Consider the following 56,226-nt stretch of genomic DNA (forward strand, 5'->3'; position numbering starts at 1 on the left):
TCAGATCATCCTCGGGAAGGTGCGCCCTTTCCTACGCCGCCTCGCCGAGGCTCATCCACAGGTTCTGATCATTGCTCTAACGAGCTTCTCCCCCCAGCACAGTTGAATTGGCCGCGTACGGCGCTCAACAGCACAAAACTCAACCACCGGGAGGACACCCACACTTCACTGAGACTCACAACGACCCACACCCACGCCGTCGCCACCTCTAATCACAGCATACGAAAAGGCACCAAGAGTTCCGGGGGCCAAATCGCCACTGGGACAGAATCACCTAGAAACACCCAACCAAGGCACCTGCTGACATCGAACGGATCTCAGGTGAGCTCGGCGGCGCTGGGCGCTTCCAGGGAGGTGTCGCGGGAGGTGTCCTTGAGGTCGACGCCGGACCGGCCCAGCGCGCGGGCACCCGACACCAACCCCGCCGCGACCGTCGCGGCCTCGGCGTAGCCGAGCCCCTCGGGCGGGTGGATGTTAGAGATGCAGTTGCGGTCTGCGTCGGTACGCCCCGGCATCGGCAGATGCGTCAGGTAGATGCCCAGGCTGTCGGCCACCGACAGGCCCGGCCGCTCCCCGATGATCACCAGCAGCGTGCGCACTTTCGCCGCCGCGCCGACGTGGTCGCCGAGCGCCACGCGGGCCTGCGTGGCGATCACCGGCGGCGCCAGCGTGTACTGGTCGCCCAGCCGCGCCACGAGCTCGGCGAGCAGCGCCGGACCATGCTTGGCCAGGGCGTAGGGCGAGAGCCCGTCGGCCAGGACGAAGCCGATGTCGGCCGGGGTTTCCGGGACGTCCATGGGCGTGGCCGGCAGCCGGCCAAGATCGGGACGGCGCAGGTACTCGCTACGGGACTCGGCCTGGCTGCGCACCACCGCCGGTTCGCCGATCCTGATCTCCCGGACACGGGCCGCGAGGGCCTCGACGTCGAGCGGCTCGTGCACGGCGTCGCGGGCGGCGGCGTGGGCCGCGGAAAGTTCGAGGACTTCCCGGGTGGGCAGCGCATTGCCGGCGCGGCCCAGTCCGATGCGGGCCTGCGTGGTCTTGCGGAGCTCGTCCCAGAACTCCTGGATTGCGAGATCTTCGGTCATCGTCATCCCGCCGCGGTGAGCGCCCGCAGCGCCGAGCGCTGCAGATCGAACTTGGTCAGCTTGCCGGCGTCGTCGGTCATGCCGACCTTCTTGAGCCAGGCGTCGAACTCCGGAGCCGGCTTCAGCCCGAGCGTGCGGCGGACCGCGACGACGTCGTGGAACGACAGGCTCTGGTAGCCGAGCATGACGTCGTCGGCGCCGGGCACCGTGATGACGAAGGCGCAACCCGCCGCGGCCAGCAGCGTGAGCAGCGTGTCCATGTCGTTCTGGTCGGCTTCGGCGTGGTTGGTGTAGCAGACGTCGACGCCCATCGGCAGGCCGAGCAGCTTGCCGCAGAAGTGGTCCTCGAGCCCGGCCCGGATGATCTGCCGGCCGTCGTACAGGTACTCCGGACCGATGAAGCCGACGACGGTGTTGACCAGCAGCGGGTCCAGGGCGCGGGCGACACCGTAGGCCCGGGTTTCGAGCGTCTGCTGGTCGACGGGCCGGCCGCCGGTACCGAGGTGGGCGCCCGAGCTGAGCGCCGAGCCCTGACCGGTTTCCAGGTACATGACGTTGTTGCCGACGGTGCCGCGGTTCAGGGACCGGCCGGCCTCGTTGCCTTCGCGCAGCAGCGCCATGTCGACACCGAAGGCCTTGTTGGCGCCTTCGGTGCCCGCCACCGACTGGAACACCAGGTCCACCGGGGCGCCGGCCTCGATGAGGCCGATCGTGGTGGTGATGTGCGACAGCACGCACGACTGCGCCGGGATGTCGTAGCGGCTGCGAATGTTGTCGAGCAGGTGCAGCAGGTCGGCGGTGGCCTGCGGCGAGTCGGTGGCCGGGTTGATGCCGATGACGGCGTCGCCGCACCCCATCAGCAGTCCGTCGAGCACGGCGGCGGCGATGCCGCGCGGATCGTCGGTCGGGTGGTTGGGCTGCAGCCGGGTGGCCAGGGTGCCCGGCAACCCGATGGTGCTGCGGAAGGCCGCGTGCACCTGGGTGGCCGCGGTGACCGCGATCAGGTCCTGGTTCCGCATGATCTTGGAGACCGCTGCCGCCATCTCCGGCGTGATGCCGGGGGCGACGGCAGCGATCTTCGCGGCGGCGTCGTCGCCGGCCACCGCGTCCAGCAGCCAGTCCCGGAAACCTCCCACCGTCAGGTGGGAGACTTCCGAAAACGCTTGCTGGTCATGGGAATCCATGATGAGCCGGGTGACCTCGTCGGTCTCGTACGGCACCACCGCTTCATTGAGGAAGGTGTCCAGCGGAAGGTCGGCCAGTGCCCACGCCGCGGCAGCCCGCTCGGCGTCGTTGTGGGCCGCGCACCCGGCGAGTTCATCACCGGAGCGCAGCGGCGTGGCCTTGGCCATCAAATCCACAAGCCCGTCGAAGGTGTGGTTCACCCCCGAAATCCGCTGGTGGTACTTCATTTCAGCTCGTCCTCGGCTTCTGCGAGCATCGCGAACTCTTCATCAGGAGAGTTTGCCACCAAATGGTGCCGGCTGTAGACCGCGAAGTAGAGCATGAAGGCGCAGAACACCAGCAGGCACAGGCCCACGGCCTTGGGGTCGACCAGGAAGGTGGCGATGACCGCGACGACGGCGATGACGAGCGCGAAGCCGGTGGTGGCGATGCCGCCCGGGGTGCGGTACGGCCGCGGCATGTTCGGCTCGCGGCGGCGCAGCACGATGTGGCTGACCATCATCAGGACGTAGCTCACGGCCGCACCGAAGACCGCCATGTTCAGCAGCAGGTCGCCCTTGCCGGTCAGCGACAGCAGGAAGCCGATGACGCCGGGGACGATGAGCGCCAGTGTCGGCGCCTTGCGGGAGTTGGTCACCGACAGCTGGGTCGGCAGGTAGCCCGCCCGGGACAGGGCGAAGAGCTGACGCGAGTAGGCGTAGATGATCGAGAAGAAGCTCGCGATCAGTCCGGCCAGGCCGATGTAGTTGACCAGCTTGGCGCCGACGCCCGAACCGAGCGCCTCGACGAGCGGGTTGCCCGAGGCCGACATCTGTTGCGCGCCACCGACACCCGTGGTGAGCACCAGCACGACGGCGCAGGTGACCAGCAGTACCGTCATCGCCGCGATGATGCCGCGCGGCACGTTCTTCTCCGGGTTCGCGGTTTCCTCGGCGGCCAGCGGCACGCCTTCGATCGCCAGGAAGAACCAGATGGCGAACGGGATGGCGGCCCAGATGCCGAGGTAGCCGTGCGGCAGGATCGCCGAAGCCCCGGCCGCGTTGACGTCGACCGCAATGGTGGTCAGGTTGGAGACGTCGAACTGCCCGATGGCACAGACCGCGAAGATCACCAGGCCCAGCAGCGCGATGGCGGTGATCACGAACATCACCTTGAGCGCCTCACCGACACCGGACAGGTGGATGCCGATGAAGAACGCGTAGGCCGCCAGATACACCCACCAGCCGTTGTGAATCCCGAAGAGCCCCAACGATTCCACGTAGGCGCCGATGAACGTCGCGATGGCGGCGGGGGCGATCGAGTACTCGATGAGGATCGCGGTGCCGGTGGCGAAACCGCCCCACGGGCCCAGGGCACGACGGGCGAAGGTGTAACCGCCGCCGGCGGCCGGCAGCGCCGAGGACAGCTCGGCCATGCCCAGCACCAGGGCCAGGTACATGCCGGCGATGATCACGGCGGCGATGGCGAGGCCACCGAAACCACCGTGTGCCAGACCGAAATTCCAGCCGGAGTAGTCCCCGGACACCACGTAGCTGACGCCGAGTCCGGCGAGCAGCAGCCAGCCGGCCGTGCCCTTCTTCAGCTGACGTTTCGCGAGGTATTCGTTGCTCTCGACGTGCTCTTCGACACCGCGAGCGGAGTGCTCACTGGGTGGGTTGGTGATGGACACTGCGAACTCCTGAAAGAGGGATGGCGGATGCCGAATTGGCCTGCCCCCCAGGAGTCTTCTGGTGCCGGCCTTGATCATTGTGTCGCCGAACGCTTTTGGAAAGCGTCGACCGAGAAAGGAAGCGAGCGCCCGCGCATTCGGGGGGTACGCGGGCGCTCGCGGTTCGTGGGAGCTACGCGCTTCGTTTCCTTGCGCGCTCGCTCATCAGAGTGCTCGTTTCCTCGCGCGAGCGCTCGTCAGAAGAACCCCTGGGCCTTCGTCGAGTACGAGACGAGCAGGTTCTTCGTCTGCTGGTAGTGGTCCAGCATCATCTTGTGGTTCTCGCGGCCGATTCCGGACTGCTTGTAACCGCCGAACGCGGCGTGCGCGGGGTACATGTGGTAGCAGTTGGTCCACACGCGGCCGGCCTTGATGTCGCGGCCCGCCCGGTAGGCGACGTTGCCGTTGCGCGACCACACGCCGGCGCCGAGGCCGTACAGGGTGTTGTTGGCGATCGAGATGGCGTCGTCGTAGTCCTTGAACGACGTCACCGACAGCACCGGACCGAAAATCTCCTCCTGGAAGATCCGCATGCCGTTGTGGCCGGAGAACACCGTCGGCGTCACGTAGTAGCCGCCGTTGAGGTCGCCGCCGAGCTCGGCCCGCTCACCACCGGTGATCAGCTGCGCGCCTTCGGATTTGCCGATCTCGATGTAGGACAGGATCTTCTCGAGCTGGTCGTTGGAGGCCTGCGCGCCGATCATGGTCTCGGTGTCCAGCGGGTCGCCCTGGCGGACGGCCTTGGTGCGGATGGCGGCCAGCGCCAGGAACTCGTCGAAGATGTCTGCCTGGATCAGGCTGCGCGACGGGCAGGTGCAGACCTCGCCCTGGTTCAGCGCGAACATCGTGAAGCCTTCCAGCGCCTTGTCCTGGAAGTCGTCCTCGGCGGCCATGATGTCGCTGAAGAAGATGTTGGGGCTCTTGCCGCCCAGCTCCAGGGTGACCGGGATCAGGTTCTGGCTGGCGTACTGCATGATCAGCCGGCCCGTGGTGGTCTCGCCGGTGAAGGCGATCTTGGCGATGCGGTTGCTCGACGCCAGCGGCTTGCCGGCCTCGACGCCGAAGCCGTTGACCACGTTGACAACACCCGGCGGCAGCAGGTCGCCGATGAGCGAGAACAGGAACATGATCGACGCCGGGGTCTGCTCGGCGGGCTTGAGCACGATCGCGTTGCCGGCGGCCAGCGCGGGGGCCAGCTTCCAGACGGCCATCAGGATCGGGAAGTTCCACGGGATGATCTGGCCGACGACGCCGAGCGGCTCGTGGAAGTGGTAGGCGACGGTGTCGTCGTCGATCTCGGAGATCGAGCCTTCCTGGGCCCGCAGCACGCCTGCGAAGTAGCGGAAGTGGTCGACGGCCAGCGGGATGTCGGCGTTCAGCGTCTCGCGGACCGGCTTGCCGTTGTCCCACGACTCGGCGACGGCGATGGCCTCGAGGTTCTGCTCCATGCGATCGGCGATGAGGTTCAGCACCCGGGCGCGGGCGGCCGGCGCGGTCTTGCCCCAGGCGGGCGCGGCGGCGTGCGCGGCGTCCAGCGCCTTCTCGATGTCGGATTCGTCCGAGCGGGCAATCTCGATGAACACCTCACCCGTCACCGGGGTACGGTTCTCGAAGTAGCGACCGGCAGCGGGTGCCACCCACTCGCCGCCGATGAAGTTGTCGTAGCGGGCCGGGTAGGTCATCACCGAACCCTCGGCACCGGGACGCGCGTAAACAGTCATGGGTTCACTCCTCCAGTGGGTGACAAAACACAGATGTGCTGCTGGTCACTAACGGTACGCAGAAGTGGGTTGCAACACAGTTGCATCGTTGAACGCGATGGAACCGGAGCCCGTCAGCCGAGGTCGGCGTCCAATCCCGCCAGGTGCCCGACCGCCTGCGCCCGCACGACGGCGTCCGCGGATGGGTGGTTGCGCAGCAATTGCCAGCCGTGCCGGTCGTCGCGGCCGTCGGGCAGCGCCAGCCACCGGCGCAACATGCCAACATGTCCGGCCGCGGACGCCGACAGCACCGCGGTCCGCAGGCTCTCCCCCAGCTCGGTGCGCAACCGGGCGATCGCCGGCGACACCGACTGCGGCAGCAGCGCACCCGAGTAGTGGGACAGCGCGGCGTCGACATCACCGCGGTGCAGCGCGGCGAAGACATCGGCGACGTCACTGTCGATCGGGGTGAGCAGCCGGTAGGGCCGCGACGCCACGTACTGGGCGCCGATGACCCGGCGCAGGCGGGACATCTCGACGCGGATGGTGACCGAGTCAAGATCGTTGTCGTCCAACAACATTGCGAGATGGTCGGCGCTCAGACCCTCGGGGTGCCGGCTCAGCAGGACCAGGATGTCGGCGTGCCGGCCGCTCAGGGTGTGCTGGCGCGGTTGTCCGTCGTCGCCGGTGGCGACCCAGCGCGGACGGTCACCGCCCAGCACCGTCAGGCGAGCCATGGTCACCGGACTCGGCGTGGGCTGCAGCAGCCGCTGCAGCGCCAGGTGGTTCTCGATGGCCATCACCGTCGCGCGCACCAGGCCCAGGGTCTGGGCCGAGGCAATCTGGCTGTCACCGGTGAGGTCGACGCAGCCGATGAGCTCGCCCGTCGTCGGGTCGTGCACCGGCACCGCCGTGCAGGTCCAGGGCTGCACCAGGCGGGCGAAGTGTTCCGAGCCGTGGATCTGCAGTTCCCGGTCCAGCGCCAGCGCGGTGCCCGGAGCGTTGGTGCCGGCGCTGCGCTCGCTCCAGTTGGCGCCGGCCACGAAGTTCATGGCCTCGCCCCGGCTCAGGGCCGTCTTGTCGCCCTCGACCCACAGCAGGGTGCCGTCGGCGGCGGCCACCGCCACCATGACACCGCTGTCCTTGGCGTCCTCGACCAGCAGTTTCCGGATCACCGGCAAGGCGGCCGCGATGGGTTGTTCGGCGCGCAGCTGGTCCAGGGTCTTGGGCACGACGGGCGTGAACTGCGCACCGCCGAGGTCGGGGTCCACGCCCGTGGCCAGGCTGCGGCGCCAGCTGTCGGCGATGACGGGACGGACGGCGGCGGGATCCAGGTGCTGGGCGTCGATCTCGCCGGTGACGAACCGCTGGTGTACCGCGCGCAGCGTCCAGCCGGCCGGCGACCCCTCGGTGCGGCTGGTTCCCACGACACTCACACTCCTCGCAGGTCGGATACACACCTGCGTGGCCGCCAGGGTAGTCGACCTGGGTGTTCTAAGACACAAGTTGGGCCCTGCGCGCGGCATGACTGTGTGGCCCCGCCCCCGGCTCTCCTCCGGGGGCGGGACCACACAGGGCTTGTGGTGAGGCTAGAAGACCCAGTCGCCCGCCGCGCGCCGGTCGGTCGCGGCGATGTCATCGGCTCCGTCGCGGACGGCGTTGCCGAGGCTGTGCAGGATGTCGTTGAGGGCGGCCGCCGACTGATTCCAGCGGGCCTGTTCGGCCTGGAACGCCTCGGCCGCCTCCCGGGTCCAGGTCTGCTGCAGTGGCGCGACCAGGTGCCGGAGCTCTTCCAGCGACGTGTTCATCCGTGCCGAGGTGGCATGGATTTGTTGGCGGACGGCGAACTCGATCTCGCCGAAGTGGTACGACAGTGCCGGTTGCATGTGCCTTGTCCCGTCAGATCGCGTGGCCGGCGGCGCCGATGCGCTGGGCATGGTCGTCAGCGGCCTGGCCCAGCACCGCCGCGTTGGCCCGGATGGTCTCGGCGATACGTTGCAGTGACGCATGCAGTTTCATCGATTCGCCGTTCCACCGGTTCACCACGTCCTGGAATCTGGTCGCCGCGGCGCCGCCCCACACCGTCGGCGGGATGGCCGTCATCTGACCGATGAAGTTTCCGAGCATGGCCCGAATCTCCTCGTTGCGGACCTCGACCTTGCCGGCGATCCCCGTCATCAGATCGAAATCTGTAGTCAGAGCGCCACTTTCCGGAGCTGTCATGATTTCCTCTCGATTGGGTTTGATAGTTCAGACGTTTCCCACGGGTATTCGGTTCCCTTGCGGTGCAAGTTTTTTCAGTCAGTCCGACGGGCCGAGCGGATCGCGGTGTCACAGGCCGGTTGGACGGCCGCGCCCTGGCACCCCACGGCGATCCGGACCGGTCCGTCGAGCAGCACCGACCACTCGACCGTCCGCCCGCCGCGCACCTCGCGGTACCGCACGGCCGCGCGTCCGGCACTGACGCCGGCCTCCTCGAAATCCACGATGACGCCGTCGGGCAGCTTCGTCGAAGCCTCCCGCAGCGACCTTGCCGCCACGTCGAGCGTCTGCTCCCGCGGCACGACCGATTGCGTGAGGTGGATGACCTGCCCGTGGTCATTGGGCGAAATGATCTGCAGCCGAGCCGATCCCGCGCCCGCAAGCGCCCGGTCGACCGTCCAGCGCACCGGGATCTGCACCGCCACCCGGCCTTCCACGAGCCACGTGAACTCCGGGTCTGTGACCGCGGCGACGGGCGGCGCTGGGGCGTCTCTGTTGGACAGGCCCAGTGCCCCAGCGCCGATGACCGCGACGGCCGCGGCGAAGGCAGTCGCGATGCGCGCCCGCGGGGAACGGGTCGCTGCGGTGCTGCGGGTGCTGTCCTCGTCGGCCTGGTCGAGCAGATCGTCGCAACTCAGAATCTGTGCCGGGACGCCCTGATCCTGCAGCAGTGCTTGCATTTCGGCGGCCAGGGGCGCAGCGCCGGGAACGCCGATGGGCGCGTCGATCACCACGTGGCCGTGCCACGTGGTTCGCGCGATGACGGCCTCGGCGGTGGCGCTGTCGGTGCGTCGCACGACGGACGCGGCCGCCCCGGGACGGGAGATCGTCACGATGTCCTCCCCCAGTTCGACGACCGCGCAATCGGGTTCGCCGCCGGCCGCTCGGAGGGCATCGGTTCTGCGCTCTATGACGACGTGAGAAACGCTGGTGGGGACCGCCGTCCGAACTCGCTCGATCCTCGCCGGCGACCACCATGTCGGGCAAACCACCGTGATGGCCGACGCGGTGCCTGCCGCCGCGGCCATGACGTCGCGCCAGATGCGTTGGGCGGGAAGGACCGCCGCACGCAGCAGGCCCAGCGGTTCGTCGACGCACTCCAAAGCGGACGAGACCAGGTCGGCGTCGATGTCTCCCGGCCCGCGGATCGTGTTCGGTCCGACCACCACAACCGTCATGGCGGCTCGGTCCAGCCGATCTGGACCAGCTGATCGGGTTGGCCACGGCGCACGACGACGCCCCGGCCAGGAGGCAGCGTCATCGGCCGCGCGGCGCCGAGCAGCGGCCCTTCATCCGGGCTTGTGCTCATGATGATGCCCGTCGCGCCCAGGTCGCGCATGCGCGACAGCAGCGGGTCGAACATGGCGCGTGCGGCACCGCCGGAGCGGCGGGCGACCACGACGTGGAGCCCGATGTCCGAAGCGTGCGGCAGCAGGTCGAGCAAAGGGCTCAGCGGATTCCCCGCGGCACCCACGACCAGGTCGTAATCGTCGACCAAGACGTGGATTTCGGGACCGGACCACCAGGAGCGGTCGCGCAACTGCTGCTGAGTGACACCGGGTCCCGGCAACCGCGCGGTGAGCAGGGACAGCGCAGCGGCGAGTTCGGCAGCGGTCGTCACCGCCGACATCGCGTAGCCGCACAGGTACGGCGGTTCCACCTCCCCCAACAGTGACCGCCGGTAGTCGACGATCAGCAGCTGCGCCCGAGTGGGATCGGTCTGTCCGGTGATCGCGCGGCACAGCGTCCGCAGCACAGACGTCTTGCCGCAGCCCGTGTCGCCCAACAGGATCAGGTACGGATCGGAGCTCAAGTCCAGCGCGAACGGTTGCAGGTCCTCTTCGGATACGCCGATGACGTACCGCGGCGGGCGTTCGGCGGTGGCCGCGAGCGCGGCGTATTCCACGCGTTGCGGAAGCAATTCGATCCGGGGCGCCGGGGACTGATGGGTGGCGATCCGGTCGAGCTCGGGCCGCGCGACCACGAACTCCTTGCCGTCTCTGGTGAGGCCCCGGCCGGGCGGGCAGGTGGTGAGCAGATGGGCACGGCGGCGGTCCATTTCGGACTCGCTCGGGTCACCGAGCCGCAATTCGACCCGGGTGCCGATGTGGTCTTTCAGCATCGGCCGCAGTTCTGCCCACCGATTCGCGGTCAGCACCACGTGGATCCCGACCGACAGGCCCTGCGCGGCCATGGCGGTGATGGGCTCCTCCAGCGCATCGAATTCACGACGCAGCGTGGCCCAACCGTCGACGGCCAGGACGACCTCACCGTAACTGTCCGGAAAGGGCGCTTCGGGGCCGTACTGCTGCCGGAAGTCCTGGCGCCGGCGGCACAGCGAGGCCAGCTGGGAAACGATGCGCCGCAATAACTCCGGCTCGTTCCGACCGGCGACGGTGCCGACGTGCGGGTGCTGTCGCAACGCCGTCAGCGCACCGTCGCCCAGATCGAGGCCGTAGACGCTGAGGCCGTCGGCAGGCGCGGTCACAGCGAGGCCCAGTAGCAACGTCTGCAGCGCAACGGATTTCCCCGAGCGCGGGCCGCCCACGATGGCCACGTGCCCGCCGGACCCACTGAGGTCGGCAACGAGCGGCTCGCGGCGCTGCTGAAACGGGTTGTCCACTAATCCGATCGGGACCCGCAGCGGACCGCCTTCGCTGCCGGCCGCCAGCAGCTCGGACAACGCGGGCGAATTCGTGAGGGGCGGCAGCCAGACCGGATGAGCGCGCGCACCGCGACCGGTCAGCCGGCGCAAGGTCGTGTCCATCAGCGTCGGCCCGGCCGGCGGGTCAGGCGTGACCACCGGGGCCTCGACGGTGAACAGGCGCGGAACCGGGCGTTCGTCGTGGCTCTGTGGGACCGGCCCCGAGACGAATGCAGTGTGAAATCGCACCAGCTTTCCGTCTGCGGTGCGCAGCAACCCCGCACCCGGCGTTCCGGGCAGCTCGTGTGCGTCGGTGACCCCGATGACGGCCCGCGACTCCGCCGCCGAGAACGTCTTGAGGCAGACCCGGTACGAGAGGTGGGTGTCCAGTCCGCGCAGGCGACCCTCGTCGAGACGCTGGCTGGCCAGCAGGAGATGAACGCCCAGTGATCGACCGAGGCGGCCGATGGCGACGAACAGCTCCGCGAAATCCGGATGCTGGCTGAGCAATTCGGAGAACTCATCGACCACGATGAACAGGGCAGGCAGCGGTGGCAGGTCGGCGCCCGCCGCGCGTGCCCGCCGGTGGTCGCCGATTCCGGACAGGTTCCCGGCCGCCCGCAACAGTCCTTGGCGCCGTGTCAGCTCGCCGGCGAGGGCGTCGTGCATCCGGGCGACCAGATGTGCTTCCTGCGCCAAGTTGGTGATGACGGCCGCGACGTGGTTGGCCTGTTCGAAGCCGAGAAACGTTGCACCGCCTTTGAAGTCGACGAGGATCAGATTGAGCTCGTCCGGCGAGTGGGTGCTGATCAGACCCAGGGTCAGGGTGCGCAGGAACTCGGATTTGCCGGAACCTGTTGCGCCGATGCACAAGCCGTGCGGACCCATGCCGTGCTCGGCCGGTTCCTTGAGGTCGAGCTCGACCGTCGCACCGGTGTCGTCGGTACCGATCGGCACCCGCAGCCGATGCCGGGCCGGACGAATCGGCCACCCGTCCCCCGCCACGTCCACGCCGACGAACGTCGTCCGATCATGGTGTCGGCGTGCGTTGTCCGCACCGACGGCCAGGCGGTAGCGCGCCACACGTCGTCCGCAGGTCTCTGCTTGTGCGGCCGTGAGCACGTCGGCGGTCGAGCAGGGCGGAAGCGTCGACGCCGTACCCGGCGCGCCGAGCACCAGCAGTGTCACCGCGTCGGTGTCCACGAAGACGGCGGCCGCCGGACTGTCGACCAGCACCACCAGATGACACCCGGCGATGGCAGTGACGGCACCGAGGTCCGTAAACCGCAGCGGCTGCCCGCTGAGCACGCCCGAGCGATAGTGGTGCGGTAGCCATTTCAGCCAGTCCCACTCGGCCGATCCGGCGACCGCGGCGATCTTCAGCTGGTCGGGTCCATGCCACATAGCCAGCTGGCACGCCATGGCGCGCGCCTGTCCCCGTGGATCATCGCCGCCGACGTCGATCCGCCGCAGCCGATTGACGACGACCGTCACCGGGACATCGGGCACGGTCGCGGCGGTTCGTAGCAGCCGATCGAGTGCCGAGGCGGTCAGCGGATCCGTCGTCCCGTCGCCGGTGGCGGGTACCGGAACGAGTCTGGTGTTGAGTGGGCGTTCCCCGATCCCGACGCGGATTTCGGTGAAATCGTCGTCGTTCCAACGGCGTTGCCACATCCGTTCGGAGCCGGCGAGCGTCCACAGCGTGTCGGGCGGCGGGTGGTTCTGATGTAGTACCCGATGCTGCTCGGCTGCGGTTCGCTCCGCGCACTCACCGATCGCGTCGAGATACACCAGGTACTCACGCCGATCTGCGTCGATCTCACCTGCCCGGCGCGCACCGCGCGACCCGAGGACAGTGCTGCCGACCAGCGACAGCACCATCATCGCCGGAAACAGCAGGAACATCGGATTCCGGCCGGTGGCCGAACCCGAACGGAAGTAGAACACCATCATGCCGGCCATCGCCAACAGCATGAGCACGGGTGCGACTCGGGTGACGACGTTGCCCGACGACAATCGCGGCACCTGTGGTGGTGTCCGGACCTCGATGTCTTCCGCATCCACTGGGACTACGGGAGATCGTGCGACTCTGGTGAATTCCATCGAACTATCAGACGTACCCCGACACCGTTCGGTTCCATCGATTTTCGTGTCGGGTAGGGACCCGATTCGCGGTTACGGTGAGATCGGCATGTCGATCCGGGGGGCGCGATGTCTGAAGCAGTGTGTCGGCTATCCGTACGGACCGACAGTGAACGCACCAGCGACACCACCGATCTGGTGCTGCCTGCGGGCGCCGCGGTGGACGCGTTGCTCCCTGACATCGTGGCGCTGGCACATGCGCGCGCGCCGGAAGGCGTGAGTTGGCACCTGAGCCGGGCTGCCGGGGATCCGATCGACGGGTCATTATCGTTGCGGCAAAACGGAGTTCACGACGGTGACATCCTGGAGCTGCGGCGAAGCACGGTGCCGGAGTTCGGCACGCTCCGGAGGCACACGGCGACCATGGCCGCCGACCAGGCGCCTCGCGATGCCACCGGCCATCTGGTCGGGCCCGTGCTCTGTCTGTGGGCGGTGACCGCCGCGTCCGTGCTGCTGCTCTGGTCTGCTGCGCGCGGCGACCACTTCACGGCAGCCACTGTCGGTTGCGGTGGTGCGCTGGCTGCAGTGGCGATGTCATGGCGGTCCGGCCGGGCGGCGTGGCCGGCCGCCGCCGTCGTGCTCGCTTTCGCGGCGGGTTTCTCGGCCGTACCGGGTGGCCCGGCGGCGCCCAACGTCCTGCTCGGATCGGCGACGGCGTTCGCGGTGGCCCTCGTTCTGCTACGGATCGGTGTGCTTCCCGTATCCGTTGCGGCCGTGGCCTTTACGATGCCGACAATGGTGGCGACCGTTGCGGCGAGCATGTGGTCGGTGGCGCTGGCCAGTACCGGGGTGGCCACCACCGTGGCGGCATTTGTGGTGCTGTCGGCCGCGCCGCGGTGCGCTGTCACCGTCGCGGGACTCACGCCGCGCTCGGCGACGGTCACCGACGGCGATCCGCAACGGATCGAGCTGGCGCAGCGGGTGCTCACGGCGATGGTCGTGGGCGCGGCCGCTGCCGCGGCGGCCGGCGCCGTCGTGGTTGCAATGGGCGCCGTCCATGAGTCCCGGACCTCGACGGTGGTGTTCATCTGGGTGGCGACGGCCGCGATTGCGCTGCGGGCACCGTCCTATCGGCATCCGGCACGGCGGTGGGCGGTCATGGTCGCGGGAATGGTCTGTACCACTGCGGCTTTGGTCGTCACCGCGATGGCATTCCCCGGCTGGGCCGCCTGGCTCGGCGGCGGCGTCATCGCGGTGGTGCTGGGCGCTCAGCGGATCGGACGGGTGAGTGCCACGGTGGGCCGAGGCTTTGTACATCTCGAATACGTGGCACTGGTCGCCGTGCCGGCATGCGCACTCTGGACCGCAGATGTTTTCCGCCTGGCGCGTGGCCTGTGAGCGCCCTGCGACGGGTCATCGCTGTCGCCTTGACGATCACCATCGCGTCGGCCGCTCCGTGCGCACATGCCATCGCGCCGAAACCGGTTGATCACAGCCAACTTCCCGGACCCGCGGCCCCGGCGCCGCCCGGTAGGACCGAACAATCGGACCGGTGTGCGACGGCGAAGCCGGCTGATGCCCGTCCCGCAGACCAACCCGACATGCTCAATCTTGCTGCGGTGTGGCCGCTTTCCCGCGGCAGCGGACAGCTGGTGGCAGTGATCGACACCGGCGTGGCCCGGCACCGACTGCTCCCCCGCCTGGTCGCCGGCGGTGACTACGTCTCGTCCGGGGACGGTACGCAGGACTGCGACGGCCACGGTACGGCGATCGCCGGACTGATCGGCGCCGTTGCCCCGGACAACGGGACCTTCAGCGGTGCGGCACCCGACGCCACGATCCTGGCGATTCGACAGTCCAGCAACAAGTTCCGGCTGACCGACGATCATGAGATATCAGGGGTGGGTGATGTCGAGACGCTCGCCCGTGCGGTGCGCTCGGCCGCCGACGCGGGCGCCACTGTCATCAACATCTCGTCGGTCGCCTGCATGCCCGCCGCGGACCCGCTCGACGACCGGTCGTTGGGCGCCGCCCTGGCCTATGCGGTCGATGTCCGCAATGTCGTGGTCGTCGCGGCGGCGGGCAACGCCAGCGGTGACTGCGCGGGGCAGAACCCGCTGTCCGATCCCAAACGGCCGGGCACGCCGGACTGGGACACGGTGCACACCGTCGTCAGCCCGGGCTGGTACGACGACTACGTGCTCACCGTCGGATCGGTCAGCCCGAACGGGACGCCGTCGCCATTCAGCCTGGCCGGACCCTGGGTCGACGTCGCCGCGCCCGGCGAGTCGGTGGTGTCACTGAGCGCGCAGGGCGACGGACTGGTCGACAGCCGGCCCGACGGGCGCCCGCTGTCGGGCAGCAGCTACGCCGCACCCGTCGTCAGTGGTGTTGTCGCACTGGTGCGTTCGCGACTGCCGCAATTGTCCGCCCGCCAGGTGATGGCCCGCATCGAAGACACCGCACGCCACCCGGCCGATGGTTGGAATCCCCAGGTGGGACGCGGCGTCGTCGACCCACTGGCCGCAGTGAGCAGCGGTGTCCCGACACCCGCCCCCGCGCGGCTGTCGACCGCGCAGACAACGCACGCGCCCGGTCCCGACCACCGACCATCGCGGCGCATCGCCTTCCTCGGCACCGCCATCTGCATCGCGGTGGCAGCCGTCGCCGTGACCGGGCGCCGACGGTCACGCGGGAACTCACCCTGACCAACAGGGTCCTCATCCTGCCCACCACCGAGTATCTTGAGTTTCTCCAGCACCACGGCATCACAGCCGATCAGGCCGCTACCGGAAGTCAGGTATCGATCGCCCGGCACAACACCGTCGAGACACCCCTGTTCGCAAAGAGCATCGAATGTAGGACGCTCGCCACGACCCGATGAGACCACCAATGACCCAACTGATCGACGCGCACGCCGTCACCGACGACGTGCTGGCCCGCTTTCACGAGTTCCTGGGACCCGACGCGCAGCGGTACCGCAACCACGTCTACCGCTGCCTCAACTACCAGCGAATACTGTTGCAGTTGAACGTGATTCCCGACGATGTCGCACTGGCGTGGGCCCTGCACGACATCGGCGTCTGGACCACCGGCTGGGACTACATCGAACCGTCACTTCAGTACGTCGATGAGTTGGCATCTGCCTACGGCGTCGACAACGTCGAGCGCGCCCGACAGATGGTCGAGTGGCATCACAAGCTGCGTCCCTGCGAGGACCGGTGGACCGAGACTTTTCGCGTCGCGGATCGCATCGACGTATCACGCGGACTCATCCGCAGCGGAGTGCCCCGCACCGACATCGCCCAAGTCGTGCAAGCATTCCCGTATCTCGGCTTTCAGGCACTGCTCGTTCGGACCGCCGCAAGCTGGACTCTGAAGCACCCGCTGCACCCCATGCCGATGCTGCGCTGGTAGTTCGAAATGCGCGATGCTGGCCCAAGCCTCCCGAGAAGCCGGCGATAGGTGTACCGCGGCCAGCTGTGACACGTTGCAGAACCGAGCCAGCCACGGCGGGCGCCGACCGTTGCCGGCCGATTGATCAGAAGACGCGAATCCAGTCGATCAGCATCTCGGCCGGGTATTGGCCGCCACCTGGTTCGCGCCCACCCGAGCCACCCACCGCGAGGTTGAACACCGGGACCAGGGTGTAACCCGGATCGTTGAACGGCCAGTCGTCCAGCGAATTGGCCGGCACCGACCAGAACGGCTCCATACCCGGCGCGTAGTCCTTCCAGAAGTACATTCCGCTGGGCTGCCAGGTCATTCGATACGTATGCCAGCCGCTGTCGAACGGGTGCGGGTCGGTGGCGAACGACGTCCCGTCCAACCGGGCGTGCACGGTGGTCCCCGATGGCCAATCCCGGTTGCCGTACCACTCCACCAGATCGACCTCGCCGCCGCGAGCCGGATCGTCGTTGAGCAGCGAGAAAGCCGGCCAGGCACCGTCGGTCAGGCAATTCAGCTTGACCCGGGCCTCCCACGTGGTGCCGATGCCACCGCGCCAGTTACCGACGATCTTGGCGCTGGCGTAACGCTCCTGAATGTTCGCACCGGGGCCTCGGGTCGCTCGGATGACCAAGTTGCCCTTGCCGTCCTGGAACACGTGCTCCTGGTCGGTCACGTATCGACCCATGTTGTACGGCTGATCCCACTCGACAGGACTCCGGATGACCTCACGCTCAGGCACGATGAACCACCACGCCGGATCTGGCGGCGCGCCCGCGGGGCCGTTGAATCCGTCCTGGAACAGCATCACCGGCGCGCCGGCCGAGCCTGCTGGTGCGGCCGGGGCGAATCCAGGGCCCGGTGACACCGCGTTCGGCTGGGCTCCGGCCTTGGCCGGGGGCAGCACGGCCGCAGCCACGCCCAGCCCGGCCATCATCATGACGCTACGGCGATCCATATCGGGCACTCCGAAATCCTAGGCGATGCAACTAAAAGTTGTGCCGGTCTCGCGTCCAGGACACGCCTTCCCGCCGTCCAGCGAGGAGGGGCACCGTCCGCAAATGGCGCGGACCCCAAGAGTCCTAATCGTCAGGATCAGACTGATTTCCACCCTCCCACCCCGTCGGGACTGTCAATACGCTCAACTGCGAAGGCAAGCCGTCAGCAACGCGAACAGGAGAATCTGCGCGTGACCGTCACCGACGAATACCTCGCCAACAATCAGGCATACGCCGAGTCCTTCACCGGCCCGCTGCCTCTACCCCCGAGCAAGCACGTCGCGGTCGTCGCCTGCATGGACGCCCGACTGGACGTGTACCGCATCCTGGGAGTCAGAGAGGGTGAGGCGCACGTCATCCGCAACGCTGGCGGCGTCATCACCGACGACGAAATCCGTTCTCTGGCGATCAGCCAACGGCTGCTGGGCACCAGAGAGATCATCCTGATTCATCACACGGACTGCGGCATGCTGACTTTCACCGATGACGACTTCAAGAAGGCCATACAGGACGAAACCGGCCTGAAACCCGCATGGGCCGCCGAAGCCTTTTCTGACATCGCTCAGGACGTGCGCCAGTCGCTGCGCCGCATCGAGGCCAACCCGTTCGTGACCAAACACGAATCGTTGCGGGGCTTCATCTTCGACGTGGCGACCGGCAAGCTCAACGAGGTGGCCGTCTGAAACGCGAAGGCGAACGCCACGAATCGTGGACTACGACATCATCGCCGCTTTCGATCGGGTCGGCGATACTCGGCGTGTGCTGGCCCGGCGGGCCGCTCGATTAGAAGGATAGGAATTCTCAAAATTCTGTCACTTTGCAATCGCTATGAAGACGTCGTCGAGGGCCCTCGGTCGGCCGGCCCGTCGAGCGGTCGCACGTGAGGCGTGGTTATGGCGGTCGATGGTGCCGATCAGCAGCTGGTCGGTATCCGTGGCAACGCAGTGAGCCCAGGCGCTTTGCGCTGAGGCCGCGTACCGGTGGCCTGCGTGAGCATCGCTGATGACTTCCTCGTTGATTTCCTCACCAGTGATCCACCCGATCGCGCCGGGCGCGACGGCGAGGACACCGATCGTTGTGTCCTGACGGCGCACGGCGCGGAGCTGATCGCTACGGTGCCAGTACCGCAGCTCATCTGGTGTTGCGATGGACAGGTTGTTGGCCAGAGTCGGGTCCGTGGCGGCCACAGCGGCATAGCGAGCTTCGACGAGCGCGATGGCGTCCTCGGGATCCTCGAAACGGTCGAGGACGACGCGGCCGTCGGCAGGGGGCATGTCCCGGTATCGGGCGAGGTGAATCGTCTCGTCGAGGATGACCCCTGGTCTACCGGTGAGGAGCCCGGGCGCGGTACGTAGGCGCAGGTAGCGTGGGCTGAAGACTGACCATTCGCCCAGTACGCAGTCGGCGAGGGCGTCGAGGTCGTCGAAGCTGTGGGCGAGGACGTCGACGAACGGGCGGGCGATGTTGCGTGAGTAGAACCGGATCCCGCCGAGCAGCTCGCCGAGAGTGGTGCGAACGTGGCGGTGGGCGTACTCCAGTGGCCCGATGCCCGGTAGCTGGACATGTGCGGCGAAGTCCTGGGCGAAGTCGACATCGTGGACCAGGCGGACCTGCTCAGCGAGCCAGTCGGCGACCTTCTGTTCGCCTACGGGTGAGCTGTACAGTTCGTTGGCCAGCGCGACCTGATCGTTCAACGACGGCCAATGAGCGAGTGCTTCCACTCGACACAGCATCCACACGCGCAATGGCGAAGCCAACAGATTTTCGGGGCAGCGGCGGCGCCGGTTAGGGCAATCCACCACCGTCATCCGCTTCAAGTTTGACTGCCTACCTACTAGAAGGTAGGCTGCGAATCGTGGCACAATCTCCATCGACGGCAGACGAAATCCTTGCTCATGCAAGACGTTTCATCATCGCTGGGGGATACAACGGATTCAGCTACGCCGATATCGCGAACGAAATCGGCATCCGCAAGCCGAGCATTCACCACCACTTCGCCACCAAGGCCGATCTGGTCTGCGCAGTGGTGAGCCGTTACCGACAGGAGGCCCTCGCCGGACTGGCCGAGATAGAACGCCACGTCGACGATCCCGTCGGCAGGCTCCGCAGCTATGTCGATTACTGGCGTACCTGCATCGCCGACGCGACGCATCCGTTTTGTGTCTGCGCCCTTCTGGCCGCCGAACTTCCTTCCCTCCCAGAACAAGTCGCCAACGAGGTGGCCGCTCACTTTCGCGCACTGTCGGCGTGGCTGACGTCGGTTCTCGAACGCGGCGCCGAGCAGAAACTGATTCGAATCGAGACAAGTCCCCGCGTCGACGCGGAGATGTTCATGGCCACGGTGCACGGCGCGATGCTGTCCGCCCGCGCCTACGGCGATGCCAAGCTGTTCGCTACCGTCACAACCCCTCTGGTCAACCGACTCGACGCTTCGGGCTCCGCACCGGCGGCAACTTCGTGACCACGGCGGCATTGCCGGCAACGAACAGGCCGCCGAAGCGCCATCAGCCGCCGGCAAGCAACGCGCCGCACCCCGCCGAAGCCGATTCGTCGCAGCTATCCATCCCCAACGCTCCACCGCGGATAATCTGAATCCCAAGATGCCCGCACCAAATCCGTTGCGGCACAGTTTGTCCAGTCCCCGTCAACGGCATCCGCCCCATTGGTGGATTGCCCCCGGTGTCGGGATGCTCGTCCGCACCCATCGAGAGGACACAATCATGTCGATTCAGCAAGCAAGCCTGTCGGAGCCCAACCGCGAGCAGTGGTTGAGGACCTACTACTTCGTTCGCGCAGCCTTCTCCTTCGCCTGGGTAGCTGGCGCGCTGACGCTCGCCCAGCACAGCCTTCCGCTGGCCTCGGGGTGGCTCATCCTCTATCCGCTGTGGGACGCCGCCGCGAATTTCTGGGATGCCGCGCGAAGCGGTGGACTGGCGCAAAACCGCAGCCAGTTGATCAACGTTGCGGTCAGTCTGATCGTCACCGTCGTGGCTGCCTACGCCCTGTTCGCGGGTACGACGTGGGTACTCGCGGTCTTCGGCGCGTGGGCCACCCTTGCCGGGTTGCTGCAACTCATCACCGCCATTCGACGTTGGAAGGTCGGCGCGCAGTGGGCGATGGTCCTCAGCGGCGGCCAGTCGGCGCTTGTCGGGGGCCTGTTCATCACCCAGGCTCACACGCCGACCATCGAGTCGGTCAAGACCCTTGCCGGATACGCGGCGATGGGCGCGATCTACTTTCTCATTTCAGCGGTCTGGCTGACGGTGAAGGCCAAGCGCACCAAGGCAATAGGTGTCCCGCACGACGGGGACGCACGCACCGCGAAGCTCAGTCGACGGTCACGGGGCTAGCGGATCGAACGTCGTTGTCGCCGTGGCCAATTCGGACATGACATCGCCGACATCTTTGCGGCGTCGCCAGGCCCGACGCTGCCGCATGGCCCCGTTGCCCTGCTCGGCGATGCGGGCCAACTCGTCGCGGGCCATGTCATAGTCACCCAGCGCTTCGAGGGCCGGGCGGAGGTTCTCGATGAATCCGGCGAGCAGAACCCGGGCCGGCGCCATCGAGCAGTCGCCCGCCAAGTCGATCGCCTCGCCGTCGAGCCCGTCATGCGCCGCCTTCCAGTGCGCGGCGCGCAGCGTCCAATCAGCAAGGCGTGGTATCGGTTTCCCACGTTCCTTCGCGTCCAGCGCCGTCATCACCGCGGCCCGGATGAGCGTGGCCAGTAACACGGTCTCGGCCACTGTTGCCGGCACATCGGCCACGCGCACCTCGACGGTCGGGAAATTGGCAGACGGCCGCACATCCCAATAGAGCATGCCGTCGTCGAGCACCGCACCGGCCCGCGTCAGGGTGTTGGTGACGGCGTCGTAGTCCTCGACCGAGTCGAAGTATGGTGGCGGTCCGGCGCTCGGCCAGCGGGTCCACAGCACGCCCCGGAAGCTGGCGTAACCGCTGTCGGTGTTGCGGTAGATCGCGGAGTTCGCGCTCAGCGCGAGGAGCGGGTGCAGATAGGGCCGAAGCCGGTTACTGACGTCGACAGCCGCCGCCCGACTGGGCACCTCGACGTGCACGTGACACCCGCAGATGCCCTGTTCATGAGCGATCATGCCGAACCGATCGGCGATGCGGGCATACCGCTCTTTGGTTGTCACCGGGAACGCGTGCGGCACCGTCGGCGGTAGCGCGACGGCCAGCAGCCGCGCCCGCTGCGCTTCCGCCGACTCGGTGGCGACGCGACGCAGCCGGGTCAGTTCCGCACGCAGATCGCCGCTAGTGGTCATCACCGCGGTGGTGGTCTCGACCTGGCACCTGGTCAACTCGAGCTGTAGGTCGACACCGCGCGCGGCCGCATATTCCGCGACCGCCTGGTTGCGCGGTAGGGGCGCACCGTCACGGTGATCGACGAGGAGAAACTCCTCCTCCACCCCGAAAGTCGGCACGTCGGTCATGGCACCCGGAATGCCCCCGAGGCCACCATGGCAAACCTGCCGCGTCGCTACGGCGACAGGCCGTCGCGCAGCACCTCGGCCGCCGCCACACTCAATTCGGGCCCGCCCGGCAACCGGGCCAGCAGCGGCCACGGTGCGGGCAGCGGCGCACCCTCCACCCCGAGATACTTCGCCGTCTCGGCATCGTGGATGCCGTACCGCACGCCACTGTCCGTCACCAGGTACAGCGGTCCGGTCACCGATCCACCGGTCACCCCGGTGGCGTGCACGTACGCATACCGGCCCGGCGGTAATGCCACGGCATCGATGTTCGGACCGTCGCCGTCCTCCTGCGCCAGCGCCACCGCGGCCGCATCCGGTTTCCCTTGCACGACAACGGTATCCGCACGATCGCCGTCGGCCCGCCACCGTGCGCAGACCGGGGCCTCGCTCGGCAGTGGCGGGCTCGCCTGGTCCGGAAACGTCGACACCGCAAGGTCATGGACCGCGGGGATGGCGGCGATGGCCGCCGGCGCCACACTGCGGAGGTCACCGTCGTCCACGCCGTGGGTGAAGCGGATGACGTCGGCCGCCACGTCACCGATGCGCTGCAGACCACCGCTGAGGACCACGTGATGTTCCGGGGCGTCGGCGCGGCTCACGCGCAGCACCTGCCCGACGACGAAACCGCCCGGGCCCGTCCTGCCGAGGGCCGGGATCGGCGGCGCCGTGATCGCGGGAAGTTCGGACAGCAGGTCGAGGAACGATCGCGACACCTGCCGGGGCGTGACGCCGTCGAGCCGCAGCGCTCTGACCACCGCGAGGTCACGCAGATCCACCGCGGCGCGCTTGCCCCCGTACAGCAGATAGGTGGTGGACAGGTGCTCCCCCGCCGCCGTCGCCAGGATCGGTCGTCCGCCATCGGGTCCGACAGCGCCCTCGCCGGCGATCAGTGACGTCCGGCCGCTGTCGCACACCTGCCACGACGCCGCCGCGAGTGGCCGGCCCAATTCAGCTGGGGCACCCGGGATTCCGATGAGAGGCCCGCGCGGTGCGCTCGCGATGGCCGCCGCGTCCACCGCGACGGGGTTGACCGCGGACCTCGCGACGAGCCGGGCCGACGCGAGATTCAGCGCGGGGTGCCACGTCGGCCCGATCCGCACGTACAGCGCGCCGGTGTCCCGGACCATGACGATGGGCGCGTCTCCCAGCCTGCCCGCCGGCGACGCGATCGCGATGACCGCACAGACCGCCACTGCCAACAGTCCGACGAGCCATCCTGACGCGTACGAAATCGATTGCGCGCGAATCGGTTCGTCGACCATCGCCGCGTCACCACGCACCAGTGCATGCATCAGCCGCCGCGTCTGAAAACGCCGGCCGCTGGCCTCCAGCTGCGCGCCCTGCCCCCGAGCCATGTCCATCCCCCGGCTAGCAGCCTAACCGCGGACGGCCACCCGTCCCGACGCCAGTTTTCTCGGGGATTTGTGCACGATTTTCCGCGCCGACCGCGGAAAATCGTGCACAAATCCCTAGGAGACGTCGACCCAGTCCAGGGTGCGGCCGACGGCCTTCTGCCAGCCGGCGTACCCGGCGGAGCGCTGGCCGTCGTCCCACGACGGCGCCCAGCGCTTGTGCTCCTGCCAGTTGGCGCGCAGCTCGTCGGGGTTCGACCAGAAGCCGACCCCCAGCCCCGCGGCGTAGGCCGCGCCGAGCGCAGTGGTCTCGGCGACAACGGGTTTCACCACTTCGACGCCCAGCACGTCGGCCTGGATCTGCATGCACAGTTCGTTGGCGGTGATGCCGCCGTCGACCTTGAGTACCTCGAGGTGGACGCCGGAGTCCGCGGCCATGGCGTCGACGACGTCGCGGCTCTGGTAGCAGATGGCTTCGAGTGTGGCCCGGGCGATGTGGGCGTTGGTGTTGAACCGCGACAGGCCGACGATCGCGCCGCGCGCGTCCGAACGCCAGTACGGCGCAAAGAGTCCCGAGAACGCCGGCACGAAGTAGACGCCGCCGTTGTCCTCGACCTGGCGGGCGAGCGTCTCACTGTCGGAGGCCCCCGCGATGATGCCCAACTGGTCCCGCAGCCACTGCACGGCCGATCCGGTGACGGCAATCGAACCCTCAAGGGCGTAAACGGGTTTCGCGTCACCGAACCGGTAGCACACCGTCGTGAGCAGCCCGTGCTCGGAGCGCACGATCTTCTCGCCGGTGTTGAGCAGCAGGAAATTGCCTGTGCCATAGGTGTTCTTGGCCTCGCCCGCCGACAGACACACCTGCCCGACCATGGCGGCCTGCTGGTCGCCGAGGATGCCGGTGACGGGTACCGGGGCACCGAGCGGGCCGTCGGCCGCCGTCAGCCCGTAGGGCTCCGACACCGACGACGACGCGATGGTCGGCAACATCTGGCGTGGAATCCCGAAGAACGACAACAGTTCGTCGTCCCAGTCGAGGGTCTCGAGGTTCATCAGCATGGTGCGGCTGGCGTTGGTGACGTCGGTGACGTGCACGCCGCCGCGCGTGCCGCCGGTCAGGTTCCACAGCACCCAGGTGTCGCACGTGCCGAAGATCGCGTCACCGCGTTCGGCGGCTTCCCGCACGCCGTCGACGTTCTCGAGGATCCACTGGATCTTGCCGCCGGAGAAGTAGGTCGCCGGCGGCAGGCCGGCCTTGCGGCGGATGACGTCGCCGTGGCCGTCGCGTTCCAGGGCCGAGGCGATGCGGTCGGTGCGGGTGTCCTGCCACACGATCGCGTGGTAGTACGGGCGTCCGGTGTGCTTGTTCCACACCATGGTCGTCTCACGCTGGTTGGTGATACCGAGCGCGACCAGATCGGACGCCGACAGCCGGGTCTTGTTCAGCGCGGTCTGCAGCACCGAGCCAGTGCGCTCCCAGATCTCGACGGGATTGTGCTCGACCCACCCGGCCCGCGGCAGGATCTGCTCGTGCTCGAGCTGGTGGCGTCCGACCTCGCGACCTGAGTGATCGAAGATCATCGCCCGGGTGCTGGTGGTGCCCTGGTCGATGGCCGCCACGAATTCGGCCAATGGCCCGTCCTTCCGCTCAAAACACTGCATCCGCTGTCGGACATCACGGTAGGAGACGCGGGCTCGTCACGCGATGCATTGCGGTATCCGGCGCCGGGCGCGTCGGACGCCGACTGTCAGTTCTCGCGGGCGCGACGTTCGCGGTACGCCGCGACGTGCTGCCGGTTCCCGCAGTTCCCGGTGTCGCAGAAGATGCGGGATCGGTTGCGCGACATGTCGATCAGCACCGCGGTGCAGTCCGACGCCGCGCACGTCTTGAGCCGGCGCAGTTCACCGGCGCGGATCAGGTCGGCGAGGGCCATCGCCATCTCGGCGCCCATCCGCTGGGCCAGTGGGTCCCGGTCGGCCGCCAGGTGCAGGTGCCATTCCGGCATCTCGGGGTGCCGCGTCAGCCATGGGTTGGCGCGGGTGTCGCGGAGCAGGGCGTTGACACGGTCGACCACCGCCTCCTCGTCCCCAACCACGGCCCACAACTCACCGAGGCGCTCGCGGAGCGCCTGCACGGCGGCCAGCTCCGCGGTGTTGCGGTCGCGCCGGCCCGTCCAGCCGAAGTCGTTCAGATACCCGTCGAGGGCCGCCAGATCGGCCAGTTGGTCACCGTCGACCCGATCACTGTTGATCAACACGCACGCCGCGCGCAGCGTGAGTTCCGTGTCATGACTGAAATTCATTTGACTCGTTACACCCGCCCTCCGTAGCGTCATGACCAATCCCAACTTCACTCATTACATCATCGGAGGTGGCCCGTGACTGCGTCGAACGGCACCACGGCCGGCCACTTCCGGACCGGCATGATCTTCGCCGTCGCATCGGCGTTCACCTTCGGCATGGCCGGCGCGCTCGGCAAGTCCCTGATCGAGGCCGGCTGGAGCCCCACCGCCGCGGTGGTCGCCCGGCTGACCGGCGGCGCGCTCATCATGGCCGTCGTCGCGACCATCCTGCGCCGGGGCTGGCTGCGCGAGGCCCTGAGCCACAAAGGGACCGTCATCGCCTACGGCGCCATCCCGATCGCGGGCGCCCAGCTGTGCTACTTCAACGCCGTCACCTATCTGCCGGTCGGCGTGGCCCTGCTGCTCGAGTACGCCGCACCCCTGCTGGTGGTCGGCTGGGTATGGGCCACGACCCGGCGCCGCCCCAGCACCCTCACGCTCGCCGGCGTCGCGATCGCCATCGCCGGCATCACGCTGGTGCTCGGCCTGGTCGGGCCCGGCAGCCACACCGGAACCCAGATCAGCCTCGCCGGCATCGCCTGGGGCATGGGCGCCGCCATCTGCGCTGCCTGCTACTTCGTCATGTCCGACAAGGCCAGCGCCGACGGCACCGGCCTGCACTCCATCACCCTGGCCACCGGCGGCCTGATCGTCGGCGCCGCGGCGGTGGCACTGCTGGGCGTCTCGGGCGTCATGCCGCTGGCCTTCACCAGTCATGCCACCACGCTGGCCGGCCTGACGACGTCCTGGCTGGTCCCCGTCATCGCCCTGGCCATCGTGCCGACCGCGCTGGCCTACACCTTCGGCATCATGGGCATCGCCCGGCTGCAGCCCCGGTTCGCCTCACTGGTCGGCCTGTCCGAGGTGATGTTCGCCGTGCTGGCGGCCTGGGCACTGCTGGGTGAGGCCATCACCGGAATCCAATTGCTGGGCGGCGCGGTGGTGCTGGCCGGTCTGGCGCTTGCCCGCCAGGGCGACCGCGGCGAAGCGACCTGGCACGACGACTGGCCCGACAGCCCGGAGGGTTTGCCAGCAGGTCAAACAATTGGCCGTAGCTGAGGCCCATATGTGAAGATGGCCCGCGTGACCTTGCTCAGCATGTCGGTCCGAGTGGCCGCAATCGCCGCCACCGTCATCTCCGGAACCGCGCTGCTGCCGTCGGCACCCGCCCAGGCAGACCCCTGCCCGAACATCGAGGTGATCTTCGCCCGCGGCACGCACGACGACCCCGGCATGGGCCGCGTCGGCTCGGTCCTGGTCGACGCCATCCAGCCCCTGGTCGGCAGCCGCACGGTCACCGGCTACGCCGTCGAGTACCCGGCGTCCTACGACTTCCTCACCGCACAGGACGGCGCGGCGGACGCGCAGAACCGCATCGCCTTGATGGCGCAGCAGTGCCCCAGCACCAAGATCGTGCTCGGTGGGTACTCGCAGGGCGCCGCGGTCGTCGACATGCTGGCCGGCGTTCCGCCGCTCGGTGACCGCATCGGCGATGTCGGCTCGGCACCGCCGCTGCCCGCAGAGCTCGCGAACCGGGTCGCGGCTGCCGCCGTATTCGGCAACCCGTCAGCGAAATTCAGCCATCCGCTGGACTCCATGGGCCTGTTCTCGAACCGCTCGGTCGACCTGTGTCTGTGGGGCGACCCGATCTGCTCGCGTGGCCGAAACCCGTTCGCGCACTCGCGCTATGAGTCGTCCGAGTACATCGGGCAGGCCGCGCAGTTCATCGCCTCGCGCGTCTGACCGGCCGCTAAGCGCCTGTCGCCGAACCACATCCGGACTCACGGTTAGGATTCGGTGTGATCATCAGTGCACTGCGCCGGGCCTTCGCCGGCACCGCAACCACCGTAATCATGGCCGGCATCACAGTGCTGACGCCGCCGTCGCTGGGTGCCGTCGGCACCGCCGCCGCAGCCAACTGCCCCGACATCGAGGTGACGTTCGCCCGCGGTACGTCCGAAGACCCCGGTCTGGGCCGGGTCGGCGGGGCGTTCGTGAATCAGTTGCGCAACAAGGTCGGTGGCCGCTCGGTCGGGGCCTACGCCGTCGTCTACCCGGCGTCGTACGACTTCCTTGCCGCCGCTGACGGCGCGAACGACGCCAGCGCCCACGTCCAGTGGATGGCCGAGAACTGCCCGGGCACCCGGCAGGTGCTCGGCGGCTACTCGCAGGGCGCCGCGGTGATGGACGTCATCGGCGCCATCCCGGTTCCGGGCATCGGTTTCAACAACCCGCTGCCGCCGGAGGCCGCCGGCCACGTCGCGGGGATCGCGGTGTTCGGCAACCCGTCCGCCAAGTTGGGCCTGCCGTTGACGGCAAGCCCGGTGTGGGGCGGCAAGGTCATCGACCTGTGCAACGCGGGCGATCCGATCTGCCAGACCGACGGTCAGAGCGTGCCCGCGCACAAGAGCTATGCGGGCGGCCCGACCAACGAAGCGGCCAACTTCGTCGCCGGATTGTTGTAAGGCTGGCATCATTTCTCGACGAGACCGTCAATTCGTCGGGATACCATCGGATTTGTGATTGGCCGCCGGACGCTCTGTGTGCTGATCACCGCTCTGACTGTCGGCGTCGCGCCAATGTCCGTGTTGCTCACGGACATTGGCGTGGCGAACGCCGCTGCCACCTGCGCACCCGCGGAGGTCGTGTTCGCGCGCGGCCGGATGGAACCGCCCGGACCCGGACAGGTCGGCGCCGCATTCGTCACCGCGCTGCGTCAGCTCCGCGGCCCGAATATCGGTCTGTACCCGGTGAATTACCCCGCGGACACCCAGGTCGACGTTGGCGCCAATGACATGAGCCGGCGTGTGCAATGGCTCGCCCGCAACTGCCCCGCGACCAAAATCGTGCTCGGCGGTTACTCATTGGGCGCAGCCGCCACCGATCTGGTTATCGCCGTGCCCATTTCGGCCTTCACCTTCAACAGTCCCCTGCCCCGTGGCGCCGATCAGCACATCGCGGCCGTCGCGCTCTTCGGCAATGGCGCCAACTGGGCGCTGCCCATCACCGCGTTGAGCCCGACGTACCAGAATCGGACCATCGATCTCTGCCATTCCGACGACCCGGTCTGTAATCCGAGCAGCCCCTACAAGTGGCGTTCGGAGTGGCAGGATCACCTCGCTCCGGGCTACATCAAGTCTGGCATGGTGAACCAGGCCGCGAAGTTCGTAGCGGCGCGGCTGTGACGCGCCGCTAGACTCCAGCCATGACCCCCCGCTCCGTGTTGACGTCCGTCCGGTCTGCCGTCGCCCTGGCCGGCGTGGCAGCGTCGGTTGCCACCGGGCTGGTGGCGGCCACGGCCGCCGCCCCCGCTGATGTCATCGGCGCCGCAGCGGCGGACCCGTGCCCGCAAGCGGAGGTGATCTTCGCCCGCGGCCGCAATGAGCGACCGGGCGTCGGCCGGGTGGGCGGCGCATTCGTCGATGCGCTGCGCGCCAAGACACCGCTGAACGTGGGGGTCTACGCGGTGAACTACCCCGCCAACGTCGAGATCGCCCAGGGCGCCAACGACATCAGCTCGCGTATCCAGGACATGGCCGCGCGGTGTCCCGACACCAGGTTGATCATCGGCGGTTACTCGCTGGGCGCGGCGTCGGCGGCCGTGGCATTGTCGTCCGACGGCAAGGGATTCGGATTCAACCGCCCGCTGCCGCCCGGGATGGACACCCACATCGCCGCCGTCGCACTGTTCGGCAACGTCACCCACCGCATGGGCGGCTCCAACATCGGCGCGGCCTACCTGGATCGCACCATCGATCAGTGCAACGGCGCCGATCCCGTGTGCATGGCCGGACTTCCGCAGACCATCACCCAACTGCAGGGCGACTGGCAGAACCACCTGCAGGACGGCTACATCGGGTCCGGCATGGTCGATCAGGCCGCCGACTTCGTCGCCGCCCGCTTGGCACCGCCCCCGCCTGCGCCGGCCCCGTGAGCTAGTCGAGCGTGCGTAGGTCCCGGGTGACAGTGATCCGGGACGCCAGCTGATCGTCGGGCGGGTAGTCCACCGACACCAGCGTCAGGCCCCGCGCCGGGGCGGCGGCGTACTCACTCGACCGGCTGTCGGCCGTCAAAAGACCTGCGATCCAACCGGGTTCGCGGCGGCCCTCCCCCACGGCGAGCAACGCGCCGACCAGCGACCGCACCATGTTCCAGCAGAAGGCGTCGGCCGTCACGTGAGCGGTGACCAGGTCACCCGAGCGCCGCCAGTCCAGACGCTGCAGATCCCGGATGGTCGTCGCGCCCTCCCGAAACCGGCAGAACGCGGCAAAATCCTGCAGCCCCAACAACTCCTGCGAGGCGGCCGTCATCGCGTCCAGATCGAGCGGCCGCGGCCACGGCGTGATGAACCGGGCCTGTTGTGGCTCAACGCCGTAGGGCGCCAACGACAACCGGTATTCGTAGTGCCGCCGCAACGCCGAGAACCGGGCGTCGAAACCCGCTGCGGCCCGGGCGATCTGGCGCACCCGCACATCGGCGGGCAGGAACCGCGCGAGCCGGCGCACCAACGGCAGGAACTCGGGGTCCCCCGGCCGGGGTGTGCGCGGATACGCGAATCTCAGTGCGGCAGAAGGCACGTCGACATGCGCGACCTGCCCGGTGGCATGCACGCCGGTATCGGTCCGGCCCGCGGTGACCAGGCGCACCGGCTCGCGGAACACCGTCGACAACGTCTCCTCGATGACACCCGCGACCGTGCGCTGCCCGGCCTGCGGTGCCCAACCGGCGAATTCGGTGCCGTCGTACGAGATGTCCAGCCGTAAACGAGTTTCTGGGCGAGCGGAGCGACGGGATGAAGAAACAAGCCCGCCATTCGACTGAATGGCGGGCTTGTTCTCGTTCACAGCGTGATTAGGACTTGGCCTCATCCTCGGTCGCCTCAGCCTCGGCCTCAGCGGTCTGAGCGTCGGCGATGCCCTCGTCAGCAGCCTCGACCTCGGCAACCGGAGCCTCGACAGCAGCTTCCTCAGCGGGAGCCTCGGCTTCGGCAGCCTTCGCCTGAGCGGCGGCCGCGCGACGGGCGCGGTCGGCCTCGGAGACGACGGTCTTCTCCCGAACCAGCTCGATCACGGCCATGGGGGCGTTGTCGCCCTTGCGGTTCTCGACCTTGATGATGCGGGTGTAGCCGCCCTCGCGGTCCGCGAAATGCGGTGCGATCTCGGCGAACAGGGTGTGCACCACGTCCTTGTCGCGGATCTTCTTCATCACCTCGCGCCGGTTGTGCAGCGCGCCCTTCTTGGCGTGGGTGATGAGCTTCTCGGCGTACGGACGCAACGCCCGGGCCTTGGCATCAGTGGTCTTGATGCGGCCGTGCTCGAACAGCGAGGTGGCCAGGTTGGCCAGGATCGCCTTCTGGTGCGACGACGACCCGCCGAGGCGAGCACCCTTGGTGGGTTTGGGCATTGCAACTTCTCCTAATTGGGGCCGGCCCCCGTATCAGGTAGGGCCGGGACGGAATCTCTTGTTTAGAGCTGTTCGGTTTCGGCGTAGTCCTGGTCGGCGTCCAGGTCATAGCTGGCATCGCTGTTCCAGGTGCCGGTGGCCACGTCGTAGCCGGCGACCTGCGACGGGTCGAACGTGGCGGGGCTGTCCTTGAGCGACAGACCCAGCTGGTGCAGCTTGATCTTGACCTCGTCGATGGACTTCTGGCCGAAGTTACGGATGTCCAGCAGGTCCGACTCGGTACGCGAGACCAGCTCGCCGACGGTGTGCACACCCTCGCGCTTGAGGCAGTTGTACGACCGCACGGTCAGCTCCAGGTCGTCGATCGGCAGCGCGAACGAGGCGATGTGGTCTGCCTCGGCCGGCGACGGGCCGATCTCGATGCCTTCGGCCTCGACGTTGAGCTCGCGGGCCAGACCGAACAGCTCGACCAGCGTCTTGCCGGCCGAAGCCAGGGCGTCGCGCGGGGCGATCGAGTTCTTGGTCTCGACATCCAGGATCAGCTTGTCGAAGTCGGTGCGCTGCTCGACACGGGTGGCCTCCACCTTGTAGGTGACCTTCAGCACCGGCGAGTAGATCGAGTCGACCGGGATACGGCCGATCTCGGCACCCGACGCCTTGTTCTGCACGGCCGGGACGTAACCGCGGCCGCGCTCGACGACGAGCTCGACCTCCAGCTTGCCCTTGTCGTTCAGGGTGGCGATGTGCATGTCGGGGTTGTGCACCGTCACACCGGCCGGGGGCACGATGTCACCGGCGGTGACGGCACCCGGGCCCTGCTTGCGCAGGTACATGGTGACCGGCTCGTCCTCTTCCGAGGACACGACCAGGCCCTTGAGGTTCAGGATGATGTCGGTGACGTCTTCCTTGACCCCGGGGACGGTGGTGAACTCGTGCAGGACACCGTCGATGCGGATGCTGGTGACCGCTGCGCCCGGGATGGACGACAGCAGCGTGCGCCGCAGCGAGTTGCCGAGGGTGTAACCGAAGCCCGGCTCCAGCGGCTCGATGGTGAACCGCGACCGGTTCTCGGCCAGCACGTCCTCGGACAGGGTGGGTCGCTGAGAGATCAGCATTTTTCTATCTCCTTCTCGGCACCCGCTATTTGATGCCGGTTGGTTGGTGCCCGCCCGGGATTGGGCGGGCCACCAGGACTCGAATTACTTCGAGTAGAACTCGACGATCAGCTGCTCGGTGAGCGGCACGACGATCTGGGCGCGCTCGGGCAGCTGGTGCACGAGGATGCGCTGACGCTCGCCGACAACCTGCAGCCACGACGGCACGGGACGCTCACCGGCGACCTCGCGCGCGATCTGGAACGGCAGGGTGTTCAGCGACTTCGGCTTGATGTCGATGATGTCGTACTGCGACACCCGGTAGCTCGGGATGTTCACCTTGACACCGTTGACGGTGAAGTGACCGTGGCTGACCAGCTGACGGGCCATCCGGCGGGTACGGGCCAGGCCGGCGCGGTACACGACGTTGTCCAGACGGCTTTCGAGGATCTGCAGCAGGTTCTCACCGGTCTTGCCAGCCTTGCGGTTGGCTTCCTCGTAGTACTTGCGGAACTGCTTCTCCATGACGCCGTAGGTGAAGCGAGCCTTCTGCTTCTCCTGCAGCTGGGTGCGGTATTCGCTCTCCTTGATCCGCGCGCGGCCGTGCTGGCCGGGCGGGTAGGGGCGCTTTTCGAACGACTGATCGTCACCGACGAGGTCGACGCCGAGGCGGCGCGACTTGCGGGTGGCGGGTCCGGTATAACGAGCCATTTTTCAAATCCTCCCTAGACCCGGCGCCGCTTGGGCGGACGGCAGCCGTTGTGCGGCTGCGGGGTGACGTCGGAAATCGCGCCGACCTCGAGGCCGGCAGCCTGCAGCGAACGGATCGCGGTCTCGCGGCCCGAACCCGGACCCTTCACGAAGACGTCGACCTTCTTGACACCGTGCTCCTGCGCCTTGCGGGCAGCGTTCTCGGCGGCGAGCTGCGCGGCGAACGGGGTGCTCTTGCGCGAACCCTTGAAGCCGACGTGACCCGACGAGGCCCAGGCGATGACGTTGCCCTGGGGATCGGTGATCGAGACGATGGTGTTGTTGAACGTGCTCTTGATGTGAGCGGCGCCGTGCGGGACGTTCTTCTTTTCCCGGCGACGAGTGGGCTTGCCGCGCTTGGAAGCAGCGCCGGCTTTCTTGGTGGGTGCCATTTACTTACCTGGCCTTCTTCTTGCCGGCGATGGTGCGCTTCGGGCCCTTGCGGGTACGCGCGTTGGTCTTGGTGCGCTGGCCACGCACGGGCAGGCCACGACGGTGGCGCAGGCCCTGGTAGCAACCGATCTCGATCTTGCGACGGATGTCGGCCTGCACCTCGCGGCGCAGGTCACCCTCGACCTTGAGGTTGCCTTCGATGTAGTCACGCAGCTGGGTCACCTGGTCGTCGGTGAGGTCCTTGGTGCGCAGGTCCCGGTCGATGCCGGTGGCAGACAGGATTTCCTGGCTGCGGGTACGGCCGATGCCGTAGATGTAGGTCAGCGCGATCTCCATGCGCTTGTCACGCGGGAGATCAACGCCCATGAGGCGTGCCATCAGGCAGTGTTCCTTTTCGTTGCGGAGGTCTGATCCCAGTCCGTTCCCCGTCTTGGTCGGGGTCCGGCCTCCGTGCCGGACGTGGTTGAGAGCCGTATGCCCTCAGTGGTACTGGGAGGTCTGCATTCAGTTTTGGGTGCTGCGTGAGCTGATGCTCAGCCCTGCCGCTGCTTGTGCCGCGGGTCAGAGCAGATCACCATGACCCGGCCGTGGCGGCGGATCACCCTGCACTTGTCGCAGATCGGCTTGACGCTCGGGTTCACCTTCACGACTTAGCGATCCTTTTCTCGGTTCTGAATTGGTGGTGCTTGGGCGTTACTTGTAGCGGTACACGATGCGGCCACGGGACAGGTCGTACGGAGAGAGCTCCACTACGACACGGTCCTCCGGCAGGATGCGGATGTAGTGCTGCCGCATCTTGCCGCTGATGTGGGCGAGCACCTTGTGACCGTTCTCCAGCTCAATGCGGAACATCGCATTGGGCAGGGGCTCGATCACGCGACCCTCGACCTCGATGGCGCCGTCTTTCTTGGCCATACTCTTTGGTAATCCTCTGGTTCTTCGGTTTCGTATCTCATACGCCCGTGCTCGGCGCAGAACCCACCCCGGCTACAAGAACGTGGACGTAATGCCTGGAATTCCAGGGAGCAATTCCGCGGAACTTCAAAACAGAGCACGCAAAGAGCCGGCGCAGAAGCTGCACCGTTGGTCCACGATACCCGCTTCGACCCCTGGGACCAAAATCCGCGCAGCACCCCCGCTGACCCCAGGTGGGCGCATCGTCTTCGCAAGTCAGGGCGCATAATGAACAGCGATGACTGGACCCGCTTCCCCGGCACGCAATCCGGTGATTCTCACCGTTGACGATGATCCCGCAGTGTCCCGGGCCGTCGCCCGCGACCTGCGCAAACACTACGGTGAGCGCTACCGGATCGTACGCGCCGAATCTGGACAGGACGCGCTGGTCGCGATCAACGAGCTGCAGCTGCGGGGCGACACCGTGGCGATGTTCATCGCCGACTACCAGATGCCGGAGATGAACGGCATCGACTTCCTGGAACTGGCCATGGACGTGTTCCCGCTGGCCCGCCGCGTGCTGCTGACCGCGTACGCGGACACCCACGCCGCGATCAACGCCATCAACCTGGTCGACCTGGACCACTATCTGCTCAAGCCGTGGGACCCGCCCGAGGAGAAGCTGTACCCGATCATCGACGGGCTGCTCGAGGCCTGGCATGAGGTCGGCGACCGCGCCGTCCCCCACACCAAGGTCATCGGGCACCGGTGGAATCCCCGGTCGTGGGAGGTCCGCCAGTTCCTGGCCCGCAACCAGCACTACTACCGGGCATACGCGTCGGACGAGCCCAAGGGCAAGCAGCTGCTGACCGCCGCCGGCCTGGATGGGCTGCAGCTGCCGGTGGTGATCTCCGAGCAGGGCGAGACGCTGGTCCAGCCGACCGACGCCCAGTTGGCCGGCATGCTCGGCCTGTCGACCACGCCGTCGTTGGAGATGTACGACCTCGCCGTCATCGGCGGTGGCCCCGCCGGCCTGGCGGCCGCGGTGTACGGCGCGTCCGAGGGCCTGCGCACGGTGCTGATCGAGCGCACCACCACCGGCGGACAGGCGGGCCGCAGCTCACGCATCGAGAACTACCTGGGCTTCGAGACGGGCATCTCGGGCGCCGAGCTGACGACGTCGGCGCGGCGGCAGGCCGAGCGCTTCGCCGCCGAGGTCATCACGACCCGTGAGGTCGTCGGGCTCGACGTCTCGTCGCTGGCCAGCAAGACGCTGACCTTCGACGACGGCCGCAGCATCACCGCGCGGTCGGTCATCCTGGCCACCGGCGTCGACTACCGGCATCTGCAGGTCGCCGGGTGCTGGGACGATCCCGACAGCGTCGGCAACAGCTATGTCGGCAACGGTGTCTTCTACGGCGCCTCGGTGTCACAGGCCTCCGAATGCGCGGGCGAGGACGTCTACATCGTCGGCGGCGCGAACTCCGCCGGCCAGGCCGCGATGTTCATGTCGCAGCAGGCCAAGTCGGTGACGCTGCTGGTGCGCGGCAAGTCGCTCGAGGCGTCGATGTCCTACTACCTGATCCAGCAGATCGAGAACACCCCGAACATCAGCGTCCGGACCTGTACCGAGGTGGTCGACACCTGCGGCGAGGACGGGCACCTGACCGGGCTGTGGCTGGTCAACAACGCCACCGGCGAGCGCGAGTACGTCGAGTCCACGCGACTGTGCTGTTTCATCGGCGCCACCCCGCGCACGCAGTGGCTCGAGAACGCCGGCATCGCCCGCGACGACCACGGCTTCATCCTCACCGGCCCGGATCTCAAGGACGTCTGCGGCTGGAACCTGGACCGGCCGCCGCACCACTTGGAAACAAGTGTGCCGGGTGTGTTTGTTGCAGGTGATGTCCGCGCTGAATCGGCCAAACGGGTCGCAGCCGCGGTTGGCGAAGGCTCGATGGCAGTGATGCTGGTGCACCGGTATCTGGCCGAGACGTAGGAGGAGACCGGTATGGGTGAGACGTGCGCGCGCAGTGAACTGAAAACGCTGTTCCTGTTCGAGGCGTTGACCGACGAGCAGCTGGACACGCTGTGCGCCAACGGTCACATCGCGACGTTCGAGCCCGGCCCCGTCTGCACCGAGGGCGAACCCGCCACCTGCTTCTACGTCATGCTCGACGGCGAGCTGGTGATGTCGATGAAGTCCGGCGGCATCGACATCGAGACCAACCGCACCTCGATGCGCGGCGTGTACTGCGGCGCCTGGTCGGCCTACATCCCGGACGAGCAGCCGGTCTACGAGGCGTCGGTGCGGGTGACCAAGCCGTCGCGGTTCTTCGTCCTGGACGCCAACGCCTACGCCGACTTCATGCGCAAGGAATTCCCGATGGCGGTGCACCTGCTGGAGGGCCACAAGGTCGGTGGCCGCCGTGGGCGCCAGATCGTCGGCCAGCGCGAGAAGCTCCTCGCCCTGGGCCAGCTCTCGGCCGGCCTGACCCATCAGCTCAACAACCCGGCGGCCGCCACCGCGCGCGCCGTCGCGGACCTGCACGACCGCATCGGCAAGATGCGCCACAAACTGGCTATGCTCGCCGACGGTCAGGTCAGCCCGCAGTCGCTGCGAGTACTGGTCGGCATTCAGGAAGGCATCGCCGAGCAGGTGGCCAAAGCCAGGACCCAGGAGCTGTCGGCCATCGAGGCGTCCGACCGCGAAGACCAGATCGGCGAATGGCTCGAGGACCACGGCATCGCGGCCGCGTGGGACTACGCCCCCACTTTCGTCGACGCCGGCCTGGATGTCGCTTGGCTGGAAGGCATCTCGTCGTCCCTCGGGGACGGCGACTCGTCCGCGACGCTTCAGGGTGCGCTGGGCTGGTTGAAATACACCATCGACACCGAGCTGCTGATGTGTGAGATTTCCGAAGCGAGCAAACGGATTTCGACGCTGCTGGCCGGCGCGAAGCAGTACTCGCAGATGGACCGGGCGCCCTACCAGAGCGCCGACGTGCACGAGCTCCTGCGCAGCACGCTGATGATGTTCGGTGACCGCATCGGCAAGGACGGCACCACCTGCGTCAAGGTGGTCAAGGAGTACGACCCCGCGCTGCCCGAATTACAGTGCTACCCAGCCGATCTCAATCAGGTGTGGACGAACATCATCGACAACGCCCTGCAGGCCATGAAGGGCTGCGGCGTGCTGACCATCCGCACCAAGCGCGCCGGCGACGACACCGTCCGGATCGAGATCAACGACAACGGCCCGGGCATCCCGCCCGACGTCATCGAGCGCATCTTCACGCCGTTCTTCACGACCAAGCCGTTCGGCGAGGGCACCGGCCTGGGGCTCGACCTGGCGTGGCGCATCATCTGCGAGAAGCACCACGGGAACATCTACGTCGAATCCAAGCCGGGCGACACCACGTTCATCGTCACGCTGCCCGTGCACGCACCCGCGCCAGAAGAAATTCTGGCCGGGACAACGGGATAGTTCCGATCACCGCGCGCCGAACGGAATAGCCGCCCGCGCCCCACAGTTGCCGCAGAGGTGACCAAACCAGACCTTGGACGCTACGGCGTATTCGGGCGCGGCGCGACGCCGCAACAGGCAGCAGAAATCGAAGCGCTGGGCTACGGCGCGATCTGGGTCGGGGGATCCCCGCCCGCGGAACTGGAGTGGGTCGAGCCACTGCTCGGCGCGACGGAGCGACTGAAGGTCGCTACCGGCATCGTCAACATCTGGACGGCGGCCGCCGGACCGGTGGCCGAATCGTTCCACCGCATCAACACCGCCTATCCGGGCCGGTTCCTCCTCGGCATCGGCGTCGGGCACCGCGAGGTCATCACCGAATACAAGAAGCCACTCGATGCGCTGAACGAGTATCTGGACAAACTCGACGAGTACGGCGTGCCGAAGGAACACCGGGTGGTGGCCGCGCTCGGCCCGCAGGTGCTGAAGCTCTCGGCCCGGCGCAGCGCCGGTGCCCACCCCTACCTGACCACCCCGGAGCACACCGCCCAAGCGCGTGAGTTGATCGGGCCGGACGCGTTCCTGGCGCCCGAGCACAAGGCGATCCTCACGACCGACGCGGACAAGGCCCGGGCGGTCGGCCGCAAAGCCCTGGAGCTTTACCTCAATCTGAACAATTACCTCAACAGTTGGAAACGGCTGGGGTTCACTGACTCTGACATCGCCAAGCCCGGTAGCGACCGGCTGGTCGACGCCGTGGTCGCCTACGGCACCATCGATGCGATCGCCGCCCGGCTGAAGCAGCACCTCGACGCCGGCGCCGACCACGTACCGGTTCAGGTGCTGACGTCGCCCGAGAATTTGGTACCCGCACTGACCGAACTCGCCGGCCCACTGGGCCTGCGGTAACCGAAGGGATCGACCATGAGCAAGCTGGATCTGGGCCGCGTCGGGGTGTGGACGTTCGGCGCCCCGACGCCCGAGCAGGCCGCCGAGATCGAGAAGCTGGGGTACGGCGCGGTGTGGCCGGGCGGCTCCCCCGCAGGCGACCTGGCGTTCGTCGAGCCGATCCTGGCCGCGACGGAGAAACTGCAGGTGGCCACCGGCATCGTCAACGTGTGGACGGCGCCGGCCACGCAGGTCGCCGAGTCGTACCACCGGATCGAGGCCGCGTACCCGGAGCGGTTCGTGTTGGGCGTCGGTATCGGCCATCCCGAGCACACCAAGGAGTACCGCAAGCCGTACGACGTCCTCGTCGAGTACCTGGACGAGCTGGACGCGGCAGGCGTTCCGGTGGCGCGCCGCGTGGTGGCGGCCCTCGGCCCGAAGGTGTTGCGGCTGGCCGCCGATCGCAGCGCCGGCGCGCACCCGTACCTCACCACCCCCGAACACACCGCCGAGGCGCGCAAGGTCATCGGGCCGGACGCGTTCCTGGCGCCCGAGCACAAGGTGGTGCTGACCGACGGTTCGGCCGAGGCCACCGCCCAGGCGCGGGAAATCGGCCGGCAGACCGTCGACTTCTATCTGAATCTCAGTAATTACCTGAACAATTGGCGCCGGCTCGGCTTCTCCGAGGACGACATCGCCAAGCCGGGCAGCGATGCGTTGATCGACGCGGTGGTCGCGCACGGCACGCCCGACGCCATCGCGGCGCGGCTCACCGAGCACCTCGACGCCGGCGCCGACCACGTGACCGTCCAGGTGCTCGGTGGCTGGGACAAGCTGGTGCCGACGCTGACGGCGCTGGCGGGTCCGCTGGGCTTGCGCGGATAGCCTGGCGCTCAGCGCTTTTGGCCTTGATCGTCCTGCTGGTTGTCCTGCTTGTGGTGCTGCCAGATGCGGCGGAGCCAGTTCCAGTGGGGCCGGTGCGGCGTCGGTTTGGGGGTCTCGGCGACGGGCGGCACGGCAACCGGCTGCGCAGGCGCCACGGCCCGCGGTGCGACGACGTCGGGTGCGCTGGCCACACTGACGACCGGCGCCGGTGCCGGAGTCACCACATGGTTGGCGGTCGGCATCGGGGCCGCAGCCGGCGCGACATACGGCGTTGACCGGGTGTGGTCGACAACGGCCAGGGGTGTCGACGGCTCGTCGCCGCCCAGCAGGATCGCACCGACCGCGGCGACGACGGTGACCCCGCCGAACACCATCGCGACGAGCGAGACCCGCAGGCTTTTCGGTGTCCGCGTCGCCACGAGCGGCGCGGCGGGAATCAGGTTCGGCGCCAACGGTTCTTCGGCTTCTTCCGGTTCGGCCAGTGACCAGGCCAGCGCACCGAACGGCATCGTCGGCGCCCCTTGGATGCTCCCGCTGGGCGGGTCAGACGAGTACTCCAGGTTGGCCAGTGTGGCGGTCATGGCAGTGGACATGGCGTGCTCCTGTGTCGTTGTTGCTGTCCCGGATGGGCGGCTCTCACACGTAGGAGTCGCGCGGCACCCACAACGGGACAGGTTTTGGCGGGCTGCTGCTTGGTTCGGGATCAGCTAGTAGATGACCGGCGGCTGCGTCGTCGTCACCGGTGCCGGCTCGATCGGGCCCACGTCGATCGGGGGCAGCGGCCGCGGCGGCTTGTGCGACGTCGGCGGTGGCGTGGGCGACGGTGACGGTTCGGTGATCACGGGCGGCTGCTTGCTCGGCGGTGACGGTTCCTCGCTGACGACGGGCGGCCGTGGACGTCGCGGCGGCAGCACCGGCCGGGTTGACGACGGCGGCGTCACGACCGGTGCGGCCGGTGGCAGCGGCACCGGGACCGGTGACTGCTGCGGCGGCGGGACCGCCCGTGGCGGGAGGGCTGTCGTCGGCTCGGCGGGGGCGGTGACGACGGCCGTCGGGCTGGGCGGCGGCGGGGGCGCGACGGTGGTGGTCACCGGATTTTCGGGCGTGGTGCTGGGCGGCACGGTGACGGAGGTGGTGACCCCTTGCGGGGTGACGGGCGCGTTGGTCTCGTACCGCCAGGCGATGGTCAGTGCCAGCACGATCAGCGGAATGCCGATCAGCAGTGACATCGTCAGCATCACGCGGCCATTGGGCGATGTGGTGGCGGGTTCGGCATCGAGCACGTCGGCCGCGGCGAACTGTTCGGTCGGCGCATCCGGCAGCACACTCTGCGCCTGGGTGGGTGCGCTGTCCAGATCGGCCGAGGCCGAGGTCAGCTGAATCCGATTCAGCGTGCGGTCCCGCAGCCACGTCGGCGCGGGGATGAAAAGCGGTGTGCCGCCGAGCAGCGCGACCGGGTTGACCATCCGGCGACGGTCCTGATCGCACGTCGGGCAACTTTCGATGTGCCGGGCGATCCGCTTGCGCATGAGGATGGTGAAGTTCCCGTCCCACCCGGCGAGGATGGCACCCAATTCCGCACAGCTGTTGCCGCTCTGGCCACGCCGGGCGACCAGCAGCGCACCCAGCGAGCGTTCCATGGTGTCGCGCAACCGCTGCATGATCTTCTTGGCGCTGGCCGTACTGACACCGAGCGCCTCGGCAAGTTCGGGCCCCTCCAGTCCGTGGCGGAAACCCAGCTCCAGCACCGCCCGATCGCGGTCGGACAACCCGCCGGCCGCTTCGGCGACCAGTTTGGCCAGTTCGTTGCGGGCCGCCAGGGTGTCGGGTCCGGCGTCCCCGGATGCCTCGTCGGGGAGGTCCTCTGACGGTTCTTCGCGACGCCGCTGCCGGATGCGGCGCAACGCCTCGTTCCGGGCGATCGCGTACAGCCAGGGGCGTAGCTTGTCGGGCTCCCGCAGCTTGTCCAAAGCTGTTGCGGCAGTGCAGAACACGTCCTGGACGCAGTCCGCGGCGGCATCGCGGTCCCGGACCATGCCGACGCAGAAGTCGTGGAGCCGGTCGGCATAGCGGTCATAAATGCCGGCAAATGCCATGCGGTCTCCGGCGAGCGCGGCGCCGACCAAGTCGGCGTCGCTGACAATGTCCCAATCTGGCACTGCGGTCATGAGACGGGCTCCCGTACCGGATCGATCGCCGGTCTGCACTGATGCTAATCCGGCGAAGGCGAGATGGTTTGCCGAATCAACGAGCATCGGCGTTGGCTTCAATGAGGAGAACGAGAGCAGACCGGACCCGGTTCAACACCGGACCCGGCTGCGTCTCGAATCCGCGTGGGCGGTGTGCCATCACGGCCAGTCAGTGCTTCTTGTGGTCGGAGTGCTTCCAGTCCCAGTCGTACCAGTGCCAGTAGTAGTGGCAGTGCTCCCAGTCCCACCAGGCCCACGAGCAGTAGTCGTGGCCCCAGGTCTGCGGAGCCGGGATGGACGGCTGGGCTTGGGCGGTGCCGGCCGTCAGGCCCATGCCGGCCAGGGCCATGCTGCCGGACAGCAGCGCGGCCGCGGCGGCCCGCTTCGCGAGAGACTGCCGCTTGGCAGGGGTGTTGTTGCTCATTTCGTGCTCCTTGGTTGGTGTCGCAGATGCCCCGTGCGGGCTCTGTCACAGGTAGGAGCGCGACCCCCGGACGCCGGGGACACTTTTTTCGGAAGAATCCGAATCGGCGCGAAAAAACTTGTCAGACTCTGCTGCCGGCAGCGCTCATACCAGCATGAGCAACCATTCACACACCCCCTGGAACCCCGACACCGACAACACCATCGCGGCTGACGTCCTCGACGCCGGCCCGCGCTCGGTGACCTTCCCCCGGCTCGCGTACAGCGACCGACTCGACGTGCCCGACGTGGTGGACGACGAGGCCACCATCGCCGTGGGTACCGACGACGGCCGCTGGGCCCGGCGCCGCGTCGCACTCGCTCTGGGCGGTGCGGCCAGCGTCATCGTGGCATCGGCCGCCGTGGCCCTCACCGCGATCAGCTCACTCGATGCCGGCACCTCGGTGGCACCTGCCGGCGGTTCTGCCGTGCCCGCGGCCGCGCCGGCCGTTCTGGTGCAGCCGCCGGCGGCACTTCCCGTGCCTTCTGCCCCGCAGGCGGCGCCGGCCGCTCCGGTGATTCCCGATCACGTACCGGCAGCCGCGCCCCAGCGGTCGGCAGCACCCGTCGTCGTCACCGCGGCGCCGGCGGCCGGTCCCGCCCCCGAGGTCGCACCCCCAGCTCCCGCACCAGAAGTCGTCCCGGAACCGCCCGCACTACCACTGCCCACGTTCCCGCCGATCGTCATCAATCTGCCGGCGCCGCCGGCGGCACCGCCCAAGGAGCCGCCCACCAAACCCGAACCGCCCGTGGTGAAAGGCCCCCTCGCCATTCCGAGCCCCGGCAAGACCCCGCCGATCAACCCGAATCTGCCCCTGGATGCCGGCTGACATCCGGCCCACGCACAAGCCCGCCACGGTTGGTATCCCCACTGTGGCGGGCTTTTTCGCGTTGGCCCGGTAATCAAGGCGCGAATGTTCGAGTGGACTACGCCCGCACGTCAGGGTCAACGACTCGGCACGACGCAACCACGTTGACGCTGTATTGACGGCGCGGTTGTTCGAGTGGACCACGCCCGCACGTCAGGATCAACGACTCGGCCCAGAGCGTCATCGCCGGCCGCCGGAACCCGCATCACCGGTCGGCGGCGGCGGCGCTTCGAACGACGGCGGCGCAACCGACATCGGCGGGCGCGTCACCGGTCCGGGCCTGCTGACGGTGCGATCGGGCAACGACGGGTGCGGTGCCGGCGCGGATCCGGCAGCCGGAGATTCCTGCTGAGGCTGCGGTTGCTGACTCGGCGCCACCACCGGCGGTGCGACGGATTTGGTCGAGACCCCGGGCATCGACGTACTCGACGCCGGCGAAGCGCTCGGTGGCGCGGAAAGCGGCGTCGTCGCAGGCGTTTCCAGCGGAGCCGTGATGCCGCTGTCGAGCGGTTCCCCGCCGTGCCGGCCCGGCCCGGCCAGTGTCCAGATCAGCCCCGCCACCAGTAGCACCAGCGCGCACGCGGCCAGGCTGATCGGCAGGGCGAGCCGGCGGCGCCGTTCCCCCGCCGGCGCGGTACCGGCGCCCGCGGCAGAACCGGAATCGGCACCGTCGACCAGATCGGTTGTCCGACAGACCAACTGAATGTCCCTGAGCGTCGTATCCCGCAGCTCCTTCGGCGCCGGAATGAAGGGCATGGCGCCCAGTAGCGCTGCCGGGCTCACCCGGCGGCGCCGTTCGGATTCACACTCGGGGCACGACTCGATGTGGCGGGCGATGCGTTTGCGCATCAGCACCGTCATCGCACCGTCCCAGCCATCGAGCACCGCGGCAAGCTCCGGGCAGCGCGCCGGATCTTGCCGCGTCTGCCGGGCCACCAGCAGCGCACCGAGCGAGCGGCCGACCATCTCCCGCGCCCGATGGGTCAGGGTGTTGGCGGTGGCCGGGCTGACGCCGAGTGCCTTGCCGAGCTCCGGTCCGTCGAGGCCGTGGCGGTAACTCAACTCGATGACCTCGCGGTCGCGATCCGAGAGGCCACCGCAGGCCTCCCGGATCAATTGGGCCAGGTCGTCCTGCTCGGCCAGGGCATCGGGACCGGCATCGCCCGACGCGCTGTCGAGGTATTCGTCGTCGGCCGGTTGCTCGCGCTGTCGGCGCTGAATGTGCCGCAGGGCCTGAGAGCGCGACACCGCGTACAACCACGGCCGCAGCTTCTCGGGCTGGCGCAGCTTCGACAGCCCGGTCGCCGCGGTGCAGAACGCCTCGTGCACGCAGTCGGCAGCGGCGTCACTGTCACGGACCATGCGCACGACGAAGTCGTTGAGCCGGTCCGCGTAGCGGTCGTAGATCGCGGCGAAAGCCGCGCGGTCGCCCGAGGCGGCCGCGCGGGCAAGTTCCTCGTCGGGCGCTTCGTCCCAATCGACAAGCGCGCTCATCGGCGGGGTTCTCCCCTGATCATCAGTAGTAGTAGGCCGGGTAGAAGCCGGTATCGCCGTTGTCGCAGTTGACGTTGATGTCCCAGAACCGGTTGAGCGGAATGCCCGGAACGAAGAAGCCCGCCTCGCCGGCCGAGTTCTGGTAGGCCCTGGTGGTGAACCAGTCCGAGGTGTAGGTGCACCACGTGCCCCCGCTGCCACCGCTCCACCCGATCCAGATGCCGCCGTAGTGCGGTACCGGATTCACGCCCAAGGGGTTCGCGTGCGCGGTTCCGGCACCCATCAGAGCTACCGGGACCGCCGCTGCCGCAGCAATTCCAGCAACGAACTTTTTCAGCTTGGTAGCCATGTGCTCCGCCTTTCCTCTGCTCGGCCCGGTTGGCCTCGCTTGTATGTAGGAGCATCTCGCCGCATCAATCCTGACAAGTTTTTCCGAATTTGGTCAGGCATCCGCAAAGAAGTTCTGAACCTCGCGCATACCCCGGAGCAACCACAGCGGCAACCACGCTGCGCGCCGGGCCGGCAAACCCCTTGCCAACACCCCGACCGAATTACTAGGATATGCAAGTATCTCGGCGCTCGAGTCGAGAATCCTGAACTCTCCATAACTTTGGACGGACGTCATGACCACCCAGATTCCGCACTTCATCAACGGCCGGCGCACCACCGGCGAATCGACCCGCACCGCCGACGTGCTCAACCCCAGCACCGGCCAGACCCAGGCCCAGGTGCTCCTGGCGTCGGCCGCCGACGTCGACGCCGCTGTGGCGGGTGCCGTTGTCGCGCAACGGGAATGGGCGTCGTGGAACCCGCAGCGCCGGTCGCGCGTGCTGATGAAGTTCATCGACCTGGTGAACCAGAACAAGGACGAACTGGCCCGCCTGCTGTCGCTCGAACACGGCAAGACCTTCGAGGACTCGCTCGGTGACATCCAGCGCGGCGTCGAGGTCATCGAGTTCGCCGTCGGCATCCCCCACCTGATGAAGGGTGAGTTCACCGAGGGCGCCGGCGCCGGCATCGACGTCTACTCGATGCGCCAGCCGCTCGGTGTCGTCGCCGGCATCACGCCGTTCAACTTCCCCGCCATGATCCCGCTGTGGAAGGCCGGGCCCGCGCTGGCCTGCGGCAACGCCATCATCATCAAGCCGTCCGAGCGCGACCCCTCGGTGCCGCTGCGCCTCGCCGAACTGTTCATCGAGGCAGGCCTGCCGGCCGGTGTCCTGCAGGTGGTCAACGGCGACAAGGAGGCCGTCGACGCGATCCTGCAGCACCCCGACATCAAGGCCGTCGGCTTCGTCGGCAGCACCGACATCGCGCAGTACATCTACTCGAACGCCGCCGCCAACGGTAAGCGCGCGCAGTGCTTCGGCGGCGCCAAGAACCACATGATCGTGATGCCCGACGCCGACCTGGACCAGGCCGTCGACGCGTTGATCGGTGCCGGTTACGGCAGCGCGGGTGAGCGGTGCATGGCGATCAGCGTCGCCGTTCCCGTCGGCGAAGAGACCGCAAATCGCTTGCGTAACAAGCTCGTCGAGCGTGTCAACCAGCTGCGGGTCGGGCACAGCCTGGACCCGAAGGCCGACTACGGCCCGCTGGTCACCGGAGCGGCCCTCGAGCGGGTGCGGGGCTACATCGCCCAGGGTGTCGAGGCCGGCGCCGAGCTCGTGGTCGACGGCCGCGAACGCGCCAGCGACGACCTGACGTTCGACGATGCCGATCTGTCCGGCGGCTTCTTCCTCGGCCCCACCCTGTTCGACCACGTCACCCCCGACATGTCGATCTACACCGACGAAATCTTCGGCCCGGTGCTGGTGATCGTCCGCGCCCACGACTACGAGGAGGCGCTGCGGCTGCCGTCGGAGCACGAGTACGGCAACGGCGTCGCGGTGTTCACCCGCGACGGCGACACTGCCCGCGATTTCGTCTCGCGCGTGCAGGTCGGCATGGTCGGCGTCAATGTGCCGATCCCGGTTCCGGTGTCCTACCACAGCTTTGGCGGCTGGAAGCGGTCCGGCTTCGGCGACCTCAACCAGTACGGCACGGCGTCGATCCAGTTCTACACCAAGGTCAAGACCGTCACCGAGCGCTGGCCGTCGGGCATCAAGGACGGGGCCGAGTTCTCGATCCCGACCTTCAAGTAAGGGCCTGCGTTGAGCATCGACCTTTTCGGACTGGACGACGACGAACGCGTGATCGCCGAAACGGCGGCCGCGTTCGCCGAAAAGCGGCTGGCCCCAAATGCTTTGGCGTGGGACGCCGACGACCACTTCCCCACCGATGTCCTGCGGGAAGCGGCCGAGCTGGGCATGGCGGCCATCTACTGCAATGACGACGTGGGCGGCAGCGGACTGCGCCGGTTGGACGGCGTGCGCATCTTCGAGCAACTGGCCGCCGCCGATCCGACCATCGCGGCGTTCTTGTCGATCCACAACATGTGCGCGTGGATGGTAGACAGCTACGGCACGCCGGAGCAGCGCAAGACCTGGCTGCCCAGGCTGGCCTCGATGGAGGCCATCGCCAGTTACTGCCTCACCGAGCCCGGCGCCGGCAGTGACGCAGCGGCCTTGCGCACCAAGGCCGTTCGCGACGGCGACCACTACGTGCTCGACGGCGTCAAACAGTTCATCTCCGGTGCGGGGGTCTCGGACGTCTACGTCGTGATGGCCCGCACCGGGGCAGACGGACCGCGCGGCATCTCGGCCTTCATCGTCGAAAAGGACACGCCGGGACTGAGTTTCGGGGCCAACGAGGAGAAGATGGGCTGGCACGCCCAGCCCACCGCCCAGGTGATCCTGGAAGGTGTGCGGGTGCCCGCCGAGGCCATGCTGGGCGGCTCGGACGGCGAGGGCACCGGCTTCTCCATCGCGATGAACGGGCTCAACGGCGGCCGCATCAACATCGCCGCCTGCTCCCTGGGCGGCGCGCAGGCCGCCTACGACAAGGCGCTGGGCTACCTGGCCTCCCGCGAGGCCTTCGGCGGGGCACTGATCGACGAGCCGACCATCCGGTTCACCCTCGCCGAGATGGCCACCGCGCTCGAGACCTCGCGAAACATGTTGTGGCGGGCGGCAACCGCGCTCGATACCAACAATCCACGCAAGGTCGAACTGTGCGCCATGGCCAAGCTCCATGTGACCGAGGCCTGCTACACGGTGGCCGACCAGGCGCTGCAGTTGCACGGCGGCTACGGCTACCTGCGCGAGTACGGGCTGGAAAAGATCGTCCGCGACCTCCGGGTGCACCGCATCCTGGAGGGGACGAACGAGATCATGCGCGTGGTCATCGGCCGGGCAGCCTCGGCTGCCGCACGTAATTGAGCGATTTGTGCACGAAAATCCGCGGTGAGCGCGAGAAATCGTGCACAAATCGCGGAGAACTAGGGAGGACAGACTGATGGCGACGATCGCATTCCTCGGGCTGGGCCACATGGGTGGCCCGATGGCGGCCAACCTCATCGCGGCCGGGCACACCGTGCACGGCTTCGACCCGGTCCCGGCCGCCGCGCAGGCCGCACGGGAGCACGGCGCGACGACCTTCGACAGCGGCCCCGAGGCGGTGGCCGGCGCCGACGTCGTGATCACCATGCTGCCCAACGGCGATCTGGTGAAGCGCTGCTACGCCGACGTCCTGCCGGCCGCGGCACCCGGCACGCTGTTCATCGATTCGTCCACCATCTCGGTCGACGACGCCCGCGAGGTGCACCGTCTGGCCGGCGAGCACGGCTTCGCCCAACTGGACGCGCCGGTGTCGGGCGGCGTGAAAGGCGCGACGGCCGGCACGCTGGCGTTCATGGTCGGCGGCGAGGCCGAGGCCTTCGAACGCGGCCGCACGGTGCTCGAGCCGATGGCCGGCAAGATCATCCACTGCGGCGACTCGGGGGCCGGCCAGGCCGCCAAGGTGTGCAACAACATGGTGCTCGCCGTCCAGCAGATCGCGATCGGTGAGGCGTTCGTGCTCGCCGAGCACCTCGGCCTGGACAAGCAGTCGCTGTTCGACGTGATCACCGGTGCGACCGGCAACTGCTGGGCGGTGCAGGTGAACTGTCCCGTCCCCGGACCGGTCCCCAGCTCCCCGGCCAACAACGGATTCCAGCCCGGTTTCGCCACCGCCCTGATGAATAAGGACCTCGGTCTGGCGATGGCTGCGGTGCGCTCGACGGGGTCGTCGGCACCCCTCGGTAGCCACGCCGCGGACATCTACGCAAAGTTTGCCGCCGAGCATCCCGATCTCGACTTCAGCGCGGTAATCAACCGGCTGCGTCAATGATGTCGCATCACCATCACCGCACGTCACAGTGGTATTCGTTAGTTAACTGTGACATCGCGCGCATTAGGGCATAGGATGCGTGGGTCGCACAGGGAGGATTCGCGCCGCATGACTTTCAAATATTCCGCCAAGGGGGCCACCGCCTCGGCTACCGCGATTGCTGTGGCGTTTTTCGGGGCGGGCGTCGCCTTCGCATCGCCCGGCCCGTCGAGCCCGAGCAACCCGGGCACCGACCCGGCTCAGCCGACGCAGACGCAGCAGGCCAGCAAGAACAACGAGTCGGCCACGACGCCGTCGAGTGACCTCGGTACGGCCAGCAGCAAGACCGTCTCCAACTCGACCTCGAGCTCGACCGCCGGCCACACCGGCAAGACGGCCCGCAACAACGACAACGGCCTCGAGTGGGGTGACGACTGGAGCCTGGGTGGCTTCCCGCCGATCAACCTGTCGAGCATGCAGCCGCCGGAGGCCACCGTCGCCGTGCCGCTGTCCCTCGGCCTGCCCGGCCTGAGCCTGCCCAGCCTGGTGCTCGACGCCGGTCTCGGCGGTCTGGTGACGGCACTGGGCGGCCTCGCACTCGGCCAGATCACCAGCCTCTCCGCCGTGCCTGCGACCGCGACGCTGGGCGCCCCGGTCGCCGCTGCCGCAGCTCCGGCTGCGACTGCCGCCACCTTCGGCACCCTGTCCACCGTCGGCGACATCGCGAAGGTCTCTTCCGCGGCCGCCGCCCCGGCCATCGCTGCTCCGGCTCTCGCGGCACCGGCTGCGGCTGCCGCGCCGAGCCTCGGCGGCCTGCCGGCCATCGGTGCACCGGCGATCGGTTCGCTCAGCGCGCTGGCCGCGCCGAAGCTGCCGGGCATCGGCCTGCCGAAGATGCCGTCTGCCGGCCTGCCGGAGCTGCCGGACTTCACCAAGCTGGGCGCCCCCAAGCTGCCCAAGCCCGAAGACCTGCCGCACCCGGAGGTCGGTCTGCCGAAGGCCCCCAAGATCGGCCTGCCGGACATGTCGGACATCCCGCACCCGCAGATCGGCTTCCCGCCGCACCCGCGGATCTTCCCGAAGATCGGCCTGCCGAAGGTCAGCCTTCCGTGGTTCTGACCCGCTGAAAGAGGCGGGGCAACCGCCCCGCCTCGACAATTGAAAAGATGTGAAGAACTGGTGGTCAGCCCTGGGCTGACCACCAGTTCTTGTGTAGGCGCTCGCATCCGGCGGCCAGCAGGCCGTCGTACTCCGCGCGCACCTGGACCGCCCCGGGGAAGTCGTGGCCGGCCGAGTAGCCGGTGGTGACCACCAGCGTCGCCAGCTTGGCGGCACGTGCCGCGCGGAAACCGCGGACACCGCCCGCCACCGCCAGCGCACTCTCCGGTCCCAGACCCAACTCCCACAGCGCGTGGCCGTGCAGATCCGGTTCCCGGGTCGGACGCGGCAGATCATCGGGCGTCACGATGGTCTCGGCGATGCCGTCGCCCAGCAGCTGACGGACCAGCGGCTCCACCCAGGACCGGCTCCCGGTGCTGACGACGGCCACCGCCACCCCGGCGCCGAACAAGCCGGCCGCCAGGTCGGCGAGGCCGTCGCGCGGGCTGACGTCACCGTCGAGGACAGACGTCTCGAAAAGGTCGGTCTTGGTGCGGTACACGTGGGCGGCGATCTCGTTGCTGACCCGTCCGTACCCACGTCGGCGCAGCGCCGAGGCGACGCGGCGCTGTTCGTCGGCGATGCGGACCAGCCGGCCATATTCGGCCACCGACCAGGAGATATCCAGCCCGTGCTCGGCGAAGGCGGCGTTGAACGCCACGCGGTGTGCGTCGCGCTCGACGTCGGCCAGCGCACCGTCCAGGTCGAAGATCACCGCGCGCAGCGGGTCGATCACGGCATGGGCCGGGCGTGCCACATCCCACCAGAACGTGCGCTCCACACAACTCACCGACATGAGTACAAGGGTGTCCCACGTCACATGTGCGGGGCCTCCCCCCAACGGGGGATTGGACGGGCGAGATTCGGGATGAACATTCCCGATGGTCCACAGCCGGTCCTCCCGACCAGCGCGGAATCGCCGCTCTAAGGTGATGCCATGAGCACCAGCGAGAAGCCGAAGGCGGATCGCGCATGACCGCCGAGCCCGAAGCCGGCGCCGCTGCGCCGGTACGGCTGATCCTGGTCGACGACCACGAAATGGTCATCGAGGGACTCAAGGCCATGCTGGCCGCGTTCAGCGACCGGGTGCGGGTGGTCGGCCAGGCCGTCGGGGCCGAACGCGCCGCCGCGGTGGTCGACGAGCTGCAGCCCGACATCGTTCTGTGCGACGTGCGGATGCAGGGCGCCAGCGGCCTGGACCTGTGCCGTGAACTGCGCGAACGTGCCCCGGACCGCAAGGTGGTCATGCTGTCGGTGTACGACGACGAGCAGTACCTGTACCAGGCGCTGCGGGTCGGGGCGGCGGGCTATCTGCTCAAGAGCATCAGCAGCGACGACCTGGTCCGTCAGCTCGAGTTGGTGCACGGCGGGGCGACGGCCATCGACCCGAGTATGGCCGCCCGGGCCGCCGATACCGCCGCCCGCATGCAGCGCGACGAGTTCTGGCCCGGCGCCCGGCAGGGCCTGACGCAGCGCGAGAGCGAAATCCTGTCGTTCGTCGTCGACGGACTGTCCAACCGCGGTATCGCGACCCGGCTGGTGATCGGCGAGGAGACCGTCAAGAGTCACCTACGGTCCATCTACCGCAAGCTCGACGTCAGTGACCGGGCCGGCGCCGTGGCCACCGCGCTGCGGGAGGGCATCTACCGATGACGCCGCGCAATGAGGTGCTGACCGCCGACCGCGAGCTGGCCCTGCTGCGCGAGCTGATTCAGGCCGCCTCGAGCGGACCCGGCGTCGAGCCGCTGGCCGCGGCGGCCGCCCGGATGATCACCGCGGCCACCGGCACCGACGTCTGCTTCGTCCACGTGCTCGACGACACCGAACGCTCGCTGACATTGACGGGCGCCACCCCGCCGTTCGACCAGGAGGTCGGCAAAATCCGGCTGCCGCTGGGCGAGGGCGTCTCCGGGTGGGTGGCCAGCAATCGCGAGCCCGTCGTGATCCGCCACGACAAGGAATCCGATCCGCGCTACCGGCCGTTCGAATCGCTGCGCGGCAGTGACTTCGCGTCCATGGTGTCGGTGCCGATGGAGACCGACCCGGGCGGACTGGTCGGCGTGCTCAACGTGCACACCGTCGAGCGCCGGGAATTCACCGCCCGCGACGTGGAGCTGCTGCTGGTCATCGGCCGGCTCATCGCCGGGGCCATGCACCAGGCCCGGTTGCACCGCCAGCTCGTCGCCCGCGAACGTGCCCATGAGAACTTCGTCGAGCAGGTCATCGAGGCCCAGGAGATCGAGCGCCGCCGGCTGGCCGGCGATATCCACGACGGTATCTCGCAGCGGCTGGTGACGCTGTCGTACCGGCTCGACGCGGCGAGCCGGGCGGTCGGGACCGACACCGCCGTCGCGGCCGAGCAGCTGACGCTGGCCCGGGAGCTGGTGGACCTGACGCTCGGCGAGGCCCGCGCCGCCATCGGGAACCTGCGCCCGCCGGTCCTCGACGATCTGGGGCTGGCCGGCGGGCTGGCCAGCCTCGCGCGCTCCATCGGTCAGCTCGACGTCGACGTGGAGCTGACCGACGTCCGCTTGCCCGACCACATCGAGCTGGCGCTGTACCGCATCGCGCAGGAGTGCCTGCAGAACGTCGTGAAGCACGCCCACGCCAGCAATGCGCTGCTGAAGTTCACGGCCGACGCGGAGCACGCCCGGCTCGAGATCATCGACAACGGCATCGGTTTCGACACGTTCGAGCGCCCGCTGGGCGCCGACGAGACGGGTGGCTACGGGTTGTTGTCGATGGCCGAGCGCGCCGAGATCGTCGGCGGCCGGCTGAATATCCGGTCCCGGCCCGGCTCGGGCACCATCGTCACCGCCACCATCCCGCTGCCATCGACGACTTGATGACAACGGCCTGACGTTGCTAGAAATCATCCGTCATGTATCTCGCGGCTGATTTGGCAAATTTTGACAATGCCCGAGGAATACCGAACCATCGTGGTTGACATGGGAGTGTAGGTGCGCACAGGCAACACAAATGCGGTCATCGGTGCTGCTGCAGTCATCTTCGCTGCATTCGCCTATCTGGTGATCTTCGGTGACCATGGCACGTTGGCGGCACGTCTCACCAACGACATCGGGCTGACGGTCTTCAGCAGCCTTGCCTGCCTCGCCGCGGTGGCCGCCTACCGGGCCAACCGAGGCCGGCGACAGCGCGCCTGGCTGGCACTCGCGATCGGGATGGCGGGCTGGGTCGCCGGCAACCTGATCCTGCTCTATCACCACGCCGTGCTCGGTTCGCCGCCCGCGTTTCCGTCGGTGGCCGATGCCGCGTTCCTGCTGCTGCCCTGCTCTGTGGTGGTCGCGTCCGCCGGGAAGGTTCGGCCCGACCGCATGTCGGCACTGCGCCCCGTGCTGGACGGCGTCATCATCGCCTCCGCGCTGTTCCTCGTGTGCTGGGTGCTGATCCTGGAGGAGCTGTTCGCATCCACGCATTCCAGCTGGCTGGCGACCGCGGTGTCGGTCGCGTTCCCGATCTCGGACGTCGTCATGATCACGCTGGCGGTGTTGACGGTCAGTTCGACGGTACCGGGCAAACGCCAGGCCATCGTCCTGGTGTGCACGGGGCTGATCATCGTCGCAGTGGCCGATAGCATCTGGATATACGTTCTGGCCCAATCGAATTCGACCAGTCCGGTGGCTGTCGTCGGCTGGGCCGCGGGCTTGGTGTTGTTCAGTGCCGGCGGGCTGATCGATGCGCGCAAACCGCCGTCGGCGACGGGGCGGAAACGGCAGGCCCTGGCCGATCCATTGCTCTGGCTCCCCTATTCGCCGATGGTGGCCGCAGTGGTCGTCGGGCTCATCGACCTCTGGCCGGTGACCAACGACAAGCCGGTACTGATCGCCGCGTCGGTACTCGTGATGACGGCACTGGTCCGGCAGCTGATCGTGCTGATCCAGAATCGGCGGCTGTTGTTCGACCTCGCCGACCAGACCCGGCGCGATCCGTTGACGGGGCTGGGCAACCGGCTGATGTTCAACGACCACCTCGATGCGGCCATCCGGTCACGTGGAGACGACCGGGTTCCCATCGCCGTGCTCGCACTCGACCTCGACGACTTCAAGATGGTGAACGACAACCTCGGGCACCCGAGCGGCGACGAGCTGTTGATCGACGTCGCGAGTCGGCTCAAGAACACGGTGCCGGCCGAGCACACCGTGGCCCGGCTCGGCGGCGACGAATTCGCCGTTCTCATCCGGTCGGCACCGAATGCGGCAACCACCATCGCCGAGCGGATCATCGAGGCCTTCGACGCACCGTTCTCGCTCGACAGCGAGAAGGTCTTCATCCACCCGAGTGTCGGGTTGGCGATCACCCCCGCCGACGAACCAGACGTCACCGCTGACGATCTGATGCAGCAGGCCGACATCGCGCTGTACGCCGCCAAGCGGACCGGCATCGGCGGCGTACAGACCTTCTCCGCGGACATGCGCCAGGTCTCGCGGCTGGACCTGCCGCAGCGGTGGAGCGACAGCGGTCGGATCCAGCCGCCCGCCCAAGCCGGTGTGCAACTGCTCGGGCAACTGCGCCGTGCCATCGGCGACTCCGAGTTGAAGTTGGTGTATCAGCCCAAAGTGCTGCTGGCCACCGGCGAAATCGTCGGTGTGGAGGCGTTGCTCCGCTGGCCCCATCCCGAGCTCGGCCTGCTGACCCCGTCCGAGTTTCTGCCGTTGATCCGGCGTAACGGCCTGATCGGCTCGGTTACCGACACGGTGCTCAAGCAAGCGGTCCTGGACGCCTCGACCTGGTTCGGGACGGGATATCGCAATGTGCCGGTCGCCATCAACCTCTTCGCGCAGTCGCTGACCGACGTCGATCTGGCCGATCGCATAGGGACCATCCTCGCCGAGCACTCACTGCCACCGAGCGCCCTCACCGTGGAGATCACCGAGCAGATGCTGCTGTCGAACATGAGCCGGACGGAGGTGGTCATCGATCGGCTCCGGAAGTCGGGTCTGCGGGTGTCGATCGACGACTTCGGGTCCGGCTACTCGACCACGAGTTACCTGCGCGACCTGCCGGTCGATGAACTCAAACTCGACCGCGAGTTCGTGCTGCCGATGACGCACAATCCCCGCGCCGCCGCCATCGTTCGATCGGTGATCAACCTGACCCACGCCCTGAACATCGCGAGCGTCGCCGAAGGAGTCGAAGACGCCGCGACCGCCGAGCAGCTCTCGGCGTACGGGTGCGATATCGGCCAGGGCTACTACTTCGCCAAACCGATGTTCGCCGAATCGCTGCGGCCCCTGATCGAATCGCGGAATCCGCTGCGGCGCTGAGCCGGTCAGAAGTCGCCGGCGGTGCGGCGCAGGGTCTCGATCGCATCGACCAGCGCCGCGGACTGTTCGTCGGACATCCCGACGTCAGCGAACACCTCCTTGTTGAGGGTCACCGTGGCGTCCTCGACCGTCGAGCGGCCCACCTCGGTCAACCGCACCAGGGTGGTCCGCCCGTCGGTGGGGTGCGGCACCCGCTCGACGAGACCATCGGCCTCGAGCCGCCGGATGGCATGGGTGACGCTCGTGACGTGCACCTGCAGCCGGTCGGACGCCTTGGTGATCGGCAGCGCGCCACTACCGCTGAACGCCAGCAGCCGCAGCAATTCGTAGCGGGAAAAGCTCAGGTCATAGGGCCGCAGCGCAGTCTCCACGCGCGCCAGCAGAATCTGGTGGGCCCGCATCACCGACGTCACCGCGACCATGCCGTCGGCGACGTCGCCCCAGCCGGCCCGCTCCCAGTTGGCCCGGGCCCGGGCGATGGGGTCACTGCTCACCGCTCATTCATACCGCACCGGACCCCTCGGCCGATGCAGTCAGGCCCCGACGCCCGTCCCGTCCACCGCCTTACGGATGGCCGCCAGCACCGCGCGCGACGACCTGCGGTCCCCGACGGTGATCCGGACGCCGCCGTCGGCGTAGCTGCGCACCCGCGGGCCGTCGTCGCCGAACTCCCAGGCCCGCGCCCCGCTCGGCAGATAGACGAAGTTGGCGTGACTGTCGGTGCAGTACACGCCCATCGAGCGCAGCCGTGCCCGCAGAAACGCCCCTTCCGAGGCGATCATCCGGATACGTTGCCGCAGTTGATCTTCCGCATCGTAGGACGCGGCGACGGCCACCAGGCCGGTGATCCCGATCCCGAACGGCAGCTGCATACCCCACAGGTCGCGGGCGAGCGACGGCGCACACACGCCGTAGCCGATGCGCAGGCCGGCCAGTCCGTAGGCCTTCGAAAAGGTGCGCACCACAACCAGATTGGGATACCGCACCACGAGCGACGGGATGTCCAGGCACAGCTCGGGGGCCAGGAATTCGACGTACGCCTCGTCCAGCAGGACGACGGTGCCCGACGGCACCCGGTCCAGGAACCGGTACAGGTCGGCGGCCGACTCGACCGTCCCGGTCGGGTTGTGCGGACGGCAGATCACCACCACGCGGGCCCGCGCCGCGGCCGCCGCCATGGCGTCGAGGTCATGGTGACCGTGCCGGTCCAGCGGCACGGTCACCGACCGCAGTCGCGCCATCTGCGCGAAGATCGGGTAGCCGTCGAAGGTCGGTGACGCCGTCACCAGCACATCGCCGGGGTGCGTGACGGCCTGCAGCACCTGCAGGATGACGCCCGTGGCGCCCGCACCGACGAGCACCTGGTCATCGGCGACGCCGACGTGTCCGGCGATCAGCGACCGCAGCCGCTGCGGCAGGAACTCCGGATACCGGTTCACCACAC

The 56,226-nt window shown here is 68.0% G+C and carries 54 protein-coding genes (1 of these 54 only partly in view); 23 read left to right on the forward strand and 31 right to left on the reverse strand.

Annotated elements, in window-relative coordinates; genetic code table 11:
• Positions 1-317: 317 nt before the first annotated feature.
• The 9 genes from eutC to eccCb all read right to left on the reverse strand — a co-directional run bounded on the left by eutC (position 318) and on the right by eccCb (position 12,690).
• Positions 318-1,094 carry an ethanolamine ammonia-lyase subunit EutC gene (eutC, locus tag ACJH7A_RS10195; protein ID WP_406801886.1) on the reverse strand — a complete coding sequence of 259 codons (777 nt, stop codon included), beginning with the start codon at positions 1,092-1,094 and terminating at the stop codon, positions 318-320.
• Entirely contained in the window at positions 1,091-2,500 is a 1,410-nt protein-coding gene (locus ACJH7A_RS10200) for an ethanolamine ammonia-lyase subunit EutB (protein WP_406801887.1), read from the reverse strand. Before ACJH7A_RS10200 ends, eutC begins: the two co-directional genes overlap by 4 nt.
• Positions 2,497-3,942, reverse strand: coding sequence for an ethanolamine permease (gene eat / locus ACJH7A_RS10205; protein WP_020101489.1), 1,446 nt, complete (start codon positions 3,940-3,942; stop codon positions 2,497-2,499). Before eat ends, ACJH7A_RS10200 begins: the two co-directional genes overlap by 4 nt.
• Before the next feature lie 236 nt (positions 3,943-4,178).
• A complete protein-coding gene (gene adh, locus ACJH7A_RS10210) occupies positions 4,179-5,702 on the reverse strand; it encodes an aldehyde dehydrogenase (RefSeq protein ID WP_267323901.1) in 1,524 nt (507 codons plus the stop codon).
• A gap of 113 nt (positions 5,703-5,815) precedes the next feature.
• Positions 5,816-7,108: a GAF domain-containing protein gene (locus ACJH7A_RS10215; protein ID WP_406801888.1), complete on the reverse strand. Its 1,293-nt coding sequence runs from the start codon at positions 7,106-7,108 to the stop codon at positions 5,816-5,818.
• Between the two features lie 162 nt (positions 7,109-7,270).
• The gene (locus ACJH7A_RS10220) at positions 7,271-7,567 is read right to left on the reverse strand and encodes a WXG100 family type VII secretion target (RefSeq protein WP_406801890.1); all 297 of its coding nucleotides are present in this window, start codon (positions 7,565-7,567) and stop codon (positions 7,271-7,273) included.
• Between the two features lie 13 nt (positions 7,568-7,580).
• The gene (locus ACJH7A_RS10225) at positions 7,581-7,904 is read right to left on the reverse strand and encodes a WXG100 family type VII secretion target (protein ID WP_406801891.1); all 324 of its coding nucleotides are present in this window, start codon (positions 7,902-7,904) and stop codon (positions 7,581-7,583) included.
• A 74-nt stretch (positions 7,905-7,978) separates the two neighbouring features.
• Positions 7,979-9,121, reverse strand: coding sequence for a type VII secretion-associated protein (locus ACJH7A_RS10230; RefSeq protein ID WP_406801892.1), 1,143 nt, complete (start codon positions 9,119-9,121; stop codon positions 7,979-7,981).
• A complete protein-coding gene (gene eccCb, locus ACJH7A_RS10235; RefSeq protein WP_406801893.1) occupies positions 9,118-12,690 on the reverse strand; it encodes a type VII secretion protein EccCb in 3,573 nt (1,190 codons plus the stop codon). The genes ACJH7A_RS10230 and eccCb overlap by 4 nt, the downstream gene beginning before the upstream one ends.
• 108 nt (positions 12,691-12,798) lie before the next feature.
• Here eccCb and eccD point away from each other — a divergent pair, with 108 nt between their 5' ends.
• From eccD to ACJH7A_RS10250, 3 genes are all read left to right on the forward strand, one after another.
• Complete coding sequence (gene eccD / locus ACJH7A_RS10240; RefSeq protein ID WP_133425281.1) at positions 12,799-14,067, forward strand: type VII secretion integral membrane protein EccD; 1,269 nt, start codon at positions 12,799-12,801, stop codon at positions 14,065-14,067.
• Entirely contained in the window at positions 14,019-15,377 is a 1,359-nt protein-coding gene (mycP, locus tag ACJH7A_RS10245) for a type VII secretion-associated serine protease mycosin (RefSeq protein ID WP_061007216.1), read from the forward strand. The genes eccD and mycP overlap by 49 nt, the downstream gene beginning before the upstream one ends.
• A 184-nt stretch (positions 15,378-15,561) precedes the next feature.
• The gene (locus tag ACJH7A_RS10250) at positions 15,562-16,086 is read left to right on the forward strand and encodes a hypothetical protein (protein ID WP_061007217.1); all 525 of its coding nucleotides are present in this window, start codon (positions 15,562-15,564) and stop codon (positions 16,084-16,086) included.
• Positions 16,087-16,210: 124 nt separating this feature from the next.
• Here the strand turns inward: ACJH7A_RS10250 and ACJH7A_RS10255 are convergent, their stop codons facing one another.
• Entirely contained in the window at positions 16,211-17,074 is an 864-nt protein-coding gene (locus ACJH7A_RS10255) for a family 16 glycosylhydrolase (protein WP_406801925.1), read from the reverse strand.
• 231 nt (positions 17,075-17,305) lie between these two features.
• Between ACJH7A_RS10255 and ACJH7A_RS10260 the strand changes: the two genes are divergently transcribed.
• The gene (locus tag ACJH7A_RS10260; RefSeq protein ID WP_061007219.1) at positions 17,306-17,797 is read left to right on the forward strand and encodes a carbonic anhydrase; all 492 of its coding nucleotides are present in this window, start codon (positions 17,306-17,308) and stop codon (positions 17,795-17,797) included.
• A gap of 129 nt (positions 17,798-17,926) precedes the next feature.
• On the opposite strand, the gene ACJH7A_RS10265 is transcribed toward ACJH7A_RS10260, so the two are convergent.
• Positions 17,927-18,835 (reverse strand): hypothetical protein, encoded by a 909-nt coding sequence (locus ACJH7A_RS10265; protein WP_061007220.1) that lies wholly within the window; start codon positions 18,833-18,835, stop codon positions 17,927-17,929.
• Between the two features lie 98 nt (positions 18,836-18,933).
• Between ACJH7A_RS10265 and ACJH7A_RS10270 the strand changes: the two genes are divergently transcribed.
• Together ACJH7A_RS10270 and ACJH7A_RS10275 are read left to right on the forward strand one after the other, a co-directional pair.
• Entirely contained in the window at positions 18,934-19,575 is a 642-nt protein-coding gene (locus ACJH7A_RS10270; protein ID WP_267323906.1) for a TetR/AcrR family transcriptional regulator, read from the forward strand.
• Positions 19,576-19,834: 259 nt separating this feature from the next.
• Entirely contained in the window at positions 19,835-20,464 is a 630-nt protein-coding gene (locus ACJH7A_RS10275; protein ID WP_406801894.1) for a DUF308 domain-containing protein, read from the forward strand.
• Here ACJH7A_RS10275 and ACJH7A_RS10280 read toward each other — a convergent pair.
• From ACJH7A_RS10280 to ACJH7A_RS10295, 4 genes are all read right to left on the reverse strand, one after another.
• A complete protein-coding gene (locus ACJH7A_RS10280; RefSeq protein WP_064859999.1) occupies positions 20,453-21,565 on the reverse strand; it encodes a glutamate--cysteine ligase in 1,113 nt (370 codons plus the stop codon). The genes ACJH7A_RS10275 and ACJH7A_RS10280 overlap by 12 nt on opposite strands.
• 47 nt (positions 21,566-21,612) lie before the next feature.
• Entirely contained in the window at positions 21,613-22,962 is a 1,350-nt protein-coding gene (gene eccB, locus ACJH7A_RS10285; RefSeq protein ID WP_406801895.1) for a type VII secretion protein EccB, read from the reverse strand.
• A 114-nt stretch (positions 22,963-23,076) separates the two neighbouring features.
• Positions 23,077-24,624, reverse strand: coding sequence for a glycerol kinase GlpK (gene glpK, locus ACJH7A_RS10290; RefSeq protein ID WP_177127374.1), 1,548 nt, complete (start codon positions 24,622-24,624; stop codon positions 23,077-23,079).
• 86 nt (positions 24,625-24,710) lie between these two features.
• Positions 24,711-25,265 carry a CGNR zinc finger domain-containing protein gene (locus tag ACJH7A_RS10295; protein WP_406801896.1) on the reverse strand — a complete coding sequence of 185 codons (555 nt, stop codon included), beginning with the start codon at positions 25,263-25,265 and terminating at the stop codon, positions 24,711-24,713.
• A gap of 120 nt (positions 25,266-25,385) precedes the next feature.
• Between ACJH7A_RS10295 and ACJH7A_RS10300 the strand changes: the two genes are divergently transcribed.
• The 5 genes from ACJH7A_RS10300 to ACJH7A_RS10320 all read left to right on the forward strand — a co-directional run bounded on the left by ACJH7A_RS10300 (position 25,386) and on the right by ACJH7A_RS10320 (position 29,238).
• On the forward strand, positions 25,386-26,363 hold the full coding sequence (locus tag ACJH7A_RS10300; protein WP_406801926.1) for an EamA family transporter: 978 nt from the start codon (positions 25,386-25,388) through the stop codon (positions 26,361-26,363).
• Positions 26,364-26,378: 15 nt separating this feature from the next.
• Positions 26,379-27,047 carry a cutinase family protein gene (locus tag ACJH7A_RS10305; RefSeq protein ID WP_318987022.1) on the forward strand — a complete coding sequence of 223 codons (669 nt, stop codon included), beginning with the start codon at positions 26,379-26,381 and terminating at the stop codon, positions 27,045-27,047.
• A 110-nt stretch (positions 27,048-27,157) separates the two neighbouring features.
• Positions 27,158-27,769 carry a cutinase family protein gene (locus ACJH7A_RS10310; protein ID WP_406801927.1) on the forward strand — a complete coding sequence of 204 codons (612 nt, stop codon included), beginning with the start codon at positions 27,158-27,160 and terminating at the stop codon, positions 27,767-27,769.
• A 114-nt stretch (positions 27,770-27,883) separates the two neighbouring features.
• Positions 27,884-28,489 (forward strand): cutinase family protein, encoded by a 606-nt coding sequence (locus tag ACJH7A_RS10315; RefSeq protein WP_318987043.1) that lies wholly within the window; start codon positions 27,884-27,886, stop codon positions 28,487-28,489.
• 20 nt (positions 28,490-28,509) lie between these two features.
• Positions 28,510-29,238, forward strand: coding sequence for a cutinase family protein (locus ACJH7A_RS10320; protein WP_406801897.1), 729 nt, complete (start codon positions 28,510-28,512; stop codon positions 29,236-29,238).
• A 1-nt stretch (position 29,239) separates the two neighbouring features.
• Here the strand turns inward: ACJH7A_RS10320 and truA are convergent, their stop codons facing one another.
• From truA to infA, 8 genes are all read right to left on the reverse strand, one after another.
• A complete protein-coding gene (truA, locus tag ACJH7A_RS10325) occupies positions 29,240-30,172 on the reverse strand; it encodes a tRNA pseudouridine(38-40) synthase TruA (RefSeq protein WP_406801898.1) in 933 nt (310 codons plus the stop codon).
• Entirely contained in the window at positions 30,156-30,707 is a 552-nt protein-coding gene (gene rplQ / locus ACJH7A_RS10330) for a 50S ribosomal protein L17 (RefSeq protein WP_020101464.1), read from the reverse strand. Before rplQ ends, truA begins: the two co-directional genes overlap by 17 nt.
• 62 nt (positions 30,708-30,769) lie before the next feature.
• Positions 30,770-31,822, reverse strand: coding sequence for a DNA-directed RNA polymerase subunit alpha (locus ACJH7A_RS10335; RefSeq protein WP_020101463.1), 1,053 nt, complete (start codon positions 31,820-31,822; stop codon positions 30,770-30,772).
• A gap of 84 nt (positions 31,823-31,906) precedes the next feature.
• Positions 31,907-32,512 carry a 30S ribosomal protein S4 gene (rpsD, locus tag ACJH7A_RS10340; RefSeq protein ID WP_060998918.1) on the reverse strand — a complete coding sequence of 202 codons (606 nt, stop codon included), beginning with the start codon at positions 32,510-32,512 and terminating at the stop codon, positions 31,907-31,909.
• 14 nt (positions 32,513-32,526) lie between these two features.
• Positions 32,527-32,943 (reverse strand): 30S ribosomal protein S11, encoded by a 417-nt coding sequence (gene rpsK, locus ACJH7A_RS10345; protein ID WP_020101461.1) that lies wholly within the window; start codon positions 32,941-32,943, stop codon positions 32,527-32,529.
• A 4-nt stretch (positions 32,944-32,947) separates the two neighbouring features.
• Positions 32,948-33,322 carry a 30S ribosomal protein S13 gene (gene rpsM / locus ACJH7A_RS10350; protein WP_020101460.1) on the reverse strand — a complete coding sequence of 125 codons (375 nt, stop codon included), beginning with the start codon at positions 33,320-33,322 and terminating at the stop codon, positions 32,948-32,950.
• Positions 33,323-33,477: 155 nt separating this feature from the next.
• Positions 33,478-33,591 (reverse strand): 50S ribosomal protein L36, encoded by a 114-nt coding sequence (gene rpmJ / locus ACJH7A_RS10355; RefSeq protein WP_003879483.1) that lies wholly within the window; start codon positions 33,589-33,591, stop codon positions 33,478-33,480.
• Positions 33,592-33,637: 46 nt separating this feature from the next.
• Positions 33,638-33,859 (reverse strand): translation initiation factor IF-1, encoded by a 222-nt coding sequence (gene infA / locus ACJH7A_RS10360; protein ID WP_003886926.1) that lies wholly within the window; start codon positions 33,857-33,859, stop codon positions 33,638-33,640.
• 277 nt (positions 33,860-34,136) lie between these two features.
• On the opposite strand from infA, the gene ACJH7A_RS10365 reads away from it, so the two are divergent.
• From ACJH7A_RS10365 to ACJH7A_RS10380, 4 genes are read left to right on the forward strand one after another with little or no spacing between them, the layout of a single operon-like run.
• Positions 34,137-35,837 carry an FAD-dependent oxidoreductase gene (locus ACJH7A_RS10365; RefSeq protein WP_406801899.1) on the forward strand — a complete coding sequence of 567 codons (1,701 nt, stop codon included), beginning with the start codon at positions 34,137-34,139 and terminating at the stop codon, positions 35,835-35,837.
• Positions 35,838-35,849: 12 nt separating this feature from the next.
• Complete coding sequence (locus ACJH7A_RS10370) at positions 35,850-37,325, forward strand: ATP-binding protein (RefSeq protein ID WP_406801900.1); 1,476 nt, start codon at positions 35,850-35,852, stop codon at positions 37,323-37,325.
• Between the two features lie 57 nt (positions 37,326-37,382).
• Complete coding sequence (locus ACJH7A_RS10375; protein ID WP_406801901.1) at positions 37,383-38,213, forward strand: LLM class F420-dependent oxidoreductase; 831 nt, start codon at positions 37,383-37,385, stop codon at positions 38,211-38,213.
• Positions 38,214-38,228: 15 nt separating this feature from the next.
• Complete coding sequence (locus tag ACJH7A_RS10380; protein WP_406801902.1) at positions 38,229-39,077, forward strand: LLM class F420-dependent oxidoreductase; 849 nt, start codon at positions 38,229-38,231, stop codon at positions 39,075-39,077.
• Positions 39,078-39,085: 8 nt separating this feature from the next.
• Here ACJH7A_RS10380 and ACJH7A_RS10385 read toward each other — a convergent pair whose 3' ends face one another.
• From ACJH7A_RS10385 to ACJH7A_RS10395, 3 genes are all read right to left on the reverse strand, one after another.
• Positions 39,086-39,670 carry a hypothetical protein gene (locus ACJH7A_RS10385; protein ID WP_406801903.1) on the reverse strand — a complete coding sequence of 195 codons (585 nt, stop codon included), beginning with the start codon at positions 39,668-39,670 and terminating at the stop codon, positions 39,086-39,088.
• Between the two features lie 114 nt (positions 39,671-39,784).
• Positions 39,785-41,245 carry an RNA polymerase sigma factor gene (locus ACJH7A_RS10390; protein WP_406801904.1) on the reverse strand — a complete coding sequence of 487 codons (1,461 nt, stop codon included), beginning with the start codon at positions 41,243-41,245 and terminating at the stop codon, positions 39,785-39,787.
• A 190-nt stretch (positions 41,246-41,435) separates the two neighbouring features.
• Positions 41,436-41,690 carry a hypothetical protein gene (locus ACJH7A_RS10395; RefSeq protein ID WP_133425291.1) on the reverse strand — a complete coding sequence of 85 codons (255 nt, stop codon included), beginning with the start codon at positions 41,688-41,690 and terminating at the stop codon, positions 41,436-41,438.
• A gap of 154 nt (positions 41,691-41,844) precedes the next feature.
• Between ACJH7A_RS10395 and ACJH7A_RS10400 the strand changes: the two genes are divergently transcribed.
• Positions 41,845-42,558: a hypothetical protein gene (locus tag ACJH7A_RS10400; protein ID WP_406801905.1), complete on the forward strand. Its 714-nt coding sequence runs from the start codon at positions 41,845-41,847 to the stop codon at positions 42,556-42,558.
• Between the two features lie 219 nt (positions 42,559-42,777).
• On the opposite strand, the gene ACJH7A_RS10405 is transcribed toward ACJH7A_RS10400, so the two are convergent.
• Together ACJH7A_RS10405 and ACJH7A_RS10410 are read right to left on the reverse strand one after the other, a co-directional pair.
• Positions 42,778-44,091 carry an RNA polymerase sigma factor gene (locus ACJH7A_RS10405; protein WP_406801906.1) on the reverse strand — a complete coding sequence of 438 codons (1,314 nt, stop codon included), beginning with the start codon at positions 44,089-44,091 and terminating at the stop codon, positions 42,778-42,780.
• A gap of 22 nt (positions 44,092-44,113) precedes the next feature.
• A complete protein-coding gene (locus tag ACJH7A_RS10410; RefSeq protein WP_133425294.1) occupies positions 44,114-44,440 on the reverse strand; it encodes a hypothetical protein in 327 nt (108 codons plus the stop codon).
• Positions 44,441-44,714: 274 nt separating this feature from the next.
• On the opposite strand from ACJH7A_RS10410, the gene ACJH7A_RS10415 reads away from it, so the two are divergent.
• From ACJH7A_RS10415 to ACJH7A_RS10430, 4 genes are all read left to right on the forward strand, one after another.
• Positions 44,715-46,235, forward strand: coding sequence for a CoA-acylating methylmalonate-semialdehyde dehydrogenase (locus ACJH7A_RS10415; protein ID WP_346417059.1), 1,521 nt, complete (start codon positions 44,715-44,717; stop codon positions 46,233-46,235).
• 15 nt (positions 46,236-46,250) lie between these two features.
• Entirely contained in the window at positions 46,251-47,411 is a 1,161-nt protein-coding gene (locus ACJH7A_RS10420; RefSeq protein WP_406801928.1) for an acyl-CoA dehydrogenase family protein, read from the forward strand.
• A gap of 76 nt (positions 47,412-47,487) precedes the next feature.
• Positions 47,488-48,360, forward strand: a complete 873-nt coding sequence (gene mmsB / locus ACJH7A_RS10425; RefSeq protein ID WP_406801907.1) for a 3-hydroxyisobutyrate dehydrogenase — start codon at positions 47,488-47,490, stop codon at positions 48,358-48,360.
• 108 nt (positions 48,361-48,468) lie between these two features.
• On the forward strand, positions 48,469-49,458 hold the full coding sequence (locus ACJH7A_RS10430; RefSeq protein ID WP_406801908.1) for a hypothetical protein: 990 nt from the start codon (positions 48,469-48,471) through the stop codon (positions 49,456-49,458).
• A 64-nt stretch (positions 49,459-49,522) separates the two neighbouring features.
• Here ACJH7A_RS10430 and ACJH7A_RS10435 read toward each other — a convergent pair whose 3' ends face one another.
• Positions 49,523-50,293, reverse strand: a complete 771-nt coding sequence (locus ACJH7A_RS10435) for an HAD family hydrolase (RefSeq protein WP_406801909.1) — start codon at positions 50,291-50,293, stop codon at positions 49,523-49,525.
• 176 nt (positions 50,294-50,469) lie between these two features.
• Between ACJH7A_RS10435 and ACJH7A_RS10440 the strand changes: the two genes are divergently transcribed.
• The 3 genes from ACJH7A_RS10440 to ACJH7A_RS10450 all read left to right on the forward strand — a co-directional run bounded on the left by ACJH7A_RS10440 (position 50,470) and on the right by ACJH7A_RS10450 (position 54,782).
• Entirely contained in the window at positions 50,470-51,150 is a 681-nt protein-coding gene (locus ACJH7A_RS10440) for a response regulator transcription factor (RefSeq protein ID WP_020101448.1), read from the forward strand.
• Entirely contained in the window at positions 51,147-52,343 is a 1,197-nt protein-coding gene (locus ACJH7A_RS10445; protein WP_061001779.1) for a GAF domain-containing sensor histidine kinase, read from the forward strand. The genes ACJH7A_RS10440 and ACJH7A_RS10445 overlap by 4 nt, the downstream gene beginning before the upstream one ends.
• Before the next feature lie 114 nt (positions 52,344-52,457).
• Complete coding sequence (locus tag ACJH7A_RS10450) at positions 52,458-54,782, forward strand: putative bifunctional diguanylate cyclase/phosphodiesterase (protein ID WP_406801910.1); 2,325 nt, start codon at positions 52,458-52,460, stop codon at positions 54,780-54,782.
• 5 nt (positions 54,783-54,787) lie between these two features.
• Here the strand turns inward: ACJH7A_RS10450 and ACJH7A_RS10455 are convergent, their stop codons facing one another.
• Positions 54,788-55,276, reverse strand: coding sequence for a MarR family winged helix-turn-helix transcriptional regulator (locus ACJH7A_RS10455; protein ID WP_020101445.1), 489 nt, complete (start codon positions 55,274-55,276; stop codon positions 54,788-54,790).
• 39 nt (positions 55,277-55,315) lie between these two features.
• Positions 55,316-56,226: the 3' portion of a histidinol-phosphate transaminase gene (locus ACJH7A_RS10460; RefSeq protein WP_064858370.1), read on the reverse strand. The gene runs 133 nt beyond the window's last position; the window shows 911 of its 1,044 coding nt (coding positions 134-1,044); its start codon lies beyond the right edge, outside the window — the gene reads right to left on this strand; it ends in the stop codon at positions 55,316-55,318.

The organism is Mycobacterium sp. SMC-17, assembly GCF_045310915.1.
GTDB lineage: Bacteria > Actinomycetota > Actinomycetes > Mycobacteriales > Mycobacteriaceae > Mycobacterium.

Excerpts from the sequence above, each read along its gene's own strand:
- ACJH7A_RS10305 (WP_318987022.1), top strand. The coding sequence starts at position 26,379 with ATGGCCCGCGTGACCTTGCTCAGCATGTCGGTCCGAGTGGCCGCAATC.
- glpK (WP_177127374.1), bottom strand. The coding sequence starts at position 24,624 with ATGCAGTGTTTTGAGCGGAAGGACGGGCCATTGGCCGAATTCGTGGCG.
- ACJH7A_RS10370 (WP_406801900.1), top strand. The coding sequence starts at position 35,850 with ATGGGTGAGACGTGCGCGCGCAGTGAACTGAAAACGCTGTTCCTGTTC.
- ACJH7A_RS10410 (WP_133425294.1), bottom strand. The coding sequence starts at position 44,440 with ATGGCTACCAAGCTGAAAAAGTTCGTTGCTGGAATTGCTGCGGCAGCG.
- ACJH7A_RS10435 (WP_406801909.1), bottom strand. The coding sequence starts at position 50,293 with ATGTCGGTGAGTTGTGTGGAGCGCACGTTCTGGTGGGATGTGGCACGC.
- ACJH7A_RS10220 (WP_406801890.1), bottom strand. The coding sequence starts at position 7,567 with ATGCAACCGGCACTGTCGTACCACTTCGGCGAGATCGAGTTCGCCGTC.
- ACJH7A_RS10250 (WP_061007217.1), top strand. The coding sequence starts at position 15,562 with ATGACCCAACTGATCGACGCGCACGCCGTCACCGACGACGTGCTGGCC.
- ACJH7A_RS10300 (WP_406801926.1), top strand. The coding sequence starts at position 25,386 with ATGATCTTCGCCGTCGCATCGGCGTTCACCTTCGGCATGGCCGGCGCG.
- ACJH7A_RS10385 (WP_406801903.1), bottom strand. The coding sequence starts at position 39,670 with ATGTCCACTGCCATGACCGCCACACTGGCCAACCTGGAGTACTCGTCT.
- ACJH7A_RS10365 (WP_406801899.1), top strand. The coding sequence starts at position 34,137 with ATGACTGGACCCGCTTCCCCGGCACGCAATCCGGTGATTCTCACCGTT.
- eccD (WP_133425281.1), top strand. The coding sequence starts at position 12,799 with ATGTCTGAAGCAGTGTGTCGGCTATCCGTACGGACCGACAGTGAACGC.
- adh (WP_267323901.1), bottom strand. The coding sequence starts at position 5,702 with ATGACTGTTTACGCGCGTCCCGGTGCCGAGGGTTCGGTGATGACCTAC.
- rpsD (WP_060998918.1), bottom strand. The coding sequence starts at position 32,512 with ATGGCTCGTTATACCGGACCCGCCACCCGCAAGTCGCGCCGCCTCGGC.
- ACJH7A_RS10225 (WP_406801891.1), bottom strand. The coding sequence starts at position 7,904 with ATGACAGCTCCGGAAAGTGGCGCTCTGACTACAGATTTCGATCTGATG.
- ACJH7A_RS10275 (WP_406801894.1), top strand. The coding sequence starts at position 19,835 with ATGTCGATTCAGCAAGCAAGCCTGTCGGAGCCCAACCGCGAGCAGTGG.
- ACJH7A_RS10320 (WP_406801897.1), top strand. The coding sequence starts at position 28,510 with ATGACCCCCCGCTCCGTGTTGACGTCCGTCCGGTCTGCCGTCGCCCTG.
- rplQ (WP_020101464.1), bottom strand. The coding sequence starts at position 30,707 with ATGCCCAAACCCACCAAGGGTGCTCGCCTCGGCGGGTCGTCGTCGCAC.
- ACJH7A_RS10200 (WP_406801887.1), bottom strand. The coding sequence starts at position 2,500 with ATGAAGTACCACCAGCGGATTTCGGGGGTGAACCACACCTTCGACGGG.
- ACJH7A_RS10440 (WP_020101448.1), top strand. The coding sequence starts at position 50,470 with ATGACCGCCGAGCCCGAAGCCGGCGCCGCTGCGCCGGTACGGCTGATC.
- rpsM (WP_020101460.1), bottom strand. The coding sequence starts at position 33,322 with ATGGCACGCCTCATGGGCGTTGATCTCCCGCGTGACAAGCGCATGGAG.
- ACJH7A_RS10310 (WP_406801927.1), top strand. The coding sequence starts at position 27,158 with ATGGCCGGCATCACAGTGCTGACGCCGCCGTCGCTGGGTGCCGTCGGC.
- truA (WP_406801898.1), bottom strand. The coding sequence starts at position 30,172 with ATGAGGCCAAGTCCTAATCACGCTGTGAACGAGAACAAGCCCGCCATT.
- ACJH7A_RS10255 (WP_406801925.1), bottom strand. The coding sequence starts at position 17,074 with ATGGATCGCCGTAGCGTCATGATGATGGCCGGGCTGGGCGTGGCTGCG.
- infA (WP_003886926.1), bottom strand. The coding sequence starts at position 33,859 with ATGGCCAAGAAAGACGGCGCCATCGAGGTCGAGGGTCGCGTGATCGAG.
- ACJH7A_RS10230 (WP_406801892.1), bottom strand. The coding sequence starts at position 9,121 with ATGACGGTTGTGGTGGTCGGACCGAACACGATCCGCGGGCCGGGAGAC.
- ACJH7A_RS10280 (WP_064859999.1), bottom strand. The coding sequence starts at position 21,565 with ATGACCGACGTGCCGACTTTCGGGGTGGAGGAGGAGTTTCTCCTCGTC.
- eccB (WP_406801895.1), bottom strand. The coding sequence starts at position 22,962 with ATGGCTCGGGGGCAGGGCGCGCAGCTGGAGGCCAGCGGCCGGCGTTTT.
- ACJH7A_RS10415 (WP_346417059.1), top strand. The coding sequence starts at position 44,715 with ATGACCACCCAGATTCCGCACTTCATCAACGGCCGGCGCACCACCGGC.
- ACJH7A_RS10395 (WP_133425291.1), bottom strand. The coding sequence starts at position 41,690 with ATGAGCAACAACACCCCTGCCAAGCGGCAGTCTCTCGCGAAGCGGGCC.
- eccCb (WP_406801893.1), bottom strand. The coding sequence starts at position 12,690 with ATGGAATTCACCAGAGTCGCACGATCTCCCGTAGTCCCAGTGGATGCG.
- ACJH7A_RS10335 (WP_020101463.1), bottom strand. The coding sequence starts at position 31,822 with ATGCTGATCTCTCAGCGACCCACCCTGTCCGAGGACGTGCTGGCCGAG.
- rpsK (WP_020101461.1), bottom strand. The coding sequence starts at position 32,943 with ATGGCACCCACCAAGAAAGCCGGCGCTGCTTCCAAGCGCGGCAAGCCC.
- ACJH7A_RS10315 (WP_318987043.1), top strand. The coding sequence starts at position 27,884 with ATGTCCGTGTTGCTCACGGACATTGGCGTGGCGAACGCCGCTGCCACC.
- ACJH7A_RS10295 (WP_406801896.1), bottom strand. The coding sequence starts at position 25,265 with ATGAATTTCAGTCATGACACGGAACTCACGCTGCGCGCGGCGTGCGTG.
- eutC (WP_406801886.1), bottom strand. The coding sequence starts at position 1,094 with ATGACGATGACCGAAGATCTCGCAATCCAGGAGTTCTGGGACGAGCTC.
- mycP (WP_061007216.1), top strand. The coding sequence starts at position 14,019 with ATGCGCACTCTGGACCGCAGATGTTTTCCGCCTGGCGCGTGGCCTGTG.
- ACJH7A_RS10430 (WP_406801908.1), top strand. The coding sequence starts at position 48,469 with ATGACTTTCAAATATTCCGCCAAGGGGGCCACCGCCTCGGCTACCGCG.
- ACJH7A_RS10380 (WP_406801902.1), top strand. The coding sequence starts at position 38,229 with ATGAGCAAGCTGGATCTGGGCCGCGTCGGGGTGTGGACGTTCGGCGCC.
- mmsB (WP_406801907.1), top strand. The coding sequence starts at position 47,488 with ATGGCGACGATCGCATTCCTCGGGCTGGGCCACATGGGTGGCCCGATG.
- ACJH7A_RS10445 (WP_061001779.1), top strand. The coding sequence starts at position 51,147 with ATGACGCCGCGCAATGAGGTGCTGACCGCCGACCGCGAGCTGGCCCTG.
- ACJH7A_RS10400 (WP_406801905.1), top strand. The coding sequence starts at position 41,845 with ATGAGCAACCATTCACACACCCCCTGGAACCCCGACACCGACAACACC.
- ACJH7A_RS10405 (WP_406801906.1), bottom strand. The coding sequence starts at position 44,091 with ATGAGCGCGCTTGTCGATTGGGACGAAGCGCCCGACGAGGAACTTGCC.
- ACJH7A_RS10390 (WP_406801904.1), bottom strand. The coding sequence starts at position 41,245 with ATGACCGCAGTGCCAGATTGGGACATTGTCAGCGACGCCGACTTGGTC.